Genomic DNA, 55,748 nt, shown 5'->3' with positions numbered 1-55,748 from the left:
GAAGGTGCCGGCGAACCAGCCGATCGCGAGCAGCGCCACCCCCGCCCCGCCGACGAGCCAGGACCGGGCACGGCGATGGATGACGACGGCCTTGGGGCGGAGATCCTTGTCCACCACCGGTTCGCAGACCGGGGGCCGTACCGGCATCGGCTCGGGCACGGGTTCGTTCTCCGGGCTGCGCCGCCGTTTCGGCAGGCTCGCCGCGATGATCCCGGTCCGGTCCAGCAACTCCGCCGTCTCGACGGAGAGCGCGGCATCGGTCGGCGTACGGCGCTGGGCGGCGCGCGGCATGGGGACCTCCGGAAGGGGAATCACGAACTTGAGCATTGTGGTGCATTTCCGACGCCGCCGTAAGTAACGCACCCCGATCGAGTTATCCCGAGCCGTCCGGACCACGGAGGGTTACTCCGTTCAGTGGCTTCCGCTTTCTCAGAGATTCCGCATTCCCAAGCGCCCCAACAGCGCGAGCGGCCGCTGGTAAAAGGAGCCGAGCACGCGGGGAATCGCGTCGATGGCGTACGCGTCCGGACCGATCAGGATCCGCGCCGTCCCCCGTTCGATACCGCGGACGATGGTCTGCGCGGCCTTCTCCGGCGTCGTCCTCGCGATCTTTTCGAATCCCTCGGCGGCTTTGTCGATGTCCCGCTCGGCGCCACCCCGCGCGTCACGGGCGATATTCGTCTTGATGCCACCGGGATGCACGCAGCTGACCTTGACCGGATGCCGGGCGATCAGCATTTCCTGCCGCAGCGCCTCGGTGAACCCCCGCACCGCGAATTTCGCGGCGTTGTATGCGCTCTGCGTGGGCACGCCGATGAAGCCGAACACACTCGAAAGGTTGACGATGTGCCCGTCACCCGAAGCGATCACCTGCGGCAGAAACGCTTTCGTACCGTTGACCACGCCGCCGAGATTGATCCCCATCAGCCAGTCGTAGTCGTCCCAGGTCATTTCCTCGACCGTGGCACCGAGCGCGACCCCGGCGTTGTTCACCACGACGTTGGCGCCGCCGAAATCGACGGCGACCTCCTCGGCGTGCGCGAGTACGGCGTCACGGTCGGCGACGTCGAGCTCGTACGCCTTCGCGGTCGCGCCCGCCTTCTCGCACTCCGCGACGGTGCCGGCCGCGCGGACGGCGTCGACGTCGGAGAGCGCCAGCCTGGCGCCCCGACCGGCGAGCTCGATCGCGAGCGCCTTGCCGATCCCCGAGCCCGCGCCCGTGATCACCACGACCTTGTCCGTGAACGACTTCATACCCCGCTCCAACCCGCTCGACTGTTACCGGAGGTAACACATACTACGGCTGTGAGCTTGCTGTGCGTTGATCGATTCGGGCTGTGTTCGTACCCCACTTATGGTGATCTGTACCCGGACAGCCGTGGACGAGCGAAAGGAAGGCGATGCGCCGCGCCCTGTTGCTCGTGCTCTGTGTCGTTCTGTCCGGTTGTTCCGCCGCGTCGGATCCCGCCGCGACCGAAGACGGCGCCGTCCCCGCGACGGTGGCGGCCACTCCCGCGGCACCGGAGACCAATCCCGCGATCGGCGCGCTCTTCCTGGACGGAACGCATTTCTGCACGGCCAGCGTCGTCCACAGCGCCCCCGGCGACCTCCTGCTCACGGCGGCGCATTGCCTGCACGACGGCGAAGGCGGCGAGTACGCGACGGGGATCTCGTTCGCACCCGGCTACCACGACGGTGTCGCGCCGTACGGCTACTGGGAAGTCTCCGATCCGCAGGTGCCCGACGGCTGGGCGGATTCCTCCGATCCGGACCTCGACGTGGGGTTCGCGACCGCCCGCCAGGCGGGCACCACGAAGACCCTCGAAAGCGTCACGGGCGCCAACACCCTGCTGACCGGCGGCGGATTCGACCACCCGATCACCCTGACCGGGTATCCCGACGAACGGGAGGCGCCGGTCGTCTGCCACGGCACCAGCGCCCAGGCCGACACCTACCAGATGCGCGTCGCGTGTCCCGGCTTCACGACCGGCACCAGCGGCGGCCCGTGGGTGGTCGACCCCGACCCGAAGACCGGACTCGGCACCGTCGTCGGTGTGATCGGCGGCTACCTCTACGGCGGGGACGATCCGGACACGTCCTACAGCAGCTACTTCGACACCGACGTCGCCACCTTGTACCGGAAAATGGACACACGGGGATGATCTCCCCATGAGCATCCACGACGTCCCGATCACCGGTGAACCGATCCGCCTCGGCCAGTTCCTCAAACTGGCCAACCTGGCCGAAGACGGATCGCACGCCAAAGACCTCCTCGACGCCGAAGAGGTCACGGTCAACGGCGAGGTGGAGGTCCGGCGCGGCCGTCAGCTGACGAACGGCGACGTCGTGGAGGTCGGCGGCGAAGGCGGCCGCGTCGTCCTGGGCTAACGCCCCTGCAGCGGCGCCAGGCGCAACGCCTTCGCGAGTTCTTCCAGTTCGCGGTGCACCGGCTCGTTCAGCGGGACACCCAGCGCCTGGCACTGTTCGAGGTACTGCGCCTCCCGCCAGCCCGGATAGCGGACCGGGGTGCCGCCCTCCCAGCCGAGCAGGCTGCCGAACAACGCGCTCGCCGCCTTGTAGAACCCGTCTGCGCTGCGCAGCGTCGTCGGCGCGATGGCCATCACCATCAGGCCGGTGTCGTGGTCGTGGTCGCCGACGCCCGACAGCACCCCGGCGAAGATCTCCACCAGCAGGGCGAAGCCGGCGATCGCGGCGCTGCCCGCGCCGTCGACGTCTCCCAGCGTGTTCAAGTCGAGGACGAATTCGGGGTACGCACCGGCGGGGGCGGCCATACCGAGCGGGTTCGCGGCCGTCCCGCGCTCCCCGCCCGCCGCCATGACGAGTCCGATCATGGTGTGCGGCAACGCCCTCGCGGCATGATGCCCGGCGCTGCCGAACGGCCCGACGCCGCGCACCGACATGAGCCCGACGCCGTACCGGCCAGCCCGGGACACCGCCCGGTCCATCGCGTCGCCGACGGCCCACAGGCCCGGCGCGCGGCGGTAGTCGATCAGGGCGGCGGCGCCGCGGTCGGCGATCATCAGCGGTTCGGCCCTCGGCCGCACCATCCCGTTGGTCAGCATCGGCAGATACAGCCGGGTCAGTTCGGCGACACCGGATTCCGGCGTTCCGGTGAGATCGCCGTGGCACAACGCCTCGGCGGCCATCCTGGCCCGCGACCAGGGCAGGTCGTGCGCGGTGAAGATCTCGGTGACCAGGTCGATCAGGGCGTCGATCGGGACGCGCTGCCAGATCTGTTCCGGTATCGGGGAAGGTTCGGCCGGTTCGGGGGTCGGCTCGACGGGCGCACGGCGAAGAGAGCGAGGTCTGAGGGGCACTCCGCCGAGGGTGCCCAAACGCGTTTTTCGGCGTCAACGAACCACGGCACCTTCTAACCGACTGTGTGATCGGAGCACTCGGAAACGTCGGTGGGCGGACGTACGATCGGGGCATGTGCCGGAACATCACCACGCTACGAGGCCTGGAACCGGCGGCGACGCCGGACGAGATCGAGGCCGCCGCCCGCCAATACGTCCGCAAGGTGTCCGGGGTGCAGAGCCTTTCCGACGCCACCCGTGAGCCGTTCGAGGCCGCCGTCGCCGAGGTCACCGCCATCACCCGGCGGCTGCTGGCCGAACTGCCCGAGCGCCGTCAGCCGCCGGCGAAGGTGCCGCCGTTGCGCCGTCCCGAGGTCCAGGCGCGAATCGCGGCGAAGGCCGCGAAGAGCCAGGCATCCTGAGCTCAGGCGGTTACGGTTAGCGGGTGACATACCCGCAAGACCCCTACGGTCAGCAGCAGCCCTACGGCCAGCAACCTCCGTACGGGCAGCCGTACCAGCAACCGGGTTACGGATACGGCCCGGCGATGCCGCCGCCGCAGGAACAAGGGCTCGCGATCGCGGCGCTGGTCGTGTCGATCGCCAGTCTCGTCGCGTGCAGCGGGCTGCCGTCGATCGCCGGCGTCATCATGGGGCATATCGCGCATTCCAAGGCCAAACGCGGGGAAGCGGGCGGCCAGGGGATGGCGCTCGCGGCGATCATCATCGGCTACATCGGCGTCGCCGTCATCGTGCTGATCCTGATCGGCGTCATCTTCGTGGGCATCCTGACCGACTGGGACTTCGACTAGTCCATCCATGCCCCCGCCACCACCCTCAACGGAAAGCTGCGCTTCGACTAGATCCGAAGCATTAAGGCAAAGCCCCGTCGGATACCCTCGACAGCGGTAGCGTGTCCGAGCGGCCGAAGGAACATGTCTTGAAAACATGCGAGGGCTCTGTCCTCCGTGGGTTCGAATCCCACCGCTACCGCCAGTCTTGAAACGAAAGCGCCCCAGGCCGACCGACCTGGGGCGCTTCGCGTCACGCGGGTACCAGTGCCCAGACCGTCTCGTCGCTACGGCCGCCCAGGAACGGCCGCTGCTCCAGCAGCGAAGCCGTGCCGTTGTTGATCTGCCGCACCGCCAGCTTGCTCGCCCGGTTCACCAGTCCGTAGCGCATGTCGGCGCTCCGCAACAGCTTCCACTGCTGGTCGGTGGCGGAGCCGCAATGCGTCTGCTCGAACTGCGCGCCCTCCGCGGTGCTGCCGGAGACCGGCCGCAGGCACTGACCGCTCCGCTCGTTGGAAATCTTCCAGTACCCGCCGCCCGCGTCGGTGAGCCGCCACTTCTGGCCGTTGTCGTTCTGCCTGGCCACATGGGTGATCTTCGCGCCCGCCGACGACGAGCCGTCGACGACCGCCGCGCTGTTTCCGTTGGTGGCGACGGTCAAGTAGTACTTCTTGCCCGCCTGGGGGCCTGGATCGGCGACGGGGTTCAGCGTCCACTGCTGGTTGGCCGCCCCGGTGTAGGGCTGCTGGACCAGAGGCGCCGGGTACGTGCCGCCGTCGGTGATCGCGTAACCGGTCAGGTAGTTGAAGATCGCCACCTTGCCGTTGCCGAGCGGCTGGAACGCCCACCGCATACCGTTCTGGCCGTTGCAGTTGTACTGCAGGATCGGCGTTCCCGGCGCCGTCCCGCTCTGGGCGCTGTCGGCGCACAGCTGACTGTTGGCGTTCACCAGCTGAAGCCCGGTGTTGTATCCCAGGACCCACTTCTGGCTCATGGTGTCGGTCCGCGGCCGATGGCTGAGGTTGACGAGGCCGCCGGTCGACGAGCCCACGACGTCGATGGCGTTACCACTCGCACCGGTGATGACGTAGGTCTTCCCGCCCCTGGCGTGGCCGTCGTCGTTGTCGGGCGTGTCCTTCTTGATCAGGAAGGCGCTGTTCGCGACGTTCCAATGCGTCGCGAGCCAGCTGCCCGGCGTGGGGTTCGTGCTGAAGTAGTCGTCGTTGCCGCAGTCCAGCAGCCGGTCGAAGTCGCGTTCCGTGCAGTCGAAGGACTGCGTGTCGCCGTAACACATCAGATCCCATTCCTGGGAGCAGTGCCCGCCGCCCTGATAGTGCGGGGCGCCCGGCAGAACCGCGCCGAGCATGTGGCCCAGTTCGTGGGCGGCGGCGTTGACGCCCCAGCAGGGGACGGCGATCTCCGTGTAGTGCCTGCCGTTGTTGAAGGCGTTGGCCGGGCCGGGCTGGTCGTCGCTGTCGCCCCACGTGCCCGCGCAGGTGTGCGGGTTGTCGGAGAACAGCATGTAGTCGCGGTCCGCGTTGAAGAAACCGGCCTGGATGGCGCGGTCGCGGATGGCGCCGGACAGATACGTGCCGTCGGGCACCACGAGATTCGCGACGGCGACCTGGCAGCCCGCGCCCGCGGTCGTCACGTAGCGGAGATGCCTGCTGCCGCCGGTCGCGGCGGCGCTGTCGTTGAACGAATCGTCGATCCCGGACGCGTAGGCGCGCAGGGACGGCGCGACGGTCGCGTACCGGTCGGGCTGGCCGGCCTCACGGACGTACACCAGCTCGACACGTTTGCCGGAAACCCCGTCGCCCTCGCAGACCACCGGGTTCGCGGCGATCAGCGCTTGGGCGACGGCTGGAGCGAGCGGGGCCGGGGCCACCTCGGAGGCGACCGCTTCTCCGGTGAGCAGGCCACAGCCGAGACCGATGGTCACGAGCAGGCAGGCGGTTCGCCGTTTCGCCTTGGACAAGGGCTCTTCCTTTCGCGATGGAGGAACGCGAAAAAGACGCTAGAGGTCGGATGTCTCAGCCGACCAGGCAGAAGGACCGGCAGTCTGCCGCTACCCTTCCGGCATGCCCAAGTACCTGCTGCTCAAGCACTACCGCGGCGCTCCGGCGGCGGTGAACGACATCCCGATGGAGCAATGGGCGCCGGAGGAGATCACGGCGCACATCGACTACATGAGGGATTTCGCGACCCGGCTCGTGGAGACCGGCGAGTACGTCGGAGAGCAGGCTCTCGCGCCCGAAGGCACCTTCGTCCGTTACGACGGAGAGGGCAAACCGCCGGTCACCGACGGCCCGTTCGCCGAGACCAAGGACCTCATCGCCGGTTTCATGATCATCGACGTCGACAGCTACGAGCGGGCGCTCGAACTCGCGGGTGAGCTGTCGGCCGCCCCGGGAGCGGGTGGGAAGCCGATCCACGAATGGCTCGAACTGCGTCCGTTGCAGGGCGAGCCGCTCGTCGTCACGGAGTGACCACCGAACTGGACGAGGCCCTGCTCCGGAGCCTCACGCCGAACGTCCTCGGGATCCTCGTCCGCCGCGGAGCCGACTTCGCGTCGGCCGAGGACGCCGTCCAGGAGGCGCTGATCGAGGCCGTCCGCGTCTGGCCCGGCGACCGGCCGGACGATCCCAAGGGCTGGCTCGTCACCGTCGCCTGGCGCAAGTTCCTCGGTATGGCACGGTCCGACGCCGCCCGCCGCCGTCGCGAAGACCTCGTCGACGACGAGCCCGCCCCGGGGCCCGCTCCCGCGGTGGACGACACGCTGCAGCTCTACTTCCTGTGCGCCCACCCGTCGCTGACGCCGTCTTCGGCGGTCGCGCTCACCCTGCGCGCCGTCGGCGGGCTCACCACGCGCCAGATCGCCCAGGCGTACCTGGTGCCCGAAGCGACCATGGCGCAGCGCATCAGCCGGGCCAAGCGCACCGTCTCAGGAGTGCGTTTCGACCAGGCAGGCGACGTCTCCACCGTGCTCCGCGTGCTGTATCTCGTGTTCAACGAGGGCTACTCGGGCGACGTCGACCTCGCCGCCGAAGCCATCCGGCTCACCCGGCGGCTCTTCGCCTCGATCGACCATCCCGAGGTCGCCGGACTGCTCGCCCTCATGCTGCTCCACCACGCCCGGCGCGCCGCGCGGACGGCGGCCGACGGCGAACTGGTGCCGCTCGCCGATCAGGACCGTGGCGTATGGGACACGCGTCTGATCGCCGACGGCGTCGAGATCCTGCAAGCCGCGCTGGCCCGCGACAGGCTGGGCGAGTTCCAGGCGCAGGCCGCCATCGCGGCGCTCCACGCCGACGCGCGCACCGCGGCGGAGACCGACTGGGTGCAGATCGTCGAGTGGTACGACGAACTCGCGCGGCTGACCGGCAGCCCGGTCGTCCGGCTCAACCGCGCGGTCGCCGTCGGCGAGGCGGACGGACCGCGCGCGGGCCTGGCCGCGCTCGCGGAACTGGACGATTCATTGCCGAGGTACGCGGCTGTGGCGGCATACCTCCACGAGCGCGACGGCGACCTGGAGACCGCGGCGCGGCTGTACGGCGAGGCCGCGGGCAAGGCGGCCGACCTGGCCGAGCGTGCCCACCTGACGCGTCAGGCGGCCAGGCTCAGGAAGTGATCGGCGGCAGCCGCGGCAGGCCGTCGATCTCCGACAGGTGCTCCAGCACGCGTCCGAAAGCCTGTCCCAGCACCCGTTGCTCCTCGGGGCTCAGCAGGTCGATCAGATGCTCACGGACGCCCTCGACATGCGTCGGCGCCGCGCCTTCCAGCAGTTCCGCGCCGCTCCCGGTCATCTCGGCGACGACGCCGCGTTTGTCCGCCGGATCGCGGGTGCGGCGGATGAGACCGTCCGCCTCCAGCCGGACCATCTGGTGCGAAAGCCTGCTCTTGGTCGAGCCGAGCATGCTCGCCAGCTCCGTCATCCGCATCCGCCGGTCGGGCTGGAGCGAAAGGCAGACCAAGACCTCGTAGTCGGCGAGGGTGACGTCGTGGCGCTCGGAGAGCTCGCGATGGAGGCGCTGTCGCAGCCGCATGGTGGCGACGATGTACGAGCGCCAGGCGACCATCTCGGACTCGGAAAGCCAGCGCACTTCCTTCTGCTCCACCGCCATCCACGCAGAGTAGAGCGTTGATCGCACAAGGCGCATACCCACCGGTCACTTTTCGGCCCCTGAAAAATCCGGCGGAACATTCGCCCGAAGGAGGGTTACGAAAAGGTTGAGACTCGGCGCGAAAAGGCGCATTCTGCTTGTCAGCGGATGGTCGGGCAAGTACCGGGCGAACCCGTGGAAGGGTCGCCGGACCTGCTCCCAGCCGGGAAGGGTCAGGTGGTGGTATGGCGGGTGATTCTCGCGGTTGACCGCCTGCTGTGTCCCCGCGACCGGAACGGAAAGGACCGGGTCGGTCGCGACTGTGAACAGCGACGAGCGCGGGCATCTCGGATGCGCTCGACAATTCTGGCGCATTCGGCGTCACTCCGGCCTGTTTCGGGTTAGCGGCCTCTTCGACCGCCTCGGCAGTGCCAGGACGCCGGCCCGGTGATCGCGGCCGACCGGCGATCAGAACAAGACAACCTCGGTAGCCCTGGGTGCGGCCGCTCCACGCGGCCGCACCCAGGCATATCCGGGGTCTTCCGGCTACGCTTCCCCCGTGCGATTCGACGAAGGCGCGGGCCTGGACACCTCCGAGGTCGAGGACCTGCGCGGCGGTGGCGGTGGCGGCGGGATCGGCGGCCGGGTGGCACTCGGCGGCGGCGGGCTCAGTGTGGTCGGCCTGGTCATCTACTTCCTCATCTCCCAGTTCGGCGGTGTGAGGCTGAACCCGTCCTCGAGCGGGCTCGGTGGACTGGGCTCCGGGCAGCAGGTGGACAACACCACGCTGTCCCAGGAGTGCAAGACCGGCGCGGACGCGAACCGGAACCACGACTGCGCGATCGTCGCCATCATCAACTCGATCCAGGACTACTGGGGGCAGGAGTTCCAGCGGTCCGGGTCGACCTACCGCAAGGCCGTCACGAACTTCTTCAACGGCGGCGTGAACACGGCCTGCGGCAACGCGACTTCCGACGTCGGGCCGTTCTACTGCCCCGGCGACTCCGAGGTCTACATCGATCTGGGCTTCTTCAACGAACTCCGCACCAGGTTCGGCGCACAGGGCGGGCCGTTCGCGGAGGCGTACGTGCTGGCCCACGAATACGGCCACCACGTGCAGAACCTCACCGGAGTGTCCAAAAAGGGCACCGGGAGCGGGCCGACGTCCGGTTCGGTGCGGCTCGAACTGCAGGCCGACTGCTACGCCGGTGTCTGGGCGAACCACGCGACGACCACGCCGACCGAAACCGGGCGGCCGCTGATCAGCGAGATCAGCCAGGAGGACGTCGACTCGGCGCTGGACACCGCTTCGCGGATCGGTGACGACTACATCCAGTCGAAGCTCGGCGGGGGCCGGGTCGACGAGTCGAAGTTCAGCCACGGCACCTCGGCGCAGCGGAAGAAGTGGTTCACCACCGGCTTCCAGACCGGCGAGCCGGCACGGTGCGACACCTTCGCGGCCAAGAGCCTGGGCTGAGCACTCGACCTCCACACCTTCCCCAAGTACGTGAAGGCCCCCTTCACTGCGTCTAGCGCAAGGAAGGGGGCCTTCACGTACTGCAGGGGGCGCGTCTCGTGAGAGATCAGGCGGCGACGTGGTGGTCGTCGGCCTGGACGGAAGCCGTCATGCTCCGCTGCTGAGACCGCTCGGTCGCGCGAAGGGCCTTCGCCTTCGCGGCCGAACTGCCCGACACGCCGTTGATGTCCGCGGTGCTGGTCGCGTACACGCCCAGCGCCCACGCGACGGCGTCGGAGTTGCGTTCGAGCGCGACGCGGTCGACGTTGCCGAGGTTGTCGCACGCCTGGTGGTAGCACTTGTCGTAAGGAACGTCGGCACTGCCGCCCCACTTGGCCGCCTGCGCCGCGGTCTTCACGCCTTCGGCACCGGTGAACAGGCCGCCGGCCGGGATGCCGACCGCGATGAACTGGCCATAGTCGGAGCGACCGGTGAAGTCCGTGCCCTCGACCGGGACGCCCTTGCCGAGCTGGAGGTAGTCCACGAGGGTCTTCTCGAGCTGCGCGGAACCGTACGGGCCCGCACCCGCGCCGACACCGTCGGAGTTGTCACCGTCGTAGGCGAAGTACGCCGCGTTCGGCGAGCCGATCATGTCGTAGTTGTAGTAGAGCGCGATGTCGAGCTGCTGCTCGAAGCTCAGCGAGTTGACGTAGTAGGTCGAGCCGACGAGGCCGAACTCCTCGGCGCTCCACCAGCCGAAGCGGACGGCGTTGTTGGCCTTGGGCTTGCTGCCCAACTGCAGCGCGGTCTCCAGCAGCGCGGCGGAGCCGGTGCCGTTGTCGTTGATGCCGGGGCCCTCGGTGACGCTGTCGAGGTGGGCGCCGAGCATCACGACGTTGTCCTTGCGACCGGTCTTGGTCTCGGCGAGGACGTTGTAGCTGGTCCGCGCCTCCTGGAAGGCACGCAGGTCGAGGGTGACCGAGGCACCGGCCTTGCCGGCGAGCGCCTGGCCGTCGGCCTGGGTGATGCCGCCGGTCGGGATCTTGCCCGCGGCCGGGTCGCCCAGGGTGCCGTTGACCGGGCCCGGGACGTTGTTGTAGACGATCGCGCCGACGGCGCCCGCCGCCGCGGCCGTCGCCTGCTTCTGCGCGAAGGAGCAGCCACCGCGCTGGATCAGCGCGATCTTGCCGGTGACGCCGCCGGCGTAGTCGGTCGCTTCGCAGCCACTGGTGTCGTCGACCGGGACCACCGCGAGCGGGGCGGTGATTCCGCCGGCGGGCGTCGACGGGCTGTAGGACATGATGATGATCGGGACGTCGGCGCCCGCGACCGTCAGCTTCTCCGCGAGGGTTTCCGCGTAGGTGAAGGGGAACTCCTGCCGCGTCACCGTGAAGCCCGCCTGCTCCAGCTTCGTGGCGACGTACTCCGCGGACTTCTTGTGCCCTTCGGTGCTGGCGGCGCGGCGGCCACCGTTCGCGTCCGAGATCCGCTGCAGCGCGATCAGGTGCCGGTTGACGTTGTTCACGTCGACCTTCTTGACGAGCTGCTTGGCCAGCGCGGGACCGTCGATTCCGGTCGTGGCCGTCGCAGCGGGAGCCATTCCGACCGTGAGCGCGGCGGTGGCCATCACCACGATCGAGGGAACAATGCTTCTTCGCGAATATGACATGAGCGTCACCTTTGTGTGGTTTGCGCCACAGGTCAACCGACGTTCGGCGGACTTTACGACACCGGGATAGGGTCGTTTGTATGTACGCGATCACCATCCGTGAGCCCGGCGATCCCGATGTTCTCGAATGGACCGAGGTCCCTGATCCCGTGGCGGGTGAAGGCGAAGTCGTCATCGAAGTCGCCGCGAGCGCCGTCAACCGCGCTGACCTGCTGCAACGGCAGGGAAACTATCCGCCTCCGCCGGGTGCCAGCGAAATCCTCGGGCTCGAATGTTCGGGCACGATCGCCGAAATCGGCGAGGGCGTCGAAGGATGGCGAATCGGCGACGAAGTTTGTGCTTTGCTCGCCGGTGGTGGCTACGGGGAAAAGGTCGCCGTCCCGGCCGGACAACTGCTTCCTCTTCCCGCCGAAGTCGAATTGCTCGCGGCCGCCGGACTGCCCGAAGTCGCGTGCACGGTTTGGGCGAATGTGGTGATGCACGGCGGCTTGTCCGAGGGTGACGTCCTGCTCGTCCACGGCGGCGCGGGCGGGATCGGCACGCACGCGATCCAGGTCGCCAAGGCGCTCGGCGCGACGGTCGCGGTGACCGCGGGTTCGGATGAGCGGCTGGAGAGCTGCCGCCAGCTCGGCGCCGACATCGCGATCAACTACAAGGAGCAGGACTTCGTCGAGGTGCTGCGCGCCGAAACCGGCGGCGCGAACGTCATCCTCGACAACATGGGCGCCAAGTACCTCGGCCGCAACATCGACGCGCTGGCCATGGACGGCAGGCTGGTGATCATCGGCATGCAGGGCGGCGTCAAGGGCGAGCTGAACATCGGCAAGCTGATGGGCAAACGGGCGAGCGTGTTCGGGGCGGGCCTGCGTTCGCGGCCGCTGGCGCAGAAGGCGGCGATCGTCGCCGACGTCCGCGAGCGGCTGTGGCCGTTGGTGGAGCAGGGTTCGGTGAAGCCGATCGTCGGTCAGGTCGTCCCGATGGCCGAAGCCGCGTCCGCGCACCGCGCGCTCGAAGAAGGCACGGTTTTCGGCAAGGTTCTCCTCGCCGCGAAGTCCTAGCGGATCTCTTCCAGCACTCGGACGAGCTGATTGACCTCGAAGACGTTCGAGTAATGCGCGAGTCCGATGCGGACGGCGCCGCCGACTTCGGCGGCGCCGAGGGAGCCGAAGACACCGCTCGTACCGTCGTCGGCGAAGGCGCAGAGCCCCTGGGACGCCAGGTATTCGGCGACCTCGGGCGCTTTCTTGCCCGCGACGGCGAACGCGAGCGCAGGGATCCTGCGCATGGCGTCGCCGATGACCATGACGTGCCGCAGCGAACGCAGCTCTGTGGACAGTTGCGCCAGAAGTCCCGCGTGGTACGACTTCGCGGAGCCCAGCGACGTCACCAGTTTCTCGCGCCGGGAGCCCAGCGCGGCGTCGTCCAGACCGGCCAGGTAGTCGATCGACGCGATCAGTCCGGCCAGCAACGGGTACGCGTGCGGCCCCAGTTCCATCCGGGCCGGACCGCGCGCGGCCGGGTCGAGCGAGACCGACGGCAGGCGTTCGAGCAGTTCGGGGTCGCGGAAGACCAGCGCCCCCACCGACGGCCCGCCCCAGGCCTGCGCCGAAACCACCATCACGTCGGCGCCGAGCGCGTTGAGGTCCAGCGGCACGAACGGCGCCGCGTACGTCGCGTCGACGACGACCAGCGCGCCGACGCGTTTGGCGAACTCGATCACCGTCGGGACGTCGGGCCGGGTGCCGACCGAACCGGACGCCAGCGTGACCGCGACGGCCTTGGTGCGCGCGGAGACGAGGTTCTCGTACTGCCAGGCGGGCAGCTCGCAGGTCTCGATGTCGATCTCGCCCCAGCGCACGACCGCGCCGACGCGTTTCGCCGCGCGGCGCCACGGCGCGAGGTTGGCCTCTTCGTCGAGCCGGGAGACGACGACCTCGTCGCCGATCGTCCAGCGATCGGCCATCGCGTCGACGAGACGGCGGATGAGATCGGGCGCGTTGGGTCCGAGCACGACTCCGGCCGGGTCGGCGCCGACCAGGTCGGCGACCGCCCGGCGAGCGGCCGTGACAATGCTTTCCGCGCGCTGGGAGGCCGGAAACGCTCCACCCGGCCCGGACACCGGAGCGCGCATGGCCGTGGATACGGCCGAAGCGACCTGTTCAGGTACGAGCATTCCGGCGGCGCCGTCGAAGTGAATCCAGCCGTCACCCAGCGCGGGAAACAACCCACGGATACGAGCGACGTCGAACGCCATGTGGACACCGTACGGACGTGCGGTTTGGCGCTTTACCCGGGGTTGGCTGCCCGACCACGGGGCGCGACGATTCCCGCTACGCTCGGAGACGGCGCCGAAAAACCACACTGCGCTTCGTGCCCGACGTAGGCCAGGATGGAGCACATGACCGACCCAGTTTCCCGCGAATCGACCACCCCCGGTGACGGCGGCGGAGACTCCCAACACCATGTGGTGGTCGTCGGTCCCGACGGCACGCCGGTCGGCACCGCACGCATCGCCGCCCCCGGCTCCGACTCCGGCGAGGAGGCGCACGAGGAATCGCTCGGCGACCTCGTCGAAGAGCCCGCCAAGGTGATGCGCATCGGCACGATGATCAAACAGCTGCTCGAGGAGGTCCGCGCCGCGCCGCTGGACGACGCCAGCCGCACCCGCGTGCGCGAGATCCACCAGACCTCGATCCGTGAGCTGGAGCAGGCGCTCGCGCCCGAGCTGCAGGACGAGCTGGAGCGGCTCGTGCGGCCGTTCACCGAGAACTCGACGCCGTCCGATGCCGAACTGCGGATCGCGCAGGCGCAGCTCGTCGGCTGGCTGGAAGGGCTGTTCAGCGGCATCCAGACCGCGCTGTTCGCGCAGCAGATGGCGGCGCGGGTGCAGCTGGAACAGATGCGGCGGGGGCTTCCGGCGGGTCCGTCCGCGGGCGGCGCCGCTTTGGGTGGGCACGGTGCCGCCGGCGAGTCGCACGGGCCCGGCCAGTACCTCTGACACGCGCAAGGAAAGGTCCTTTCCTCGCAAATTTTGCAAGGAAAGGACCTTTCATTGCAGCCGGAGTCAGCGCAGCGGGCGGAAGAACGTCCGCAGGTCGTCGATGAGCAGATCCGGCACCTCCAGTCCGGGGAAGTGACCCCCTCGGTCCGGAGTGGACCAGTGCACGACGTTGTCGGTGCGCTCGGCGAGGTGCCGGATCGGCAGGCCGGTGTCCTTCGGGAACACGGCCACTCCAGTGGGCACTGTGGACTGTGGCGGTGGCGTACCCCAAGCCGGGCCCAGCGTGGCGTAGATCCGCGATGACGAGTTCGCCGTGCCGGTGAGCCAGTAGAGCATCACGCTGGTGAGCAGATCGTCGCGATCGATCGCGTCCTCCGGGACGTCACGCGAGTCCGAATAGGACTTGAACTTCTCCACCAGCCAGCCGAGCTGCCCGGCGGGCGAGTCGGTGAGCCCGTAGGCAAGCGTTTGCGGCTTGGTCGCCTGGATCATCGCGTAGCCCAGCTCGCCGCTCTGGAACTCCCGCCCGCGCGCCAGCGCCGCCTCACTCCGCGCGAGTTCTTCGCCGGTGAGTCCCGCGAGATCGGCCTCGCTCCGGGGCACCGCGTGCGGCAACATCGTCAGATGCGCGCCGATCACCCGTTCCGGGCACCGGACGCCCACCGCGCGCGACACGATCGCGCCCCAGTCTCCGCCGTGCAGCCCGAACCGCTCGTACCCGAGGCGCGACAGCAGCTCGACCCAGGCGTCCGCGGTCCGGTCCGAACCCCAGTTCGCCTCGGTCGTCGGCCCCGAGAAACCGAACCCCGGCAGCGACGGCACGACGACGTGGAACGCGTCCCCCGGATCTCCGCCGTACGCGCGCGGGTCCGAGAGTGGCCCGATGACGTCGAGGAATTCCACAATGGACCCCGGCCAGCCGTGCGTGAGCACCAGCGGGATCGCGTCCGGCTCCGGTGACCGCGCGTGCAGGAAATGGACGTTCGCGCCGTCGATGTTCGTCAGGAACCCGGGGAAACCGTTGAGCCGCTCCTCGTGGGTGCGCCAGTCGTAGCGGAGCCGCCAGTATTCGGCGAGCTCCTGGAGGTAGCCGAGCGGCGTCCCGAGGCCCCAGCCGACGCCGTCGATCTCGTCCGGCCAGCGGGTGTTCGCCAGGCGGGCGGCGAGGTCGTCGAGGTCGCGCTGGGGGATGTCGATCGTGAACGGCGTGATGGTCATGGGGCGACGGTAGGGAGGATCGAGGACAACCGCGGTCCTCGACCGAAGGGTCAAACCCGTCCTCGCGGCGGAACAGGATCGTGTCGCTCAGTGCTGGTCGACGCTGGTCGGCGCTTTCTCCCCCGGCGGCAGGGAACGCTCGATTCGGTCCAGCACGCGGTCGACGCCGTGGCCGTCCACGACGGACGCCGCCGTCTCCGAGAACCGACGGCGAGCCTCCCTATCCAACAGCAAGGTCCGCAGTGTCTCGACGACATCGTCGTCCAATGCCGTGGCACTCCCGAGGCCCGCCGCCAACCCGAGATCCAACGCGCCCCGGTAGCCGGCTTCCTGGTTGCCGACCAGCTTCACGACGCCGGTCGGCACGCCGAGACAACACAGCTCCAGCAGCGTGACCCCGGCCGCGCTCACCGCCACATCCGTCTCCACCAGCAGATCCAGCAACCCCGGTCCGGGCGGTGCGACACGGAATTCCTGGCCGGGCAAGGCCTCCGGCACCACGGGTTCGCCACGTACGAGTACGTCGGCGACGAACGGCAGTCCCGTGTCGCGTAAGGCGTGCAGGAGCGCGCTGACCGTTCCGGCCCATTCCGTCCCTCCGCCGAGCACCACGGTCACGTGCGGCCGCTCGGTCTGCTCGCGGATATGACGCTTCTCCCGCGCATGGCGGACGACGTCCCGCATCGGCGAGTAGGCGACGCCCCTGAGCAACTCGCCGGAGCAGTCGTCGGGCCGCGGCGCGGGAGCGAACCCACAGTCGACCACGAGATCCGCCGCACGCCTGCCGAACACGTCGTCCTCGATGGACACCAGCAGCGCGCCCGCGGCGTTGACCTCCTCACGCAGTTCGCCGAGACCGTAGTGATCGACGACCACCGCGTCGAAGCCCTCGAAGGGCGCGGTCGGCACCACCGGAACGGACAGCTCGGCGAACCGCGCGGCCAGCCATTCGGCGTTGTCCACCCGGCCCGCGAACACGACCCCCCAGCCGCGCGCGACGGCACGCTCGGCATAGGCGACCATGCGCGAGACATGGCCCGCGCCGATCGACGGCGAGGCGTCGGCTCGAAGCAGCAGCCGGGTCACCTGGCCACCTTCTTCTGCTCGACGTGCGCGTTGAGCTTCGCCAGCTCAGGCCGGGACCGCAGCACCGCGACCACCTCGCGCCAGTCGCCGACGCGGTCGCCCAGTTCGGCGACGATGCCTTCGATGACCGACCAGTCCTCGACGGTGTCCAAGGTCACGCGCAGGTCGTCGGCGGGCGGGCTGACGACGATCCCGGCGCACGAGTACCGCTCCGGGTTCGCGTAGACGCCTGAGGTGACGTGCTCGCGGTCGGCGCCCCGGGCCGTCTCGATCTGTTCGGCGAGCACTCCGGTGCGCACGAGCTCGGCGTCGAAACCGCGCGGCAGGGTGCGCACCAGCACGGTGCTCAGGTAGTCCAGCGACGGCTGCGCGCGCCACTGCGCCACGAGCTGGCCGATGAGGTGGGGATCCAGCAGCGGGCAGTCCGCCGTGAGCCGCACCACCGCGTCGGCCGGGTACGACTCGATAGCGACCGCGAAACGCGCGAGGACGTCGTCGAGCGGACCTCTGGCGACCAGGGCGCCGTGCCGGGCGGCCTCCTCGGCCACCGCGTCGTCGTCGGCCTCCGTCGAGGTCGCGACCACGACGTCGTCGATCCCCGGCGAAGCGGCGGCGGCACGGACGACCCAGCCGAGGACGCTCCGGCCCGCCAGGGGGCGGAGCACCTTGCCAGGTAGCCGGGTGGACGACGCGCGTGCCTGGATGACGGCGTTGACCACGTGGGCCCCGGGGTCTGGATCCATGGGTGACATGATGTCGTGCGGCAGTAGCACCGAAACGCGGAGGTCAACGATGTCCGAGCTGGATGGCTCCAGCATCCTGCTCACCGGCGGGACCGGTTCGTTCGGCAAGGCGTTCATCACCTACGCCCTGGCCGAGCTGAACCCGCGACGGCTGGTCGTGCTCTCCCGCGACGAGCTCAAGCAGTACGAAGCGCGCCAGCAGTTCGACAACGACCCGCGGCTGCGCTGGTTCATCGGCGACATCCGGGACCGCCGCCGCCTCGAGCGCGCGATGCACGGCGTCGACTACGTGGTGCACGCCGCCGCGCTCAAGCAGGTCGACACGGGTGAGTACAACCCGTTCGAATTCGTGCAGACCAACGTCGTCGGCTCGCAGCACGTCATCGAGGCCGCGATCGACACCGGGGTGAAGAAGGTCGTCGCGCTGTCGACGGACAAGGCGTCCAGCCCGATCAACCTCTACGGCGCCACGAAGCTGTGCGCCGACCGGATGTTCATCAGCGCGAACCACTACGCCGCGACGCATCCGACCAGGTTCTCCGTGGTCCGCTACGGCAACGTGATGGGCTCGCGCGGCAGTGTGATCCCGTTCTTCCGCGCGCTCGCGGCCAAGGGCGAGTCGCTCCCGATCACGCACAAGGAGATGACCCGGTTCTGGATCACGCTCCCGCAGGCCGTGCAGTTCGTGATCGATTCGTTCGACCAGATGAACGGCGGCGAGCTGTACGTGCCGCGTATCCCGAGCATGCGGCTGGTCGATCTCGCGCAGGCGATCGCGCCCGGTTCGCCGATGCACGAGGTCGGCATCCGCCCCGGCGAGAAGCTGCACGAAGAGATGATCGCCCCCGACGACGCCCGCCGCACCGTGCGGCTGAGCGACCGGTACGTCGTCCAGCCGCATATCGCGGGCTGGGGCTACGAACCGCCGACCGGCGGCGAGGCCGTGCCGGAGAACTTCGCCTACCGCTCGGACACCAACGACCTGTGGCTCGACGCGGACGAGCTGCGCGACCTGGTCGAGCAGTATGGCTGACTTCCTGCCCTACGGCCGTCAGTCCGTTTCGGACGAGGACATCGCCGCCGTCACCGAGGTGCTGCGCGGCGACTGGCTGACCACCGGCCCCGCCGTCACGCGGTTCGAATCCGACCTCGCCGAGCACACCGGTGGCACGCCCGCGGTGGCCGTCACGTCGGGCACGGCCGCGTTGCACGTCGCGTACGCGGCAGCGGGGATCGGCCCTGACGACGAGGTCGTCACCTCGCCGATGACGTTCGTCGCCACCGCCGCGACGGCCGCGTTGCTCGGCGGCAACGTCGTGTTCGCCGACGTCGAGGCGGACACGGGCAACCTCGACCCGGCGGCGGCTGCGGCTGCCGTCACCTCGCGCACCAAGGTCGTCGCGGCCGTGGACTACGCCGGCCACCCGGCCGAGCTGGACGAGCTCGGTCGGATCGCGCACGACAACGGCGCGCTGCTGCTGGAGGACGCGGCGCATTCCGTCGGCGGAAGCTGGCAGGGCAGGCCGGTCGGCTCGCTCGCCGACCTCACGACGTTCTCCTTCTTCCCCACCAAGAACCTCACCACGGCCGAAGGCGGCGCGGTGGTCGCCGGTTCGGACGAACTGCTGGCGCGCGCCCGCGGTTTCCGCAACCACGGGCTGGTGCGGGACAAGGCGGCGCAGCGGTATCCGGACGAAGGCGCTTGGCACCAGGAGGTGCACGAGTTCGGCCTCAACTACCGCTTGCCGGATGTGTTGTGCGCCTTGGGAAGCAGCCAGCTGCGCAGGCTCGCGGAGTTCAAGAAGCGGCGCGCGGAGATCCACGCGCGCTACACCGCCGCACTGTCCTCATTGGACGGAGTGCTGACACCTGCCGTGCGCGAAGGCGCGGATCCGGTGTGGCACCTGTACCCGCTGCGAGTCCTCGAAGGACGTCGCCGTGCGCTGTTCGATCACTTGCGCGCCAAGGGAATCGGCGTGCAGGTCAACTACATCCCCGCCTACTGGCACCCGGTGTTCGAGGACCTCGGGTACCGGCGCGGGATGTGCCCGAACGCGGAGCTGTACTACGGCCAGGAGCTTTCGCTGCCGCTGTTCCCGGCGTTGACCGACGCCGACGTGGACCGCGTCATCGACGAGGTCCACGGCTTCTTCGGCTAGATCAGGCCCCAGGTGAGCGCGGTGCCCTTCGGGACATCGGACGAGAAGGTGCGGCCGAGCACGTTCACGATCTCGGCGGGGGCCAGCCCGCCGGCGGGCCGGATCGAGCGGACGTTCTCCCGCGTCACCGTGTCCCCGGCACGCACGTCTTCGACGACGTAAAGGGAACGCCGCAGCCGCAGTCCTTCCTTCTCGCTCTCGCGCGGCCCGATCACGGCGGCGCCCAGCGCCTCCCACGCACGGTGCGATTCGGTGACCAGCGCGGCCAGTTCGGCGGGCTCCAGGGAGAACTCCGAGTCGACGCCGCCGTCGCTCCTGGCCAGCGTCACGTGCTTCTCGATGGCGACGGCACCGAGCGCGACGGCCGCGAGCGGGGCGCCGATGCCGGGTGTGTGGTCGGACAGCCCGACGAGCGTCCCGGTCACGCCCGCCAGGACGGGCAGGCCGCGCAGGTTGCTCTCGCTGGGCGACGCCGGGTAGCTCGCGGTGCAGCCGAGCACGATCAGCCGGTCATTGCCCGCCTCACGCGCGGTCCGGACCGCCGCGTCGATCTCGGCGACGCTGGCCATCCCGGTCGAGATGATCAGCGGCTTGCCGGTTTTCGCGCACAGTTCGATCAGCGGCAGGTCGACGATCTCCGACGACGCGATCTTGTACGCGGGCGCGTCCAGCGACTCCAGCAGTTCGACGGCGGTGGGGTCGAACGGGCTGGAGAAGATCTCCAGGCCGCGAGCGCGGGCGCGTTCGAACAGCGGCTCGTGCCATTCCCACGGCGTGTGGGCGCGCTCGTAGAGCTTGTAGAGGTTCTCGCCGCCCCACAGCGAATGCGAGTCGCTCACCCGGAAAGCGGGGGCGTCGACGTCGATCGTGATCGTGTCCGGCCGGTAGGTCTGCAGTTTGACCGCCTGCGCGCCGGTTTCGGCGATCGCGTCGACGATCTCCAGCGCCCTGGCGAGCTCGCCGTTGTGGTTACCGGACATTTCGGCGATGACGAACGGCGGATGCCCGGCCCCGATGCGGTGCGCGCCGATCCGGACTTCCTGTGCTGACATGGACGAAACGCCTCCCTGACGACGGTCTGGTCAGGACACAGTCTTACGCAGCTTCCGGAAACCGTCGACGGCAGGCGCGGTCTCGGCGTACCCGGCCCGGTCGAAGAGCGCGGCCGACGCCGCGTTGTCCCGGTGCACGGCCGCGGTCACCACCCGCACGCGGTGACCGGTGGTGAAGGCCCGCTCGCCCTCCGCCAGAACCGAAGCCGACAAGCCGCGGCCCCGGCTTTCCGGCGCGAGGGTGATGCTGACCTCCCAGACCCCTTCGTCCTCGCGGTCGAACCGGACGGTGCCGACCGGGATCCCGTCGAGTTCGACGACGTACAGCACCCTGTCCGGCGACGCCAGCACCCCACGCAGCCACGCGGAATGCTCGTCGAGCGTGATCACCGCGGTCGAACGGGACGCCTGCCGGGTACGAGGATCGTTCCGCCAAGCGAGCAGCAATCCGGCGTCGGCCTCCGTGGCCTCGCGAGCCAGCACGGATTACTGCGTCTGCTCGATGGTTTCGCGCTGGCGGTCTTCGATCCGGCGCAGCCGGTCCTCGTACCGGGCGATCCCGGCGAGCCGGACGCGGATCTGGGCGTGCTGGCGCTGGATCTCCTGGATCAGGCTGCGCGCCTCGGCCAGCTCGGGCTTGTCCGCGTGCACCGGCAGCGACAGCGACTCGCGCAGATCCTCCAGCTGGGCCTCCTGGGCCGCGACACTCGGGATCAGGCGGTCCAGCTCGGCACGGGTCCAGCGCAAGTCGCCGCGAGCGTGCTCGAGGCCGCTCTCGGCGCCGTCGAGCCGTCGGCGGTGGTCCGCGGTGGCGTGTTCGAGGTCGTTGACGCGCCCGTTGAGGTCGCGAAGCCGCTCGTCGATCCGGAAGTCGATGAGCCGGGCGATCCGGCCGATCACGCCGCTGCGGAGTTTCTGCACTGCCATGGGGTGTTCCTTCTCGGGATGGGCTGGCTGGGAGTTCAGCGCAGGAGTTCGGTTTCGCCGGTTTTCGTCCACGAGTCCAGCAGCCTGCCTTCGGCGGCGATGCGGTGCTCGGGTCCGACGATGCAGGAGTCGCCCGCGGCGTGCTCCCAGTGGGTCTGGGCCGGGTCGTCGATGAACGAGAACCCGGACAGGACCAGCGTGGCGTGCGGGAACGACGTGCGCGCGATCCACGCGGCCAGCGTCCCGGTGGTCGACCACAGGCCCTCTTCGCGGCTCGGCAGCCCGAGCGCGTCGGACAGCGGCAGGACGACCTCGCGGTTCGGCACCGGCACGTAACCGAGGTCACCGGGCCACCAGCCGGGGATGTCTTCGGGCTCCCAGTGCATCCGGCCCGGCTCGACCAGCAGGTAGAGCCGTTTGCGGTAGTCACGGAAGACGTGCTTGGTGGCGCGGACGGCGCGGTTGAACACGACGACGTGCACCCGGCTGCCGACCGTTTCGGGGCCACCCGGCTCGTCGACGACGAAGCCGTTGACGCGGATCACGAGGTCACAGGCGTCGATGGCCTTCGCGCGCCGGGGGTCCGGCGGAAGCGGCTGATTCCCGACCACGGCCACCGAACGGGGCTCCGGCCGGTCGGCGTATGCGGCGAGCAGATTGACCATCAGGCTCGCGTCGCCGAGTGCAGCAGTCATGAGGGCAGAAAGTACCAGCACACGCACCGCGTTCGGGTGCGAATCCGACGGTAGCGTTCCGTGGTCGGGACGGGGCGCCCCAGGCATCATCGGCCCCATCGGTACCCTCGTTCCCGTGCATGCCACCAGCACGGTTCACGCCGCCGACGGTGCTGCTCCGACCTCGGTTCCGCCGATTTCGGACAGCAAGACCTTTTCGCGCGCGTTCGCCGACATCAAGACCGGTTTCGCCGCCAAAGAGCTGTGGGGACACCTCGGCTGGCAGGACATCAAGCAGCGCTACCGCCGCTCGGTGATCGGCCCGTTCTGGATCACCATCAGCCAGGGCGTCATCGCACTCGGCCTGGGGCTTCTGTACTCACAGTTGTTCGGCATGCCGACGTCGACGTTCCTGCCCTACATCAGCACGGGCTTCATCATCTGGGGCTTCATCAGCGGCTGCCTGTCCGAGGGCATGGAGACCTTCATCTCCAACGAGGGGCTGATCAAACAGCTCCCGGCGCCGCTTTCGGTCTACGTGCTGCGCACGGTGTGGCGTCAGACCCTGATGCTGATGCACAACCTGATCGTCTACGTCATCGTGGTCTCGATCTTCTTCACTTCGCTCAATCACCAGTACTCGCTGAACACCGGCAACTGCAACGAGGGCTTCTCCGGCATCTGCCACCCCGGCATCGGCTGGTACTCGCTGACCGCGATCCCCGGTTTCTTCCTGCTCGCCTTGAACGCCGGCTGGGTCACCCTGCTGCTGGGCATCATCTCGACCCGCTACCGCGACATCCCGCAGGTGATCAACTCGCTCATCCAGCTGCTCTTCTACATGACGCCGATCGTCTGGCCGATCGACCAGCTGCTGGCGGGAGGCGCGCGGGCCGCGACCTCGTGGGCCCTGCCGTTCGTCCACGGCAACCCGTTGTTCCACTTCATCCAGATCGTGCGCGCACCACTGATCGGGCAAGAAGTCAGCATCAACAGCTGGTACGTGGTGCTCGGCATCACCGTCGTCGGCTGGGTCCTCGCGCTGGTCGCGATGCGCAATTACCGTTCCCGCGTCTCTTATTGGGTGTGACAGATGGTCAGCATTGATGTGCACAACGCCTACGTCGACTTCCCCATTTTCGACGCGAAGACCCGCTCCATGAAGAAAAAGGTGCTGGGCAAGGTCGGCGGCAAGATCGGCACCGAGACCAAGGTGCCGATCATCGAGGCCCTCCACGACGTCTCCCTGTCGCTGAAAGAAGGCGACCGGGTCGGCCTCGTCGGCCACAACGGCGCCGGGAAGTCGACGCTGCTGCGGCTGCTGTCCGGCATCTACGAACCCACCCGTGGTTCGGCGCGGATCACCGGCAAGATCGCCCCGGTCTTCGACCTCGGCATCGGCATGGACCCGGAGATCTCCGGACTGGAGAACATCATCATCCGCGGCCTGTTCCTCGGGATGACCGCGAAGCAGATGGAAGCCCGGGTCGACGACATCGCGGAGTTCACCGAACTCGGCGACTACCTGCAGATGCCGCTGCGGACGTACTCGACCGGTATGCGGGTGCGCCTGGCGCTGGGCGTGGTCACCTCGATCGACCCGGAGATCCTGATCCTCGACGAGGGTATCGGCGCGGTCGACGCGGCGTTCCTCAACAAGGCCAAGGACCGACTGAAGGCGCTGGTCAAGCGCTCGGGGATCCTGGTGTTCGCCAGCCACTCGGACGAGTTCCTCTTCGAGCTCTGCGACTCCGCCATCTGGATGGACGAGGGGCACGTCAAGCAGCGCGGTTCGCTGCGCGACGTGCTCACCGGCTACAAGGGGCGCGACCCGTTCGAGAACATGAGCAAGGAGACGCTGGAGCGGTTCGGTATCGAACCCGAACCGGTGGCGACGACGAACGGTGGCCAAGGATGACCAGCGAGACCCGGCAGTTACCCGAAGGCGCCGTCGTCGGCGTGGTCGTCACGCGCCATCGACGGGAACTGCTCGCGGACTCGCTCAAGGTGATCGCCGCGCAGACCCGGCCGGTCGACCACCTCGTCGTGGTCGACAACGGGCCGGACAAGTCGGCGCGGGACATCGTCGAGGACTACCCGCTTCCCTTCACGTACCTGCCTTCGCACCGCAACCTCGGCGGTGCGGGCGGGTTCGCGCTCGGCATGCTGCACGCGCTTTCCCTTGGCGCGGACTGGATCTGGCTGGCCGACGACGACGGCCGCCCCGCCGACGAGAACGTCCTCGCGATCCTGCTGGAGGAGGCCGAGAAGCGGGACCTGGCCGAGATCTCCCCGGTGGTGTCCAACATCGACGCTCCGGACAAACTCGCGTTCCCGTTGCGGCGCGGGCTGACCTGGAAGCGTTCGTCGTCGGAACTGGGCGTCGACTTCCTGCCGGGGATCGCCTCGCTGATGAACGGCGCGTTGTTCCGCGCGTCCACTTTGGACGTCGTCGGCGTGCCGGATCTGCGGCTGTTCTTCCGCGGTGACGAGGTCGAACTGCACCGGCGCCTGGTGCGTTCCGGGCTGCCGTTCGGCACCTCGCTCAAGACCGCGTACCTGCACCCGGACGGCTCGGACGAGTTCAAGCCGATGCTGGGCGGCCGGTTCCACGCGCAGGATCCGGAGAACGAGGTCAAGCGCTACTACACCTACCGAAACCGTGGATATCTGCTGTCCCAGCCGGGTATGCGCAAGATCGGCGCGCTCGAAGTGGTGCGGTTCGGCCTGTACTTCGTCGGCGTGAAGCGGGACCCGAAGGCCTTCCTGCAGTGGCTCAAGCTGGTCCGCCAGGGTCGCAAGGAGAAGTTCTACCGCTACTGAGCGCATATCCGGCCGTGGCCGGGCAACCTGTGCCCGGCCTCAGGCGTGCTCAGCTCGTGAACGCACCTGTACTCGCGCTGGAAACCACCGAGGCGAGACCTAGATCCAGACATAGACCCAGCCGCCGGTTCGACGGGAATTTCGTCACCATCGGGCTGGTCGTGGCACTCTTCGCGGTCATCGCCTGGAACCGAAGATGGGTGTGCGACGACGGACTGATCGTGCTTCGGACCGTGCAGAACCTCTTGGACGGCAACGGTCCGGTCTTCAACGCCGGTGAACGCGTCGAAGCGAACACCAGCACCCTTTGGACGTACCTCCTCGCACTTCCCGGCCTCCTCGGCGTCCGGCTCGAATGGGCCGCCGTCGTTCTCGGACTGTTCTTCGCGGTCGCCGGATTGGCGCTCGGCCTCGACGGCGCGCGGCGCCTGCATCCCTCGAAACCGATCATTCCCGCCGGAGCACTCCTGCTTCTCGGCCTCTCCCCGTTCTGGGACTTCGCGACATCGGGCCTCGAAACCGGCCTCGTCACCTGCTGGCTCGCCGGCGTGTGGTGGCTGTTGGTCCGCCACGCCACCCGGCCCGACACGCGACCATGGGCGACGGTGTTCATCCTCGGCCTCGGCCCGCTGGTCCGCCCCGAATTCGCGGTGGTGACGGCGCTGGGGGGCGTCGCCTTGCTCCTCATCGCCAAGCCGGGCTGGAAACGCGCCCTGCTCTGGATTCTCGTCGCGGGCGCACTGCCGGCCGGCTATCAAGTGTTCCGGATGGGCTACTACGGCCTGATCACGCCGAACACCGCGCTGGCGAAAGAAGCCTCGAAGGCCCGCTGGGACCGGGGATTCTTCTACATCGCCGATCTGCTCGACCCGTATCTGCTGGTGATCCCGCTGCTCACGCTGGTGGTTCTCGCGGCCTTGGTGCTTCGGAGGCTGACGCGTGCGACGACCATCGCGGTCGTGATGCCGGTCGTCGCCGCGCTTTGCCTGCTCTTCTACGTCACGCGCGTCGGCGGTGACTACATGCACGGCCGGATGCTGCTTCCGTCGCTCCTGCTGCTTCTCCTCCCGGTGCTCGCCGTACCGCTGAGCAAGTGGACCGCGCTGCCCCTGCTGGTGCTCGGTGTGTGGGCCGTGGTGAGCGGAGGCTGGCTGCGGGCGCCCTCGGCGGTCGAGCACAAGATCGGCGCCCACGCCATCACCGATTCCCGCGTCTTCTGGCTCGACACCACGGGCAAGTCCCATCCGATCCTGGCCGAGGACGCCGCCAAGGCCATCGGGTATCTGCCGGAACTGGCCACGGCCATGGAAGGCGAGCAGGGGCCTGTCGTCGCGGTGTCGCGTTACCATCGATGGCTCGTCGTGCCGGCGCGGGAGCGGACCGTGGTCTCCTCTCCCGGCGCACTCGGCTTCCCCGGAATGCTGCTGTCCTACGACTACAAGGTGGTCGACGACCTCGGCTTGGCGAGCCCGCTGGCGTCGCACTCGCTCTCGATCGAAGGCGGGGCGATGGGGCACGACAAGCTGCTCTCGGTCGCCTGGACCCTCGCGGACGCGGGCCGGGGCACGCCGGAAGAGCTGTCCGCGGCGACCGAAGGCGTGGTTCCCGCGGAGGAGATCGCGTCCGCGAGGCGTTCCCTCGCGCGGCCCGAGATCCAGGAAATGCTGGCTTCCGTGCGAGCACCGCTGACCGGGAACCGGTTCTGGCAGAACCTGGTGCATTCGGTCGGCCGGTCCAGCCTGCGCTACGACCGCGACCCGTACGTCGCGCAGTTCGGACGCTGACCTCCGGATACGAAAAAGGCCCTTCCGCACGCCTGGCGTGCGGAAGGGCCTTTTCGGAGACGTCTACTCGCCGATGACCGGTGGCGCGGTGCGCATGTCGGTCCCGAAGACCTCGTCGGGGTCGCCCTCGACGAGGTACGTCGGACGCTGGTGCTCGGTGTCCTCGTCCCCGTCCGACTGCTGGCCGCGGCCACCCATGCCGCCGCCCATCCCCGGCCCGCCGCGACCGGCCGCGCCGCCGCCGAGACCGCCCATACCGCGGCCGGCGGCCGCTTCGGCGGCACCGATACCACCCGGGCGGGCCGCGCCGGACGCGGAACCCGAACCGGGCGTGGAACCGCCGCCGCTGCCGGGGCCGAACCCGCTTCCGCCGCCACCGCGGCCGGTTCGGCTGTTGTAGTCCGAGTCGCCCATGCCGCCACCCATCATGGGCGGCGCCATCGGCATGGGGCTGATCGGCATCGCGGTGTTGTTGTTGGGGCCGGACGTGGTGATCGGCGCCGGCCCGTTCTGGAAGCCGGACGGCGTCGTACCCGACGGAAGGCTGCCGGATCCCGTGGTGCTGCCCGGGCCGGGCAGGTTGGAGCCGTAGCCGCCGCCACCGCCTCCACCACCGCCGCTACCCCCGCCACCGCTGCCGGGCGGGATGTAGGTGTTGCCGGGGTTGTTGGAGCCGGGCGTGTTCGAACCGGGCGGCACCTGGTACGGCTGCGGCTTGCCCGGATCGTCGATACCGCCTCCGCCGCCCTCGCCGAACTTCGGCGGCTCGGCGAACACCGGCTGCTTCGACGCGGCCTCGTACAAGGACTTGTCGTAGCTGTTCATGGCGGAGGCCGCCTGGGTGTGGGCCTCCTGGCTGTCCTTCTGCTTCTGGATGGACTTGTCGATGTTCTCGCCCATGTTGAACGGGTTCGACGTCATCCACCCCCCGACCTCTTCCTTCCAGCTGAAGGGGATCGGCTTGGGCATCGTGTTCTTCACGGTGGAGGCCGCGGTGCCCTGGTCGTAGATCGTCTCGGAGGCGAGCTTGGCGTTCTGGGAGTTCGCCTCGGACCATTTGCTGAGGCTCTTGAAGTAGCCCTGCGCGTTGCCCGCCGCGTCACCTTCCCAGGTGCCCTGCGAAGCGGTGACGGCCTGGTCCATCGCCCTCGAGAAGGTGTCGAAGGCCTTGTGGATCTCGTGGTACGCGGTCGAGACCTCGGAGACCTGCTCGACGTTCAGGTTGCTGTTGACGAACTGTTCCAGCTTCTCGTGGTCGTAGCCGAGGTAGTCGCCGTTCGGCGGCTCGAGCCCCTCGACGTACTTGACGTCCTTGTTCTTGGTCAGCTCGTCGACGGTCTTGTCGCCGACGTCTTCGGACTGCTGCTGAGCCCTGCCCTGGGCGATCAACCGCTGGAAGATGCCGAACGGCCCGTCGTCGCCCTCGCCGCTCGCCTTGTCCCGGTAGTACTGGTCCCGGGCTTGGGGCGAGAGACCGGCGACGTACTCCTGCTCGGTCATCTGAGCCTTGTTGGTGGTCATCCTGGTCCCCCTAGCCCTTCGGAAGTTTCGGTTCGACGATGTCGGCGATCTTTTCCGCCATCCCGCACGACTTCTCCGGATCCGAGGCGACGACCACGATGTCGGCCCGGGCCGAGGCGCCGATTTCGAGCGCCATCAGGCAGCCGGAGGGCGGTTTCGGGACGAGTACCGCTTTGCGGCCGTTGACGTTGCCGGTGGTCTTGCCGTTCCCGCCGTCGGAGACGCTGTCGATGCCCTGCTTGTCACGGATGTCGACGCCGAGCGAGACGGCGTCCGCCGCCGTCTCGGCCTCCTTGGTGAACTCGCAGCCACGGGCACCGGCGTCGTTCTGGGGAACCGGCGCCTTGAAGGTGCCATACGACGCGAGATCGGTCACGCCGAGGAGCGAGCACGGATCGATCGACGCGGGGTCGGCGCCACCGGTGGCCGTCGTCGGGGCGGTGGACTCGCCGCCTTGCGACGGCGACGACGGCGCCGCGGAGGGCGTGCCCGGCTTTTCGGTGGAACAGGCCGCGAGCACGAACGCGGCCGCGGTCAGCGGTACGAGGAGCAGCTTCTTCATTCCGCCTCAGTTCTTGAGCCGATCGAGCGCCTCGACCGTTTCGTCTTCCTTCTTCTTGTACTGCCCCGACGCGCGCAACAGCGCTTCCTCGGTGTCCTGCACGACCTGCTTGAACTTGCCGAGCACGGCACTCGCCGAATTGGCCGACTGGGCGGCGCCCTTCTGGTCGTGGGCCGCGACGGCCCTGCCGTACGGGTGGTCGCCGAGCTGCGGCGCTTCGGAGAGCCGGATCGTCTGCCGCTCCAGCCTGGTGAGCTCGGTCCCCATGTCGCGCACCGCTTTGAGCAGCGGCTTGACGCCTTCGGAGGTGATCTTGAAGCCGCCGCTCTTGGCGGCCGAGACCAGCTTCTGGGTCTCCGCGCTCACCTGGGCTACCGCGGCCGCGTTCAGGCCACCCGCCGCCACATAACCGGCTGCCGCGCCCATGGCCGCGCCGATCGAGAAGTCCGGTGCCGCCTGTCCGCCGTCCGCTTCGAAAGCCATCGCCCGCCCCACTGCCTCGTCTGCTCGCCCGTGCGTATCGCCCGGCAGTCTACTAGCCGGGCACTCAGCGCGACGGTGATTCACCGATCGCCGAAGATCTCCGTGACTGTGACGAAACGGGCGTCACCCCGGTTCCCCGTGGTTCAGAACTGCCCTTCGAGCTGGGCATACAGCTGCTGAGCGATCCTCGCGTTGTCGGCGGGAGCGTAGGTCAGCCAGCTTTGCCCGTCGGCCGCCTGGCGCGAAGTCATCATGAAGCGGCCCGCTTCGGTGTCGAACCACGCCAGCGGCGGGAAGACCTGGCCACCGCGGATGAACACGCTGAACTGGCCCACTCGCGTCTTCGGCTTCTCGAAGATCCGCTCCACGTGCCGCAGCTGCGGGTTCGACCCGTGCGACCGCGGCCCGCTGACCTTGGCGAAGGGGTCGTACGTGTCGTCGTTTCGAGGGCGCTTCGGCGCGCTCGCCGGCTTCGCGATGGTGACCGACTGACCGGGGCCTGCCGGGGTGAGCGGCAGCAGGTCGACGATCGACGCGACGATCGCGGTCGGCCTGGTCTCCTCGAACACGAGCAGGTTCTCGTCCTGGCGCACGACGACCGCGAACTGCCCGTTCGTCGCCGCCCTCGCGAGCAGCTGCTTGTCCTTGTCCATCTGCGCGACCGCCCAGACGGCGAGCTGCGGGTCGGCGAAGGTCGCGATCGCGAGTTCGACGTCGGCGTCGAGCCTGCCGCCGCGCATCAGGCCACGGCCTTCGAGGTCACGGAAGACGGCCTCGCGCACCATCGCGCGCTGATCGGTCGTCGTGCCGATGTGCGGGATCTCGAACGGGACGGGCGCCGGCCCGAACCGGCCGTGTTCGAGCAGGATGTCCACCGCCGCCAGCGACAACGAGAACGAATGCGGCATCGCCATTTCCCCCCGCGGGTGTCTTGTCCGTCGGGATGAACGTAGTCCACGCGCCCGATACGCCCGCAGCGAACCCGCTTGCCCGGCCGTGATCACGGCTGGTGCCATGGATCCATGGCAGACCAGAAACCCGCGCTCGTCCTCCATCTCGCCACCGGCGGGGAGCCGCTGCTCTTCGCGCTCACGACGGAAGAAACCGAACGGCTGACCAAGGATCTCTCGCATTTCGTCCGCACCGGTTCGGTGCAGACGATCCAGACGAGGGACGACTCCGAGGTGGCGATCAACTTCTCCCACGTCGCCGCCGCCTACATCGACGATCTGAACCGCAAGACGAGAGTGTTCGGGCTGCACTAGTTCCGGGAGAAGAGCTCCAGCAGTCCCGTTTTGATCTCCGGACGGCTGGCGGCGACCAGCAGGAAGGTGGCTTCCCGGACGAGCCGCTGGGGGTGTCGTCCGGCGAGTACCGACGTGCTGCCGTTGGCCGCGACCAGCGCGCCCGCGGCCCGGAAGGCGAGCTCCGCGCCCGCCGCCCTGGCCGCGGGCAGCGACGGCGGATCGGCGAGTGCCGCGTCGAGCCGCAGCCGGGCGGCGTCGATCTCGGCCCGGATCCCGGCGGCGACGTCGGCCTTCCCGAGTTCCTCGATGAGCCGCGCGGCACGGGCGGCGAGGCCGAGGGGCGCGCAGCCGTTGAGCCGGGAGGCGAAAGTGTTGCCCGCGACGAAATCGGCGTGCGGGATCTTCCCGTAGACGCGGTCGTCGGGCAGGAAGTAGCGGGTGAAGACGAGGTGCACGGTGGCCGTGCCCTGCGCCGCGACGAGGTCGAGCGGCCGGGCCTCCAGCCGCTCCCCCGCCACCGGGTCGATGATCGCGCTCACGACGGTGTCGCCGTCGCGGGCGCAGAGCTGGAGCAGGTCGATGACGCCCCAGCCGCTGACGAACGGGGCCTCGCCGTCGAGCAGGTAGCCGCCCTCGACGCGTTCCGCGCGCAACCTGGGCGGGGTCGGGATCACCGCGGCGAACGCGGCGCCCGCCTTGAGCTCCCCGCTGACCAGCCGCGGGAGATAGCGGTCGCGCAGTTCCGCGTTGCCCGCCGTCGTGAGCGCCGCGACCAGGCCGTGGTGCTGGATCCAGGTGAACATCGTGCTGAGGCAGCCGCCCGCCAGGGTCTCCAGGACCTGGACGATCGTCGGGAGGTCGACGCCCGGACCGCCGGCTTCCTTGGGCGCCGCGAGACCGTAGAAGCCTTCGGCGGCGAGAGCGTCGAAGTGGCTTGAGGGCACTTCGCCCTTGAGGTCGACTTCGGTGGCCGCGGGGAAGAGGAGATCATCGGCGAGGGCTTGGGCTCGGGTGACCAGATCCGTCATACAAGTAAGGCTACCCTTACTTGACCTCTTGTCGCCCGTCCCCGAACGCAAGGAAAGGCTCTTTCCTTGCAAAATTTGCAAGGAAAGAGCCTTTCCTAGCACGCGAGTGAAGCGAAGCGTGCTTACAGCTCGTAAAGCCGCTTCCAGTTGTCCCGCGAGGTCAGCTCGGGCATGGAGCGCTTGTACTGCTCCTGCACCGCCGCGCCTTCCTTGCGGAGCCGCTGGATCACCTTCGCGCCCCGGCGCGCCAGGTCGAACATCTTCGCGCGGTCGTACGAGCGGACCCGCACGCCTTCCTGCGAAGCGTCGGTGACGACGGCGGTGTCGAAGGTCGCGACGTGCCACCAGTGGGCCTCGTCGATCGGGATCGCGCCGAGCGAGTGACGGCTGCGGCCGAGCACCCGGTCGAGGATCCGCTTGATCAGCACCAGACGCTGCATGCTGGGCCGCGGCGCGCTGTTGATGATGCCGATGTCGTTCGACGCGATACCCGGGACGTCGGTGGCCTTGTGCCGTTTGGTCTCGGGGTACTCGTCGCGGATCCGGCGGATCTCCTTCATCGCGGCGACGCCGCCGTCACGCAGGACCTCCGGCCCCTCGAGGAAGTCCTCGACGGCCTTGATCAGCGTGGCGGACAGGCCGTACTGCATGCCGAGCAGGTACCGGACCAGCTGCGCGATGAGCACGCGCGAGAGCAGGTTCAGGTTGAACGGCGAGTGCAGCGCGGCGGTGATGATCGAGTTCCGCAGGTTGAAGTAGCGGTGCCACTCGTCCCAGTCCTTCCAGTGGAAGTCGGCGTGCCAGACGCCGGCGCCCGGAAGGGTGACCGTGGGGAAGCCGTGCGCGCGGGCGCGGTAGCTGTACTCCGCGTCGTCCCACTGGAAGAAGAACGGCAGCGGGTAGCCCGTGGCCTTGACGACCTCGTACGGGATCAGGCACGACCACCAGCCGTTGTACCCGGCGTCGAGGCGGCGTTCCTGGCGGTTCGGTTTGAGGGTCTCCTCGTCGACGCCGAGCAGGTCGGCGGTCGAGAGCGAGTGCGTCACCGGCTGGCCGGGCTCCAGCGTGTTCAGCCGGGCGTATTCGGCGCCGACGTGCAGCTGGTTCGGGTGCAGCAGGTTCAGCATCTGCCCGCCGACGATGACCGGGTTGACCGTGCGGTTGGAGAACGCGGTCATCCGGATCACCAGATCCGGCTCCAGCAGCACGTCGTCGTCCATGAACAGGACGTTCGCGTGCTCGGTCTCGGTGTGCCCGGCGACCTCGTAGAGGCCGCGGGTGAACCCGCCGGCACCGCCGAGGTTCGGCTGCTTGATGTAGTGCAGCTTGTCGCCGAGGTCCTTGGCGACCTGCTCGAAGCCGTCGCGCGACTCGACGAGGTCGGTGCCCTGGTCGGCGACGTAGATCGCGTCGAGCGTCTCCAGCGAGGAGACGTCGGCGGCGAGCGCCTGCAGGTTCGACAGGCAGTCGTCGGCGCGGTTCATCGTGCAGATGGTCACCGCGGTCGGGCGGATCTTCTCCGGCGCTTCGACCGTCCAGCGGACCTTCTCGACACGCAGCGACTGGCCGCCCTCGGTCTCGATGTCGAGCCAGAGCGCGCCGCCGTCGTAGAACTTGTCGAGCTTCGCGGTGAGCGTCACCTTCTGCTGCTTCGCACCCGCGACGACCTCGGCGGCGACGACCCGCGAGTCGCCCTCGATGTCGGAGGCACCGACGGACAGCTGGCCGTCACCGGTGACGACGGCCTCGACCTGGACCTCGGTCACGTCGGTCCAGCGCTGCCAGTAGCTGGCGGGGAACCGGCCGAAGTACGTGTTGCCGGACACCTTCGACGCGGGCTCGATGGAGATGCCCCCGCGCTCGCGCACGGCGGTACCCCATTCGAGTTCGGCGTAGAGGTCCTTGCTGACGATGGGGGCCGGGCCGGCGTAGAGCCCGCGCTGCGCGGTGAGACGGCCCTGCGGGGTGCGTTCCGCGAAGCGGGTGTCGTCGACAGTGCTCACCATGGCGCTCGGGGCCTCTCCGGTGACGGCGGCTTTACCGGGCATGAATCCTCAGTTCTCCTCTGTGCTGGTGGCGGTGGCGCGGGGCTCACGGAAGACGACCCACTTGAGCATGACGAAGTTGATCACGGTCGCGGTTGCCTGCGAGACGACCCAACCGAAGGTGGCCTTCCAGGCCGACTCCGGCAGGACGTGCAGCATCGTGCGGTTGACGCCGACGGCCACGAGGAACGTCACGGCGTACAAGAGCACGAAGCCACCGATCTGACGCGCGCCCTCCTGACGTCCACCGGCGAAGGTGAACTTGCGGTTCAGGAAGAAGGCGGTCGTGGTGCCCACGATGAAGCTGAGCGCGCGGGCGATGTCCACCCACGGCGTCACGTCCATTCCGAGGGCACGAAGCCCCTGGTAGACGCCGAAATCGACCAGGGCGCAGAAACCGCCGATGAGGCCGAAGCGGATGAGCTGCCCGAGCAGCCCAGGGGAGGACGGCGCTGCTGCCGTCACGCCGGCTTTCGGGTCGGTCGCCACCACTGCTCTACCTCATAAACTGCTGGGGCTGATGCGCAAAGTGTAGAAGCGAGCACTTCAGGGTCACGTTCCGGGCAGTGTTCGGCGTGGTTACCCTGGTCGGCGTGACCCAAGCACCCAAGACACAGCGGCAGTCGCTCATGGGCTGGGCAAGGACGTCGCCGAGTATCGCGAACGTCCTGAGCACCCCCGACGTGGAAGCCATCGCCCGCGCGGTGACGCGGGCCGGGGAACGCGGGGTCATCGCGCGTGGTCTCGGCCGCTCGTACGGCGACCCGGCGCAGAACGCGGGCGGCCTGGTCGTGGACATGACCGCGCTGGACCGCATCCACTCGATCGACCCGGATTCGGGCATCGTCGACCTCGACGCCGGGGTCAGCCTCGACAAGCTGATGCGCGAGGGCCTCCCCTACGGCCTGTGGGTCCCGGTGCTGCCGGGTACGCGCCAGGTGACCATCGGCGGCGCGATCGCCAACGACATCCACGGCAAGAACCACCACTCGGCGGGCAGCTTCGGCAACCACGTGGTGTCGATGGACCTGGTCACCGCCGATGGGCAGGTGCGCACGATCACGCCGGACGGCCCCGACGCGGAGCTGTTCTGGGCGACCGTGGCGGGCATCGGCCTGACCGGGATCATCGTCCGCGCCAAGATCCGGATGACGAAGACGGAGACGGCCTACTTCAAGGCCGACATCCAGCGCACCGCGAACCTCGACGAGACGCTGGCGCTGGTCACCGACGGCTCCGAGGACAACTACACGTACTCCTCCGGCTGGTTCGACTCGATCTCCAGGGGCACGAAGCTCGGCCGCGCCGCCTTCCAGCGCGGCTCGCTCGCCAAACTGGACGAACTGCCGCCCAAGCTGCAGGCCGACCCGCTCAAGTTCAACCCGGGCACCCTGGCGACCCTGCCGGACATCTTCCCGAACGGGCTGATGAACAAGCTGTCGTTCTCCATGGTCGGCGAGCTGTACTACCGCAAGACCGCCAAGAACGCGCGCGACGTGATCCAGAGCCTGACCGCCTTCTACCACCCGCTCGACCTGTTCGGCGAGTGGAACCGGGCGTACGGCACCAACGGCTTCCTGCAGTACCAGTTCAGCACGCCGCTGAACGCGCACGAGCCGCTGCGCCGGATCATCCAGAAGGTCGCGGACTCCGGGCACGTGTCGTTCCTCAACGTGTTCAAGCAGATGGGCGAGGGCAACCCGGCGCCGCTGTCGTTCCCGCACCCCGGCTGGATGGTCTGCCTCGACTTCCCGATCAAGGACGGGCTGAGCCGGTTCTGCCAGGAACTCGACGAGGACGTGCTCGGCCTCGGCGGCCGTCTGTACACCGCGAAGGACTCGCGCACCTCCGCGGAGAACTTCGCGAAGATGTACCCGCGGCTCGAGGAATGGCGCAAGGTCCGCGCTTCCGTAGACCCCGAAGGCGTTTTCGCCTCTGACATGTCCCGAAGGTTGGAACTGTGATCGACGCTGTGGGCAACCCCCAGTCCCTGCTGCTGCTCGGCGGCACCTCCGACATCGCGCTCGCGATCGCGGAGAAGTACCTGTCGGAGCGGCCCCTCCGGGTCGTGCTGGCCGGCCGCCAGTCGCCGCGGCTCGACGCGGCCGCTCAGCGCCTGAAGGACAAGGGCGCCGAAGTGTCCACCGTCGATTTCGACGCCAAGGCACTGGACACCCACCCCGCCGTGATCGACAAGGCCTTCGAGGGTGGCGACATCGACGTCACCGTCGTGGCGTTCGGCCTGCTCGGCGACCAGGAAGAGCTGTGGCAGGACCACGCGAAGGCCGTCGAGGCGGCGACCGTGAACTACACGGCCGCGGTGTCGGTCGGGGTCGCGCTGTCGAACAAGCTCAAGACGCAGGGGCACGGCAAGGTCATCGCGCTGTCCTCGGTCGCCGGTGAGCGGGTCCGCCGGTCGAACTTCGTCTACGGCTCCTCCAAGGCCGGTTTCGACGGCTTCTACCTGGGCCTCGGCGAGGCGCTGGCGGAGTTCGGCGTGCAGATCACCGTCGTCCGGTCCGGCCAGGTCCGGACCAAGATGACCGAAGGCCTCAAGGACGCCCCGCTGACGGTGGACGTCGAGCAGGTCGCCGAGACCGCCGTCGCCGCCTCGCGCGCCGGCAAGGAACTGGTGTGGTCGCCCGCGCCGTTCCGGCTGGTCATGTCGGCCCTGCGGCACATCCCCCGGCCGATCTTCCGGAAGCTGCCGATCTAAGGCCGACCCCGGACCCGCTCCCGTCAGCGGGCCGGGAGGAGGTACAGGCTTTGCGTGCCCATCCACGGCGAGTGGATGGTCCAGGTCGCCAGGGCGTTCGCGGGCGGGGCCTTGCTGGTGGTGGCCAGCACCAGATCCGGTGTCGCGGGCGGGACGCTGTGGTCGAAGAACCGGAAGTTCGCCGCCAGCAGCGCCTTCCCCAGCTCACTGCTGCGGTTCTTCGTCTCGATGATCGCCGGATCGACGGAGCCGCGGTCGGAGAACTGGTCGACGATGTCGCAATCGCACGAGTACGCGAGCGCGCCGACCTCCCCCGCGCTCTCCACCTTGCGCCCCTTCGTCAGTTCGCCCAGTTGCGAGCCGATCGCGCGGTATTCGTCCGACGCGGCGTGATTGCTGGTGATCGGCGCGAACCGGCGCGGCAGTTCGGGAGCGGCGTAGGCGACGGCGCTCGTCAGCAGGAACGCGCCCGCGAGGATCCCCGTCCCGAGCCGGGCCCGGCCGGGTACCGCGCAAGCCGCGGCGGCGAGGAAGACCGTCGCGCCGACGATGCTGGGCGCGTAGTACCAGTGGTACGGCGGGACGTTCAGCCAGCAATAGGCCAGATAATGCGCCGCGCCGGCGATGGCGAGGGTCGCGAACGGCAGCAAACGCTTCGCCCGCTCCGAGCCGCGCCGGAAGTGGAACGTCCACAGTAGACCGGCGAGCGCGCCGATCACGAGCGGCAGGAAGGAAAGTGTCGCCGCCACCGGGAAATTGCGCCAATACAGCAGCGGGCCGTTGGTGAAGCTGAACGGTCCCCACGACCGCTGCATGATCTTGATGACCAGGGTGTCCGGCACCGCCGAACCCAGCACCAGCCAGCTGAACCCGAACCACGGCAGCATCACCGCGAGCGCGGCGAACGTCATCCGCCAGATGCCCACCCAGAATTCGCGGCGCCCGAGGAACAGCACGAACGCGATCAGCAGCAGATCGATCCGGATCAGCGCGATCAGGCCGATCATCGCGCCCGCGGCGGCTGGCCGCCGTTCGTGCAGGAACACCATCGTCCAGACGACGGCCGTCGCGCCCATGGCGACTTCGAGGCCGACCGACGACAGCAGCAGCGGGTTCACCAGCAGCAGGCCCAGCGCGAGCGGGGCGAACCAACGCGAGAGCCCGGTCGCGGCGCCGATACGGCGGAGGCCGAGGACGAGCGCCACCTGGCTCGCGACGTAGACGATCCCGGCGGCGAACACGGCGTCTCGCACGATGAAGGTGACGAGCGCCAGCACGAGGACGTTCAGCGGCGACGTCGCGGTGTTGGCGGTGCCTTCTTCGATCAGGCCCCAGTGGCCGTGGAAGGCGAGGTTCTTCGCATACGAGAGCGTGATGTACGTGTCGTCGATCAAATGCCCGCTGACCAGCACGAACACCAGGGCCGACGCCACCGCCGCCCCGGCCGGGAGCACCCAGGGTCGGGTAAGGACGGCGGCTCCCGGCAGCGCACCGGAAGCCTGGGGCAGATCAGCGGAGGCGCTTCGCATCACGAACACCGTACACGGTGCCGTGATGATTCCGTTATCTACCCGCCGTGGCGCTGGTCACGCCAGCCGGGGCCGTCACGGAAGTCGCGATCCATGCCATGGCCGCCGGGGCCACGGTGTTCACGGGAGAAACCGGGCCGGTCGCCGTCGCGGGAGGCCAGTCCGATGGCGGTGCCGATGATGCCGCCACCGAGGACGAAGCCGAGTACGCCGACCGCGACCAGCTGCGTCGCGCGGTGCCCGGCGAAGCGGCGGAAACCGCCCTTCGCGGGCGGAGCCTGCTGCGCCGGAACCCAGCCCGGCGGCGGGCCCGCGGGCGCGGCGGCCGGGGTCTCGGCGGGTTTCTCGGCGGCGGGCTGCTCGACCGTCTTGTCCTCGTCTTCGGACGGCCGCTGCTGGTCAGTCATCTTTCGCTCCTCAGGCTGATGGGGGCGGGCTGTGTGCCCGCCCCCATCACCGAGGATGCGTGCGCTTCCTATGGATGCGCTGTGTGTGAGCTGTCGAATCAGAGATAGAACGACAGGAACAGCGTGACCACCCAGCTCGCGCCGAGCACCTGGAGCACGCGGTCCTTGAGCGCGATCTCCTCCGGCTCGCCCGCGTTGCCGCCGTCGACGTCGACGGCGTAGCGCAGGACGGCCACCACGAACGGGACCATCGAGACGACCGCCCAGACCGAGTCGTGCTCGACCTGGCGGATCTCGAACGCCCACAGGCAGTAGGACATGATCAGGATCGCCGCGGACGTCGCCCAGACGAACCGCAGGTAGCTCGCCGAGTACTTCTTGAGCGAGGACCGGATCTTCGCCCCGGTGCGCTCGAAGAGCATGATCTCGGCGTAGCGCTTGCCCGCCACCATGAACAGCGAGCCGAACGCGGTGACCAGCAGGAACCACTGCGAAAGCGCGATACCCGCGGCCACACCGCCGGCGATCGACCGCATCAGGAAGCCCGAGCCGACGATGGCCAGATCGACCACCGGCTGGTGCTTGAGCCCGAAGCAGTAGCCCAGCTGGACGGCCTCGTAGACCGCCAGCACGACCGCGAGCTGCCAGCTGGCGAAGAACGAGATGCCGAGACCGGCGGCGAAGAACACGGCCGCCGCGACGAACGCCACCGGCACCGGCACGATCCCGGCCGCGATCGGCCGGTTCCGCTTGGTCGGGTGCGCACGGTCCGCCTCGACGTCGATCGCGTCGTTGATGAGATAGACCGAGGAGGCCACCAGCGAGAACGCCGCGAAGGCGATCAGCGCGGCGATCAGCAGGCCGGTCCGGTCCGTCGACTTCGAAAAGGCGAAGAACGGTGCGGCGAACACCAGCACGTTCTTCACCCACTGGCGCGGGCGTGCCGTTTTGATGATGCCGCCGACGAGACCGCCGGCGACCTTCTTCGACTCGGCGGCCTCGGCCACGGGTTCTACGTCGTCAGGCTTGGAATCGGCCTTCTCGGTCGTTTCACTCATCGTCGCTTCAGCTTCCTACGTATCAAGCCGCCGACTACGCCCCCAAGGGCCGCTCCGGCCAGAACGTCGGTCGGGTAGTGGACGCCGAGCACGAGCCGGGAGGCCAGCATCGGCGGTACCAGGGCCGGGACCAGGTTACGCCCGGTCAATCCGGAGTAGAGCACCGCCGCCGCCGTAGTCGAGGTCGCGTGCGAGGACGGGAAGCTCAGCTTGCTCGGCGTGGAGACCAGGACCTCGACGCTCGGGTGGTCCGGTCGCGGCCGCCTGACCACGCGTTTCACCGCGATGGACGCGGCGTGCGCGCCGACGACGCCCGCCGCCGCGACCAGCCAGTCCTTGCGGCGCTTCTTGTCGACCGCGGCCCCGACGAGCCCCAGCGCGAACCAGCCCGCGCTGTGCTCGCCGAAGTGCGAAAGACCGCGTGCCGCCTTCACCGTGACGTCGCTCTTGAGGACGCCCTGAGCCTTCGCCAGGACGGCTACCTCACCCGTGGGTGCGCCCTTCTCAAGCATCGAGGGACCCGTCGAGAGGCGCGCCATCGGTCAGATGCGGCGCGATCTTGTTGTCGAACGCGGACAGCGCCGAACCGATGGCCATGTGCATGTCGAGGTACTTGTAGGTACCGAGACGGCCGCCGAACAGCACGTTCTTGTCCTTGGCCTCGGCCTTCGCCAGCTCGCGGTAGGCCTCGAGCTTCTCGCGGTTCTCCGGCGTGTTGATCGGGTAGTACGGCTCGTCGGCCTCGCCGGCGAAGCGGGAGTACTCGCGGAACACCACCGTCTTGTCGTTCGGGTAGTGCTTGCGCTCCGGGTGGAAGTGCCGGAACTCGATGATCCGGGTGTAGGGCACCTCTTCGTCGTTGTAGTTGACGACCGAAGCTCCCTGGAAGTCACCCGTCTCGACGACCTCGGATTCGAAGTCCACCGTGCGCCAGGTGAAGCGGCCCGCGGAGTAGTCGAAGTAGCGGTCCAGCGGCCCGGTGTAGACGGTCGGGGTACCGGCGGGGATGTGCTTTCGGACGTCGAAGTAGTCGACGTTCAGCCGCACCTCGATGTTCTCGTGCTCCGCCATCTTCTCGAGCCACGCGGTGTAGCCGTTGACCGGCAGACCCTCGTAGGTGTCGTTGAAGTAGCGGTTGTCGAAGGTGTAGCGGACCGGGAGCCGGGTGATGATGTCGGCGCCGAGGTTCTTCGGGTCGTTCTCCCACTGCTTGGCCGTGTAGCCGCGGATGAACGCCTCGTAGAGCGGGCGGCCGATCAGCGAGATGGCCTTTTCCTCGAGGTTCTGCGCGTTCGCGGTCTCGAACTCCGACGCCTGCTTGGCGATCAGCTCGCGGGCCTCGTCCGGCGTGTGCGACTTGCCGAAGAACTGGTTGATCAGCGCCAGGTTCATCGGCAGCGGGTACACCTGACCCTGGTACTTGCCGAACACCCGGTGCTGGTAGTTCGTGAAGTCGGTGAAGCGGTTGACGTACTCCCACACACGCTTGTTGGAGGTGTGGAACAGGTGCGCACCGTAGCGGTGCACCTCGATCCCGGTCTCGGGCTCGGCCTCGGAGTAGGCGTTGCCACCGATGTGGTGACGCCGCTCCAGCACGAGGACCTTCTTGCCGAGCTCGGCCGCGGCCCGTTCGGCGACGGTCAGCCCGAAGAATCCGGAGCCGACCACGATGAGGTCGTAGCCGGTGAAATCGGCTTCAGTAATCTTGTCGGGGTTCGTGTGCGCGCTCACGGGCGTCGAGGGTACGCACGTCGACTCCGTGCCCTGCAGCGAGCACCGGTTTTCACCTTCGACAGACACATTTTAGGAAGCAGTGCCTACTCCGGACACCTTCTGGTCGTACTTCGGTGCGACCCTCACCTACCTGGCCGTCCTCGCGGTCCCCGGCGGGCTCGTCGGCCGCGCCGCCGGCCTGCGCGGCTGGGCCCTGGCGGGGCTGGCCCCGCTGCTGTCCTACACGGTAACCGGACTGGCCGGTCCGTGGCTGGCACTCGCGGGCGTGTCGTACAACCCCCTGACCGTGGCGGCCGTCACGGCCGTGCTCGCCGGACTGGGCTTCGGCCTTCGGAAGCTGGGCCAGGCACGCGGCTGGATCAAGCCGGGCGCCGACGAGCCGCCGACGAAGTGGCACCCGCGCGCGCACTACGCCGTCGCGGCCTGCGTCGCGCTGGCCGTCGGCATCTCGATCCTCGTGGTGCTCTCGGCCCGCGGCGGCACGACGGCGGTGTTCCAGCGCTGGGACACCGTGTTCCACGCGAACGGCATCCGCTACATCGCCGAGACCGGCGACGGCTCGCTGACCGGGATGGGCACCATCAACTGGTACCCGGACGGCTCGTTCTACCCGAACGCGTATCACCTGGTCGGCTCGCTCGTGTACTCGATCTCGGGCACGACGATCCCGGTCACGCTGAACGCCATCACCATGCCGGTCGCCGGGATCTTCGCGCTGTCGATGGTCGCCCTGATCCGCCAGCTCGGCGGGCGCGCGGTGTTCGCGGGCTGCACGGCGCTGGTGGCCGCCGCGGCCACCACCGGCGCGTACGAGTCGGTGTCGAGCGGGCTGCTGCCGTTCGCGCTGGGGATCGTGCTGACGCCGCTGGCCGTGGTCGCGCTGGCCCGCTTCCTCGCGCGGCCCGGCCTCGACACCGGCTACGTGCTCGCGCTGACCGCGGTCGGCCTGCTGGCGGCGCATTCGTCGGCCCTGTTCGGCGCGCTGCTGTTCGCCTTCCCGCTGGTGGTGCAGCGCTGGTACCGCGCGCTGCGGCACAAGCCGCTCGACGGCGTGCCCGAGGGCCGCGGCGGCTGGCGGGTCATCGGCGGCGACGTCGTCAAGATGGTGCCGGTGATGGTGGGGAGCGCGCTGCTCGCGGCGCCGCACATCCTCGGCGCCCTGAAATTCACTTCGGGTTCATACCCTTATTACGCGTGGGGCTCCGACCTGCCGGTGCTGAAGTCGCTGGGGCTGCTGGTGACCTTCCGGCAGGTGCTGAGCGCGCCGCAGGTGTGGCTGACGGTGCTGCTGGCGATCGGCGCGCTGAGCCTGTTCCGGCTCGGGCGGATGCGCTGGGTGGGGCTTTCGGCGATCGGCTTCTCGGCGCTGTTCGTGCTGGTCGCCTCGTACGGCGCCGAACCGTGGGTGATCTCGCTGTCGCGGCCCTGGTGGAACGACCGGTACCGGCTGATGGCGCTCGCCGCGATCCCGCTGTGTCTGCTCGCCGGGCACGGGATGGCGGAGCTGCAGCGCTGGTTCGCCAAGTGGGCGAGCGGCCGGTCCTGGGTGAAGAGCCGTCCCGCGCTGCCCGCCAGGCTGGGGCTGGCCACCGCCGTGTTCGTCGTGGCCGCGTCGGCCGTGCTGACCAAGGGTTTCTACACCGAGTCGAACGCGCACGCGGTGTCGTTCCTGTACTACAACGGGCCCGAGGGCGAGGTCACGCCGCCGGTCAGCGCCGACGAACTGGCCGCGATGAACGAGCTGACCAAGATGAACATCGGTCCGGACGAGAAGGTGCTCAACGAGCGCTTCGACGGGACGGCGTGGCTGTACGCGATCACCGGTATCCACCCGGTCGCCGGGCACTACGACCCGGGTGTGCCGCCGCCGGACGCGAAGTACCTCGCGCTGCACTTCCGCGACTACGACACCGACCCCGAGGTGCAGGCCGCGGTGAAGCGACTGAACATCAAGCACGTGCTGATCGGGAGCACCCCGATCAAGATCGGCGAGCCGCCGGCGCCGGGGCTGCGGGATCTGGACGGGCTGAACTTCCTGCGGAAGGACTTCTCCAACGCGGGCGCTTCGATCTACACGTTGACGCGCTGACGGCTGCTTCGCGCGGCCGGCGCGTGCAATGAAAGGTCCTTTCCTTGCAAAATTTGCGAGGAAAGGACCTTTCCTCGCATCGGGCGGGTCCACAGATAAAAGGCTCGCGTGGTCACGGACTGCCCCTGCCGCGACCACGCGAGCCTTTCGTCCCCCATTCACCCCCGGGGTGACCCATGAGGGGTAGCCGTCGTCGGCCACACCCACTCGCTGTACTTGTTCTTCAGACGACTACTGGGCGGAACCGGTTTACCCGGCTCGCCAACGTCACCCGATCGGCCTAAGAGCTTCTCCCCTGGAGTACCGGGAGTACGTCGCTCACGACCTCTTCGAGCGTCGACTCGCGGCCGACGTAGTAGTCGCCGGACCTCGGCCAATGCGTGACGATGTCGGTGAACCCGAGTTCACCGGCCCGCCCGGCGGCGTCGGTGAACGCGCCCACGCTCTCGAGCGAGAAGACCGGCGCCGCGTCGAGGCTCAGGAACCGCTGCACGCTCGCCTTGTCCCGGCCAACGGCGTCGAGCCGCTCGTCGAAGGTCTTCACGAGCTCCGCGACGCCCTTCCACCACTCGTCCTGGGTGTCCGCCTTGACGCCGGTGGTGGCCCAGCCCGCGCCGAACCGCGCGGCGAGCGTCATCGTGCGGGGGCCGTTCGCGGCCACGAGGAACGGCAGCCGCGGCCGCTGCACGCAGCCCGGCAGGTTCCGTGCGCCCTTGGCCCGGTAGTACTCGCCCTCGAAGTCGAAGCCGTCGGTCATCAAGAGCCCGTCGAGCGCTTCGACGAACTCGGCGAAACGGTCCGTGCGCTGCTTGACCGACAGTTCGGGACCGTCGAGCACGGTGGCGTCGTAGTTGGTGTTCGGGACGCCCGCGCCGACGCCGAGGATGAAGCGGCCGTCGGAGATGTCGTCGAGGGTGGTCAGCTCGCGGGTGAACGGCACGGGATGCCGGGCGACCGGCGATGCCACGAAGGTGCCCAGTCTGATCCGCGACGTCACCATCGCGGCCGCCGTCAACGTTGGCATCGCACTGAACCACGGGCCGTCGACGAGAGTCCGCCAGCCGAGGTGGTCGTACGTCCAAGCGTGGTCGAAGCCGTATTCCTCGGCGGCCCGCCATTTCGGCTCGGCCGCCCACCAACGATCTTCCGGAAGGATCACGATGCCTACGCGCACACCGGGAAGGTACTGGTCCAGACCGACACTTCGCCCGATGGGCGGATCTTCGGGGACAATGTGCCGGTGGAAAAGCCCCTCTTGATCGCCTCCGACGTCGACGGCACCCTGCTCGCCCCTTTGGAGGTCCTGTCCGAACGCACGATCGACATCGTCCGGCGGGTCACCGAGGACGGGGTCCCCTTCGTGCTGGCCAGCGGCCGTCCGCCGCGCTGGATCGCCCCGATCGCGAACCCGCTGGGCCTCACCGGCTACGCGGTCTGCGCGAACGGCGCGGTGCTCTACGAGATCGGGACGGACCGGATCGTGGCGGTCCACGGCCTGCTCGAACCGGCACTGCTGCACGACACCGTGAGTGCGCTTGATCACGCCCTGCCCGGCTGCCGGTTCGCCGCGGAACGGGTCGGCGAGTCCGCGCAGGACCCGCGCGTCCGCAGCTTCGTGATCGAGCCCGACTACCACAATCCGTGGGGCAACCACGAGGGCGCGGAGGCGCCGCGGGCCGAGGTGCTCGGGCATCCGGCGATCAAGCTGCTGATCAGCAGGCGCGGGATGAGCTCCGACGAGATGGCGCGGGCGGCGCGTGAGGTGCTCGACGGCTCCGTCGACATCACCTACTCGACCGACACCGGCCTGATCGAAGTCGCCGCGCACGGCATCACGAAGGCGACCGGGCTGGCCGAGGTCTGCGAGCGGCTGGACGTGCCAGCCGAGCGGGTGATCGCGTTCGGGGACATGCCCAACGACGTCGAGATGCTCGGCTGGGCCGGCCACGGCGTCGCGATGGCCAACGGGCACCGCTACGTGTTCGACGTCGCCGACGAGGTGACGGGGCCGAACTCCGAGGACGGCGTCGCGCAGGTGCTGGAGCGCTGGTTCTGAGGCGACCGGCAAGTCCGTGAAGGCCTCCTTGAGGGACTCTGGGTCCCTCAAGGAGGCCTTCACGGACCGGGGGCTAGCGGCCTTCGCGGTCGAGTTTCGCGGCCTCTTCCGGCGTCGGCGCGGTGCCGCCGAGGTGCGCGGGCAGCCACCAGCGCTCGTCGTCGGAGGCGGGCTTCTCCGGGTAGCCGGCCTGGACGCGGTCCACGAGCGCCGACATCCGCACGCGAAGGTCCTTCGAAAGGACTTCGGCGTCTTCGTCGGCCTTCGGGTGCATCGGCTCGCCGACGAGGATCGAGATCGGGACGTGGCGTTTGGTGAGGTCCTTCGGGCGGCCCTTGGTCCACAACCGCTGCGTGCCCCACAGCGCCATCGGCACGACCGGGACGCCCGCCTCGGCGGCCATCCGGACGGCGCCGGATTTGATGTCCTTCACGGTGAACGACCGGCTGATCGTGGCTTCGGGGAACACGCCGACGACCTCCCCGGCCTTCAGGCGCTCGACGGCTTCCCGGTACGAGGCGAGACCGGCGCCGCGGTCGACGGAGATGTGGTGCATGCCGCGCATGAGCGGTCCGGCGACGCGGTTGCCGAAGATCTCCTTCTTCGCCATGAACCGGACCAGGCGTTTCGCCGGCTGCGCGCCGAGCCCGCAGAAGATGAAGTCGAGATAGCTCACGTGGTTGCAGGCGATGACCGCCCCGCCCGTCGACGGGATGTGCTCGGTCCCCTCCACCCGGATGCGGTTGTCCAGCACCCGGAACATCAACTTCGCCGCCATGATGACGGGCGGGTAAACGAGCTCAGCCATTCGTTCAGGTTACGCTACCGTAGGGTAACCAACCTACGGTCGCGTAGGTCACATCACTCCGAGCGCTCCTGACGCGCGAAGGTCACCACCGCCAGGACGACGCCGAGCAGCGTGCAGTACAGCGCGATCACCTGGTGTTTGACGTTCTCCAGCCCGTCGCCCAGCGCCGCCAGCACGAACTGCCCGGCGGCCACGGCGAGCAGGAAGCCCAGCACGACACCCAGCGCGGTGCGCCGGGTCTTCCAGCCACGCCACGCGATCAGGGCCCATATCGGCAGCAGGGCGAAGAAACCCAGTGGCGCCAGCAGTTTCGTCGCGGTCGAGACGATGGGGAAGCGATATTCCTGCGCTTCGGGGGCGAAGCCGGCCGACTGGTCGAAGCTGCCGAGGTAGGGCGGCCGCGCGGTGAGCAGATCGCCCGCCGCGCGATCCAGGATCTCGACCGTGCGGAAGGGATGCGTCGCGAAGTACTCGACGACGTTGCGCCTGCTGATCTGCTCGCGGTACTTCGGGTACTCGGGATCCAGTGTCGCGGGCTTCGGATGCCACCAGCCGTTGCCCGCGTACTGGCCGAACGAGGCGGGCAGTCCCAAGGCGGCGAGGTCGGCTTCGGTGTCGTGCCGACCGTCCACAATGGTCAAGAAGATCGTGTTGAACATGTTGATCTCCCGCGAATCGTCGCCCGGCCGCGCGGCGAGCGAGCCGTCGGGCAGTTTCGCGGGCTCGACGGTTTGCTGCGCGTAGGCCGTTCCCCCGGCGAGCGCGCCGATGACGAACACCACGGGGAGCCAGCGCTTCAGGCCGTGGACGCCCGCCGGGCGGACGAGCAGCGCGGCGAGCGCGAGCAACGGCAGGATCATCAGCGTCTGGACCTTGGCGTTGACCGCGATCACGCCACCGAAGAGCAGCACGGCCAAGCCCGCGTAGCGCCACCAGCCCGGCCTCGCGGACACCAGGAGACCGCCGACGGCGAGCAGGAGACCGAGGAACGCGGCGCCTTCGCCGAGCACGGACGCGAAGTAGCCGAAGAACGCGGAGTCCGCGACGACGAGCAGCAGCCCGACGGCCGCGAAGCCGCGGACGCGGCGCGAGTACGGCAGCCCGACGACGATCAGCGCTACCGCCGCGGCGGCGAGGACGCTGGTGAGCACGCCGAGAACCACCAGGCTGAGCGTCGATTCGAGGCCGAGCACTCCGCCGATCGACCGCGCGATCCGCGCGAACCAGCTCTGGGTCAGGAGATAGGTGGCGTCGCATTCGCCTGCCGGAACGGTGTAGGCGAGGTGGACGAAGCCCTCCGGCTTGCCCTTCCACGGGATGCCCGCGCCGCACAGCACACGGAAACCGTCGCCGTTGTCGGCCATCGCGACCGGCCTCGGCACGAGGAAACGCACCAGCAGCACGGTGAGCGCGGCGGCGAACACGCCGACGCCGAACAGGCGCGACGATGCTTCGAGCGCTGCCGGTCTGCTGGGGGAAACGACACTCACGCAGGGCACGGTACGTGGCGGAAATCGGGTGAGCGGTCGAGGGCCGCCCTGACCACCCGCTCGACGTCCGCCCGCAGGAACACGGTGATCCACGACGAGCTTCCTTCACGCGCGAAGGTCGCGACGCGGTACCTCGCCGCGTACGCCGGGTCGATCACGCAGGACTGCTTCGCCGCATAGCCGCTGTCGGTGATGACGGCGATCGTCGGATGGCGCCGGGAGACGACGGCCTCACCCACCTCCTCCGTCTGACCGCGGACGCCGACGATCTGCAGCTGCGTCCCGGCGTGATACGACAGCACGCCGGGCGCCGACGTGCTCACGACCGAACCGGGCGGCAGGTAGGCGTCGAGCCAGCGGCCGATCTCCTCCATCTGCGCGCCGTGGTCGTGCCAGGCACGCACCCGGCCCAGCATCTCCGGACTGAACACCGACACCAGCACCGCGAGCCCGGACAACGTCACCGCGGCGGCGGGCATCAGCAGTCGGATCGGCGGCCGAGGCCGCGGGCTCGGCTTCGCGGCCACCATCAGCACGCCGTAGACCGACACCGCCGCCACCGACAGCAGCGGCGGGATCGGCGCCAGCAAACGCCAGGCCGGCGCGGCGTCGCCGCCGAAGAAGACCACGAACCCGGTGAGTGCGACGGCGGTGCCGAGCATCAGCCAGGTCAGCGACCGGGCTTCGGCCTCGTGCGGGGTCCGGCCGGTGCGGCGCAGCGACAGCGCCACCACCGAGATCAGGCCGAGCAGCAGAAATCCTTGGTGGACCACGGAGAACCCCGACAGGTACTGCCAACCGCGGTCGATCCGGGACTGGATGCCAAGGTCGAAGGGGATCACGACCGAGGTCGGCAGGACATGGTCGTAGTAGGTCACCCGCCAGGCCGTCCAGGGCGCGGCGAACACGAGCCCGCCGAGCAGCCAGCCCACCGGCGACCACCAGGTGTACCGGCGGCGCAGGGCGGCGACGACGAGCCAGCAGCCCACCAGCACCGCGAGCAGGATCCCCGCCGGACGCGTCATCATCGCGAAGGCCACGAGCACCCCCGCGACCACCGGCCGCCGGGCCGCGAGCGCGGCGAAGACGCCGAACAGGAGCAGCACGAACAAGGGCGTCTCGGTACCGGAGCCGCCGTATGCGGCGAGGCCCCCGGCTCCGGCGACGAGCACCGCGGCGGCCACCCCGTAGGCGGGCCGCGGCTCACCCGCGGCCCGCGCGACCACCCGGTTCACGGTCACGTACGCGAGCAGGACGGCGCCGAGCGTGGCGAGAATGCCGAGTACGACCGCGGAGGTCTCGATATCGGCCCCGAAAGCGGCTTTCGGCAACGCGATCACGATCATCCAGAGGAAATTCGTGTACCCCTCGATCCGCTCACCGGTGTTGAACACCGGCCCATTGCCGTCGGCGATGTTCTGGGCGTATCGGAAGGTGATGTAGGCGTCTTCCGCGATGGTCGAAAACACCAGCTGGTGCACCAGCGAGAAACCGAGGGTCAGCATCAGCGCGGCGGCGCGCCAGCCCTTGTCCGCGCCGATCTTGGGCCAGGCCACCAGCACGAAGATCGCGACCGCGGACCAGGCGACGACAAGCGCGACCACCACCTGATCCCACCCTCCCGGGCCGTGCCACTCCCCTGACGAAAGACTACGGTCAAGTATCGATCACCGCGCCAAGGTGTTTCTTTCGGCGCAGTCAATTGACACGAATGGGCGAGCGACGTGTGCACCGAGTAAACGGAGTCGCGAGGTTTTCCCCGTCGGGATGTGACTCCTTCGGGTATCGGTCCCCGGTGGTTAATCTGGCTTCCCATTCCGTTCCGCACCTCGGGGGTTCTGTGCGGATTCCCCATCCGAGGTAGCCCGTGCCCACCCACACCTCCCTGTCGGCCGACGTCCTCACGGTGGTCGTCGCGCTGCTCGTCATCGGCCTTCCGGGTCTGCTCACCGGTCTCGCCGCCGGCCTGCGCGGCTGGGTGCTCGCGGGGATGACGCCGTTGCTGAGTTACGCCATCGGCGGGCTCGCGGGACCGTGGGCAGCCGCGCTCGGGCTGCCGTTCAACCCCGTGACGTACGCGGTCGCGACGGCGTTGTTCGCCGGTGTCGCGTTCGGACTGCGGCGGCTCACGCTGCGCCGGTGGCCGCCCGCGCCGGAAGAACCACTGTGGGGACGCTCCGGGCACCTCGCCGTCGGGGCGTGCCTGCTGCTCGCGGCCGCCGTCGGGATGTACGCGGTGGTACGCGGGATGGGCAGGCTGGACGCCATCCCGCAGGGGTTCGACGCGGTGTATCACGCGAACGGCGTCCGGCAGATCGCCGAAACCGGGGACGGCAGCCTGTTCGGCACCGGCGAGGTGAACTGGTACGGCGACGCGGCGCCGGTGTTCTACCCCAACGCGTACCACCTGCTCGCGTCCGTGGTGTATCTGCTGAGCCCGGCGACCATCCCGCTGGCCCTGGACGTGAACACCGCACTGCTGCCCGCGTTGCTGGCGTTGTCGCTGGTCACGATGGTGCGCGTGTTCCGGGGACGCGCGGTGTTCGCGGGCGCCGTCGCCCTCGTCTCGATCGCGCCGGTGATGGGCCTGTACGAATCGATGAGCAGGGGACCTTTGCTCCCGTTCCTGCTCGGCCTCGCGCTGACGCCGCTGGCCGCCGTCGCGGTGAAGCGGTACCTCGACCGTCCCGCACCCGACACCGGATTCGTGCTGCTGGCGGGCGCCGTCGGACTGCTGTGCGTGCACTCGTCGGCGTTGTTCGGTGCGATCCTGTTCGCCGGTCCGCTCCTGCTGCAGCGCTGGCTCGCGCCCGGGGAACGGTGGCGGCGGATCGGGCGGGATCTGCGCGCGCTGGCGATCGTCGGGGTCGTCGCGATCCTCGTGGCGTGGCTGCAGCTGTTCGGCGCGATCGGGCTCGCGAGCGGCGAGGTGCCCTACCGCAGCTGGCCGGTCGAATGGCGGGCGACGACCGCGCTCGGCGCGCTGCTCGGCTTCCAGCACCACGAGCCGTATCCGCAGATCTGGCTTTCCGTGGCGTTGTTGCTGGGCTTCATCTTCTTCTCGCGCGCGGGCGCGCTGCGCTGGATCGGGGTCACGGCGCTGATCACCGGGCTCGCCTACATCGCGGTGACGTCGTCCGAGCAGCCGCTCGTGCTGGCGCTGTCCCGGCCGTGGTGGAACGACCCGTACCGGTTCATGTCGATGGCGGCGATCCCGCTGTCGATCATCGCGGCGCACGGCCTCGCCGAGACGCAGGCGTGGCTGCGGGACAACGTCGCGCACCGAAAGGTGCCCGCGTTCGCCGTCGCGGTGGTGGTGTTCGGCGCGTTCGCCTTTCTCAGCAACGGTTTCTACGCGCCGTCCAACGCGGCGAAGGTCGCGCCCGGTTACGCGAACACCCCTGGCATCGACCAGCACAAACTGCCAGTGAGCCCGGACGAGGTCGTCGCGATGGAGAAGCTCGCCGAGTTCGCGAAGCCCGGCGAGCGCGCGCTGAACGACCGGCTGGACGGGACGGTGTGGACCTACGCGCTCTCCGGCGTCCGCACGACTTCCGGGCATTTCGACGAGACGCTGTCGCCGTCGGACGCGCGGCTGCTGGAGTGGCACTTCCGCGAGTACCCGTCCAACGCCCAGGTGCGGGCGGCGGTGGCGCGGCTGAACGTGCGGTGGGTGATCCTCGGGCAGTACGGCTACCCGCCTGGCGCGCCGCGCCAGGCGGGCCTGCGCGATCTGGACGGGCTGAACTTCGTGACCGAGGTGTACCGGAACCCCGACGCGGTGATCTACCGCCTGAACCCCCGCAATTAGTCGACTAATTGCGGGGGCGGGTGACGAGGCGGGCCGAGAGGGCGGCGCCGCCGGCGGTGATCAGGTCGGCGACGGTGAACATCACCCGCGACGCGATGGCGAAGGCCGTCGCCTGGACGACGGTGAGACCCGAGGCGGTCAGCACGGCGACCTGCGCGACCTCGCGGACACCGACCCCGCTGGGCAGGATGAACGCGAACGTCCCGACGGTCATCGCGACCGCCATCGCGCCGACGCACAGCACGAAACCGCTGAAGCCCGGCGTGCCGACGGAGTTCGCCAGCAGCCACAGGTGCACACCCTGCAGCGCCCAGGCGGCCGTCGACGAGCCGAAGACCTTCCCGACGACCGACCAGCTCAGCCGGTGGTCCAGCGGCGGGCGGCGCAGGATCCGCAGCACCAGCGAGGTGCCCCAGGTGAGCACGCGCGGGTGCAGCATCGCGAGCCCGACGGGGATGAGCACGAACAGCCACATCGCCCGCGGGCTGTTGCTGAACACCGCGGGGGCCGCGAGCAGCGAGACGACCAGCGCGGACACCACGCCGACGCCGAGCTGGATCAGCGAGCCGGTGAAGATCCGGGCCCTGGCGAGCCCGGCCTTGCGGCCCAGCTCCATCTGCAGCAGGTACGCCCACACCGAACCCGGCACGTACTTGCCGAGCGAGCCGACGAGGCAGATCTGCGCGCCGCGGGCGTAGCCGATCGGCTTGCCGAGGTCGTCGACCATGACCTGCCAGCCGTAGGTCGACACCATGATCGCGGCGATGAGCGCGAGCAGGCTCAACGTGGAGGATTCCCACGCGACCTCGGACAAGGTCCGCCAGAATTCACCCCAATTGGTGACAAGTGTCTTCGCCGCGAAACCGACGACCAGCAGGATGGCGACCCAGCGGACGACGTCGAGGATCTTCGCCTTCGTGGATTTCGGTTGTTTTACCGCAACCGAAGTGTCCTCTTCGGGCGTTTCGACCGTCGTCACTGAACCTCCTCTGCTGCTACCTCGTCACCGCAGGTCAGGCCTGTACGGTCACCAAGCGGCTGAACTCGGTCAGCAGATCGTAGCCGTCCCAAATCGCGGAGAACGTCAGGGCCGAACCGAAGGGAACGACCCGGTCCACGCCGCGGCCCGCCAATTCCGTCACGAATTCCGTCAATTCTTCTTTGGTGAAGCCGAATTGACCGACGGTTTGATCTTTGCGGAGCACGATCGGGACGAGGTCGGAAAGCGTGTCGACCCGCGCGTTGGCGAAAGTGCCCGCGCCGAGCCATTCGCGCGGCAGGACGGCGGGGTCGGCCAGCTCCAGTGTCGCGATGCCGTTGCCCTGGAACTCGATGCCGCTGACGAGCCCGTCGACGGCCGCGCCGTACGCCGAAACCCGCTTCTGCACGGCCATGGCGGGCTCGGTGACGTGCTGTTTCGTCGCCAGCACCTCGGCGAGCAGCTTCCGGAACTCCTGCCCGGCTTCGCGGGCGCCGTCTTCCTCACCGACCCAGAACACCGCGCGCGGTGACGAGCAGGCGGCCTGGTCGAACCAGTACGAGTCGTTGTAGAAGCCCTCGGCGGCACCGCGGCGCTCGGCCTCGGAGGCGTTCTGCCAGCCGCGGACCGACGCGACCGCGAACGACGACCGGTCCGGAAAGGTCAGGTCGCGGGCGTGCGGCGCGAGCGGGTACTTGCGCAGCGCGGCGACCGAGGCGTCGCCGCCCCAGATCACCCGCAGATCCGCGGCGACCGACAGTGCGCCGCTGATCGCGTCGCTGCGGTCGTAGGTGACCATGCGCTGCGTCGCGGTGATCGCGGCGGCAGTGTCGGCGTCCACTTCGGACAGTGCGGCGTTCAGCGCCTCCAACACGGTCTCGGCGGCACCGGCCGAACGCGAGGAGACGCGGACGACGTTGTGGTTGCCCGCCAGCGCCGAAAGCGCCCACGAGTACACGAAGATCGTGTCGACGTTGGCGGGCGGCACGTGGAAGACCAGCCCGCGCGGGAAGCGCAGCGCGTCGCCGGAAGTCTCCAAAGTGGACAGTGCCTTGGCGATTTCTCCCTTGCGCAGGAAGAAACCGAGAGACGCCAGCTCCGGGAAGCGGCGGGCCGTCGCGGGTGCGAGCAGCTTGCGCGCGAACTTCGTCAGGAACTCGACGACACGCGGGTCGCCGACGCGGAGCCGTCCGCCGACGGGTTCGGCCCGCAGCTCCTCGACCAGCTTGTCGACCTCGATCGCGTCGCCGAGCGGAAAACGCTGGTTGAGACTCATGCCGCCGCTCCCTGGAAGGTGTCCGAGCAACCGCGGGCCTCGGCCTTGGGCAGCCTGCCCATGACCGAGAAGTGCTTGCCCGGCCAGTCGCCGTCGTCGATCCCGTTGTAGACACCGAGGTCTTCGGTGAGCAGGACGTGGCCGGGGTACGAACGCGGCAGCGTGCTGACGACCTCGATCACCCCGGGCTCGCCGACCGGCTGCTCTTCCCAGGTCTCCGGGTTCCGGATCACCACATCGGCGAAATCGGGGCAGTACAACGAGTTCCCGGACGGTCCTTCGAGGAACACGGTGCCGATCTGCTCGATCATCCCGTAGTAGTTGTGGATCCGGGTGAGCCCGGTGTCCTCTTTGAAGCGACGGCGGAACTCGGTGTTGTCCACCGCGCGGTCGATCAGCTTCTTCCAGCCGCCGGAGTGGATCAGGATCCCGTTGGAGAGATCCAGCTCGTGCTCGCAGGCGACCTCGTAGAGGTACTGCCACACCATGAAGGTGAAGCCGAAGATCAGGAACGGCTTGTCGCCGTAGGTCGCCAGGAACGTCTTGACCGCCTCGACGTCCGGCTGATCGTTCTCGTCGAGCACGTAGGTGTGCTTGCGGCCGAAGTTCGCCATGCCCAGCACGCCCGCGCCGCGCGCGGAGAACGAGCGGCGGTTCTTGATGATGCCGATGGTGTCGACCATCAGCATCGGCAGGCGCTCGCCGCCGAGGACCTCCTGAAGGGTGGCGCCGAGCTGCTTGGTCTGCGCGCCGGCGGCGTCCTTGTCCAGGTAGATCCGGGACGCGCCCGCGCCGGTGGTGCCCGAGGAGGTCAGCGTCTTGAAGATCTCGGACTCGGGGATGCTGCGCAGGTCGTGCGTCTTGAACATCCGCACCGGCAGCCACGGCAGATCCGCGATGGACGCGAACGACGCGTCCCGCGCGATACCGAGCGACGACAGGATGCGCTCGTAGCCTTCGGAGTTTTCACGGTGGTGCGCGGTCAGTTCGGCGAGCTGCGGAAGCAACGACTTCTCGCGCTCCGCCTGGGACAACGTAAAGACGCTCATACCTGGGCCTCCAGCGACCGGTAGTCGATCTTGCCGCTGGCGAGCAACGGCACGGTGTCGATGGGGCGGACGTCGAAACCGCTCGTGTGCAGGTGCAGCCGCTCGGACAGCGCCTTGGCGGCGTCCTTGCAGATGGCCTTGGCTCCGTCGCCCTCAGGCAACTCGGCGAACAGGACGACCTTGTCCCCGGCCGGGACGGCGGCCACGACGTCGATCCCCACCGAAGCCGAACGCACGGCGTGCTCGAGATCATCCAGGCTGACGCGGTTGCCGAAGACCTTGCCGATCCGCTTGAGGCGTCCGGTGATGTAGAGGAACCCGTCCTCGTCGAGGTAGCCGAGGTCGCCGGTGGCCAGCACGCCGCCGTATTCGTCGCCCGCGGCCAGCCCGGCCTCGTCCTCGGCGTAGCCCATCATCACGTTGGGCCCGCGGTAGACGACCTCGCCGACGATCTTCGGATGCGTGGTCTCGGAACCGTCCTCACGCCGGATGGCGAACGAACCGCCGGGCAGCGCGGGCCCGGCCGAACCGAGCTTCTCCGCGAGCCGTTCCGCGGGGACGGTGGTCATCCGCGGCGCGGCCTCGGTCTGCCCGTACATCACGAACATCCGGCCGCCGACCTCGCGGATCTTGTCGTTGAACTGGGCGACGAGATCGTCGCGGAGCTTGCCGCCCGCCTGGGTCAGCGTGCGCAGCGTCGGGTACTTCGCCGGGTCGAACTTGAGGCGCCGCAACATCTCGTAGTGGTACGGAACCCCGGCGAGCGAGGTGACCTTGTGTTCGTTGACCGCGTCCCAGAACCCGCGCCCCAGCACGCCGGAGGGCTCGATGACCACGGTCGCGCCGCGGACGAGATGCGAGTTCAGCACGGACAGGCCGTAGCTGTAGTGCAGCGGGAGGCTGGTCGGCGCGATCTCGTGGCGGTCGATACCGAGCACCTCGGCGATCGCGTCGGCGTTGGCGTACACCGCGCCGCGGGAGAGCCGGACCAGCTTCGGATTCCCGGTGGAACCACTGGTCGGCAACAGGACCGCGAGATGCGGATGCGGCTCGACACC

At 68.9% G+C, this 55,748-nt stretch carries 55 protein-coding genes and 1 tRNA gene (2 of these 56 only partly in view); 22 read left to right on the top strand and 34 right to left on the bottom strand.

Going from position 1 to position 55,748, the window contains the following annotated elements; genetic code table 11:
* Window positions 1-291 carry the 5' portion of a hypothetical protein gene (locus AJAP_RS01400; protein ID WP_063777834.1) on the bottom strand. Its footprint begins 351 nt before the window's first position, so only the first 291 of its 642 coding nucleotides appear in the window; it begins with the start codon at window positions 289-291; its stop codon lies off the left edge, out of view.
* 138 nt (window positions 292-429) lie between these two features.
* A complete protein-coding gene (locus tag AJAP_RS01395) occupies window positions 430-1,254 on the bottom strand; it encodes an SDR family NAD(P)-dependent oxidoreductase (protein WP_037333367.1) in 825 nt (274 codons plus the stop codon).
* Window positions 1,255-1,400: 146 nt separating this feature from the next.
* Between AJAP_RS01395 and AJAP_RS01390 the strand changes: the two genes are divergently transcribed.
* Window positions 1,401-2,162 carry a trypsin-like serine peptidase gene (locus AJAP_RS01390; RefSeq protein ID WP_038507611.1) on the top strand — a complete coding sequence of 254 codons (762 nt, stop codon included), beginning with the start codon at window positions 1,401-1,403 and terminating at the stop codon, window positions 2,160-2,162.
* Between the two features lie 7 nt (window positions 2,163-2,169).
* Window positions 2,170-2,388: an RNA-binding S4 domain-containing protein gene (locus tag AJAP_RS01385; protein WP_016330720.1), complete on the top strand. Its 219-nt coding sequence runs from the start codon at window positions 2,170-2,172 to the stop codon at window positions 2,386-2,388.
* Here the strand turns inward: AJAP_RS01385 and AJAP_RS01380 are convergent.
* Window positions 2,385-3,338, bottom strand: a complete 954-nt coding sequence (locus AJAP_RS01380; RefSeq protein ID WP_228694837.1) for an Ldh family oxidoreductase — start codon at window positions 3,336-3,338, stop codon at window positions 2,385-2,387. The genes AJAP_RS01385 and AJAP_RS01380 overlap by 4 nt on opposite strands.
* A 113-nt stretch (window positions 3,339-3,451) precedes the next feature.
* On the opposite strand from AJAP_RS01380, the gene AJAP_RS01375 reads away from it, so the two are divergent.
* The 3 genes from AJAP_RS01375 (at window position 3,452) to AJAP_RS01365 (ending at window position 4,312) form a co-directional block, all read left to right on the top strand.
* Window positions 3,452-3,739 (top strand): DUF2277 domain-containing protein, encoded by a 288-nt coding sequence (locus AJAP_RS01375; RefSeq protein WP_038522179.1) that lies wholly within the window; start codon window positions 3,452-3,454, stop codon window positions 3,737-3,739.
* Window positions 3,740-3,762: 23 nt separating this feature from the next.
* Complete coding sequence (locus AJAP_RS01370) at window positions 3,763-4,128, top strand: DUF4190 domain-containing protein (RefSeq protein WP_038507605.1); 366 nt, start codon at window positions 3,763-3,765, stop codon at window positions 4,126-4,128.
* 95 nt (window positions 4,129-4,223) lie between these two features.
* Window positions 4,224-4,312 (top strand) — tRNA-Ser (locus AJAP_RS01365).
* Window positions 4,313-4,360: 48 nt separating this feature from the next.
* On the opposite strand, the gene AJAP_RS01360 is transcribed toward AJAP_RS01365, so the two are convergent.
* Window positions 4,361-6,085, bottom strand: coding sequence for an RICIN domain-containing protein (locus tag AJAP_RS01360; RefSeq protein WP_038507602.1), 1,725 nt, complete (start codon window positions 6,083-6,085; stop codon window positions 4,361-4,363).
* Between the two features lie 103 nt (window positions 6,086-6,188).
* Here AJAP_RS01360 and AJAP_RS01355 point away from each other — a divergent pair, with 103 nt between their 5' ends.
* Together AJAP_RS01355 and AJAP_RS01350 are read left to right on the top strand one after the other, a co-directional pair.
* Complete coding sequence (locus tag AJAP_RS01355) at window positions 6,189-6,596, top strand: YciI family protein (RefSeq protein WP_038507599.1); 408 nt, start codon at window positions 6,189-6,191, stop codon at window positions 6,594-6,596.
* 8 nt (window positions 6,597-6,604) lie between these two features.
* Window positions 6,605-7,738: an RNA polymerase sigma factor gene (locus AJAP_RS01350; RefSeq protein ID WP_038522176.1), complete on the top strand. Its 1,134-nt coding sequence runs from the start codon at window positions 6,605-6,607 to the stop codon at window positions 7,736-7,738.
* Here the strand turns inward: AJAP_RS01350 and AJAP_RS01345 are convergent.
* On the bottom strand, window positions 7,728-8,231 hold the full coding sequence (locus tag AJAP_RS01345) for a MarR family winged helix-turn-helix transcriptional regulator (protein WP_038507596.1): 504 nt from the start codon (window positions 8,229-8,231) through the stop codon (window positions 7,728-7,730). The two genes, AJAP_RS01350 and AJAP_RS01345, sit on opposite strands and share 11 nt — an antisense overlap.
* Before the next feature lie 538 nt (window positions 8,232-8,769).
* On the opposite strand from AJAP_RS01345, the gene ypfJ reads away from it, so the two are divergent.
* Entirely contained in the window at window positions 8,770-9,687 is a 918-nt protein-coding gene (ypfJ, locus tag AJAP_RS01340; RefSeq protein WP_038507593.1) for a KPN_02809 family neutral zinc metallopeptidase, read from the top strand.
* A gap of 106 nt (window positions 9,688-9,793) precedes the next feature.
* Here the strand turns inward: ypfJ and AJAP_RS01335 are convergent, their stop codons facing one another.
* Window positions 9,794-11,335, bottom strand: a complete 1,542-nt coding sequence (locus AJAP_RS01335) for a M28 family metallopeptidase (protein ID WP_193786322.1) — start codon at window positions 11,333-11,335, stop codon at window positions 9,794-9,796.
* 80 nt (window positions 11,336-11,415) lie between these two features.
* On the opposite strand from AJAP_RS01335, the gene AJAP_RS01330 reads away from it, so the two are divergent.
* Entirely contained in the window at window positions 11,416-12,393 is a 978-nt protein-coding gene (locus AJAP_RS01330; RefSeq protein ID WP_038507587.1) for an NAD(P)H-quinone oxidoreductase, read from the top strand.
* On the opposite strand, the gene AJAP_RS01325 is transcribed toward AJAP_RS01330, so the two are convergent.
* Window positions 12,390-13,589 (bottom strand): cysteine desulfurase-like protein, encoded by a 1,200-nt coding sequence (locus AJAP_RS01325; protein WP_016330709.1) that lies wholly within the window; start codon window positions 13,587-13,589, stop codon window positions 12,390-12,392. The two genes, AJAP_RS01330 and AJAP_RS01325, sit on opposite strands and share 4 nt — an antisense overlap.
* Window positions 13,590-13,724: 135 nt before the next feature.
* Here AJAP_RS01325 and AJAP_RS01320 point away from each other — a divergent pair, with 135 nt between their 5' ends.
* Complete coding sequence (locus AJAP_RS01320; RefSeq protein WP_038507584.1) at window positions 13,725-14,333, top strand: bacterial proteasome activator family protein; 609 nt, start codon at window positions 13,725-13,727, stop codon at window positions 14,331-14,333.
* A 66-nt stretch (window positions 14,334-14,399) separates the two neighbouring features.
* Here the strand turns inward: AJAP_RS01320 and AJAP_RS01315 are convergent, their stop codons facing one another.
* The 3 genes from AJAP_RS01315 to AJAP_RS01305 form a co-directional block, all read right to left on the bottom strand.
* Window positions 14,400-15,554 (bottom strand): epoxide hydrolase family protein, encoded by a 1,155-nt coding sequence (locus AJAP_RS01315; RefSeq protein ID WP_038507581.1) that lies wholly within the window; start codon window positions 15,552-15,554, stop codon window positions 14,400-14,402.
* An 87-nt stretch (window positions 15,555-15,641) separates the two neighbouring features.
* Window positions 15,642-16,640 (bottom strand): spore coat protein, encoded by a 999-nt coding sequence (locus AJAP_RS01310; RefSeq protein ID WP_038507578.1) that lies wholly within the window; start codon window positions 16,638-16,640, stop codon window positions 15,642-15,644.
* Window positions 16,637-17,383, bottom strand: coding sequence for a cytidylyltransferase domain-containing protein (locus AJAP_RS01305; protein ID WP_038507575.1), 747 nt, complete (start codon window positions 17,381-17,383; stop codon window positions 16,637-16,639). Before AJAP_RS01305 ends, AJAP_RS01310 begins: the two co-directional genes overlap by 4 nt.
* A gap of 49 nt (window positions 17,384-17,432) precedes the next feature.
* Here AJAP_RS01305 and pseB point away from each other — a divergent pair, with 49 nt between their 5' ends.
* Both pseB and AJAP_RS01295 read left to right on the top strand, forming a co-directional pair.
* Window positions 17,433-18,416: a UDP-N-acetylglucosamine 4,6-dehydratase (inverting) gene (gene pseB / locus AJAP_RS01300; RefSeq protein WP_038507572.1), complete on the top strand. Its 984-nt coding sequence runs from the start codon at window positions 17,433-17,435 to the stop codon at window positions 18,414-18,416.
* Entirely contained in the window at window positions 18,409-19,542 is a 1,134-nt protein-coding gene (locus tag AJAP_RS01295) for a DegT/DnrJ/EryC1/StrS family aminotransferase (protein WP_038507569.1), read from the top strand. Before pseB ends, AJAP_RS01295 begins: the two co-directional genes overlap by 8 nt.
* On the opposite strand, the gene pseI is transcribed toward AJAP_RS01295, so the two are convergent.
* Genes pseI through AJAP_RS01275 form a run of 4 tightly spaced genes read right to left on the bottom strand, consistent with a single transcriptional unit; the run spans window position 19,539 to window position 22,186 of the window.
* Complete coding sequence (pseI, locus tag AJAP_RS01290) at window positions 19,539-20,594, bottom strand: pseudaminic acid synthase (protein ID WP_038507566.1); 1,056 nt, start codon at window positions 20,592-20,594, stop codon at window positions 19,539-19,541. The genes AJAP_RS01295 and pseI overlap by 4 nt on opposite strands.
* 30 nt (window positions 20,595-20,624) lie before the next feature.
* Window positions 20,625-21,077, bottom strand: coding sequence for a GNAT family N-acetyltransferase (locus tag AJAP_RS01285; RefSeq protein WP_038507563.1), 453 nt, complete (start codon window positions 21,075-21,077; stop codon window positions 20,625-20,627).
* 3 nt (window positions 21,078-21,080) lie between these two features.
* Window positions 21,081-21,521, bottom strand: a complete 441-nt coding sequence (locus AJAP_RS01280; protein ID WP_038507561.1) for a hypothetical protein — start codon at window positions 21,519-21,521, stop codon at window positions 21,081-21,083.
* 35 nt (window positions 21,522-21,556) lie between these two features.
* Entirely contained in the window at window positions 21,557-22,186 is a 630-nt protein-coding gene (locus tag AJAP_RS01275) for a hypothetical protein (protein WP_038507558.1), read from the bottom strand.
* Window positions 22,187-22,331: 145 nt separating this feature from the next.
* On the opposite strand from AJAP_RS01275, the gene wzm reads away from it, so the two are divergent.
* Genes wzm through AJAP_RS01255 form a run of 4 tightly spaced genes read left to right on the top strand, consistent with a single transcriptional unit; the run spans window position 22,332 to window position 26,802 of the window.
* Complete coding sequence (gene wzm, locus AJAP_RS01270) at window positions 22,332-23,285, top strand: galactan export ABC transporter permease subunit Wzm/RfbD (RefSeq protein WP_038507556.1); 954 nt, start codon at window positions 22,332-22,334, stop codon at window positions 23,283-23,285.
* Between the two features lie 3 nt (window positions 23,286-23,288).
* Window positions 23,289-24,113, top strand: a complete 825-nt coding sequence (gene wzt, locus AJAP_RS01265) for a galactan export ABC transporter ATP-binding subunit Wzt/RfbE (RefSeq protein ID WP_038507553.1) — start codon at window positions 23,289-23,291, stop codon at window positions 24,111-24,113.
* Window positions 24,110-25,018, top strand: coding sequence for a galactofuranosyltransferase GlfT1 (gene glfT1 / locus AJAP_RS01260; protein ID WP_038507551.1), 909 nt, complete (start codon window positions 24,110-24,112; stop codon window positions 25,016-25,018). Before wzt ends, glfT1 begins: the two co-directional genes overlap by 4 nt.
* A gap of 56 nt (window positions 25,019-25,074) precedes the next feature.
* Complete coding sequence (locus tag AJAP_RS01255) at window positions 25,075-26,802, top strand: hypothetical protein (RefSeq protein ID WP_228694836.1); 1,728 nt, start codon at window positions 25,075-25,077, stop codon at window positions 26,800-26,802.
* A gap of 63 nt (window positions 26,803-26,865) precedes the next feature.
* Here the strand turns inward: AJAP_RS01255 and AJAP_RS01250 are convergent, their stop codons facing one another.
* From AJAP_RS01250 to AJAP_RS01235, 4 genes are all read right to left on the bottom strand, one after another.
* Entirely contained in the window at window positions 26,866-28,323 is a 1,458-nt protein-coding gene (locus tag AJAP_RS01250; protein ID WP_038507547.1) for a hypothetical protein, read from the bottom strand.
* A 10-nt stretch (window positions 28,324-28,333) separates the two neighbouring features.
* On the bottom strand, window positions 28,334-28,885 hold the full coding sequence (locus AJAP_RS01245; RefSeq protein ID WP_038507544.1) for a DUF3558 domain-containing protein: 552 nt from the start codon (window positions 28,883-28,885) through the stop codon (window positions 28,334-28,336).
* Between the two features lie 6 nt (window positions 28,886-28,891).
* Window positions 28,892-29,368 carry a hypothetical protein gene (locus AJAP_RS01240; RefSeq protein ID WP_228694835.1) on the bottom strand — a complete coding sequence of 159 codons (477 nt, stop codon included), beginning with the start codon at window positions 29,366-29,368 and terminating at the stop codon, window positions 28,892-28,894.
* A 143-nt stretch (window positions 29,369-29,511) separates the two neighbouring features.
* Complete coding sequence (locus AJAP_RS01235; protein ID WP_038522168.1) at window positions 29,512-30,276, bottom strand: ESX secretion-associated protein EspG; 765 nt, start codon at window positions 30,274-30,276, stop codon at window positions 29,512-29,514.
* A 114-nt stretch (window positions 30,277-30,390) separates the two neighbouring features.
* On the opposite strand from AJAP_RS01235, the gene AJAP_RS01230 reads away from it, so the two are divergent.
* The gene (locus AJAP_RS01230; RefSeq protein ID WP_016330689.1) at window positions 30,391-30,633 is read left to right on the top strand and encodes a hypothetical protein; all 243 of its coding nucleotides are present in this window, start codon (window positions 30,391-30,393) and stop codon (window positions 30,631-30,633) included.
* On the opposite strand, the gene AJAP_RS01225 is transcribed toward AJAP_RS01230, so the two are convergent.
* The 3 genes from AJAP_RS01225 to AJAP_RS01215 form a co-directional block, all read right to left on the bottom strand.
* On the bottom strand, window positions 30,630-31,643 hold the full coding sequence (locus AJAP_RS01225) for an acyl-CoA dehydrogenase family protein (protein WP_038507541.1): 1,014 nt from the start codon (window positions 31,641-31,643) through the stop codon (window positions 30,630-30,632). The two genes, AJAP_RS01230 and AJAP_RS01225, sit on opposite strands and share 4 nt — an antisense overlap.
* Window positions 31,644-31,765: 122 nt before the next feature.
* Window positions 31,766-33,691, bottom strand: coding sequence for a glycosyltransferase (locus AJAP_RS01220; RefSeq protein ID WP_038507539.1), 1,926 nt, complete (start codon window positions 33,689-33,691; stop codon window positions 31,766-31,768).
* A gap of 6 nt (window positions 33,692-33,697) precedes the next feature.
* Window positions 33,698-34,180 (bottom strand): GtrA family protein, encoded by a 483-nt coding sequence (locus AJAP_RS01215; protein ID WP_038507536.1) that lies wholly within the window; start codon window positions 34,178-34,180, stop codon window positions 33,698-33,700.
* A 101-nt stretch (window positions 34,181-34,281) separates the two neighbouring features.
* Between AJAP_RS01215 and AJAP_RS01210 the strand changes: the two genes are divergently transcribed.
* Window positions 34,282-35,652: an FAD-binding protein gene (locus AJAP_RS01210; protein ID WP_038522166.1), complete on the top strand. Its 1,371-nt coding sequence runs from the start codon at window positions 34,282-34,284 to the stop codon at window positions 35,650-35,652.
* Window positions 35,649-36,404, top strand: coding sequence for a decaprenylphospho-beta-D-erythro-pentofuranosid-2-ulose 2-reductase (locus tag AJAP_RS01205; protein WP_038507534.1), 756 nt, complete (start codon window positions 35,649-35,651; stop codon window positions 36,402-36,404). Before AJAP_RS01210 ends, AJAP_RS01205 begins: the two co-directional genes overlap by 4 nt.
* Window positions 36,405-36,427: 23 nt before the next feature.
* Here the strand turns inward: AJAP_RS01205 and AJAP_RS01200 are convergent, their stop codons facing one another.
* The 5 genes from AJAP_RS01200 to glf form a co-directional block, all read right to left on the bottom strand.
* Window positions 36,428-37,933 carry a hypothetical protein gene (locus AJAP_RS01200; protein ID WP_038522163.1) on the bottom strand — a complete coding sequence of 502 codons (1,506 nt, stop codon included), beginning with the start codon at window positions 37,931-37,933 and terminating at the stop codon, window positions 36,428-36,430.
* Window positions 37,934-37,971: 38 nt separating this feature from the next.
* Window positions 37,972-38,340: a hypothetical protein gene (locus AJAP_RS01195; RefSeq protein WP_038507531.1), complete on the bottom strand. Its 369-nt coding sequence runs from the start codon at window positions 38,338-38,340 to the stop codon at window positions 37,972-37,974.
* Between the two features lie 98 nt (window positions 38,341-38,438).
* Window positions 38,439-39,398 (bottom strand): decaprenyl-phosphate phosphoribosyltransferase, encoded by a 960-nt coding sequence (locus tag AJAP_RS01190; protein ID WP_038507528.1) that lies wholly within the window; start codon window positions 39,396-39,398, stop codon window positions 38,439-38,441.
* Window positions 39,395-39,910 carry a phosphatase PAP2 family protein gene (locus AJAP_RS01185; protein WP_037333445.1) on the bottom strand — a complete coding sequence of 172 codons (516 nt, stop codon included), beginning with the start codon at window positions 39,908-39,910 and terminating at the stop codon, window positions 39,395-39,397. The genes AJAP_RS01190 and AJAP_RS01185 overlap by 4 nt, the downstream gene beginning before the upstream one ends.
* Entirely contained in the window at window positions 39,903-41,129 is a 1,227-nt protein-coding gene (glf, locus tag AJAP_RS01180; protein WP_038507525.1) for a UDP-galactopyranose mutase, read from the bottom strand. The genes AJAP_RS01185 and glf overlap by 8 nt, the downstream gene beginning before the upstream one ends.
* Before the next feature lie 82 nt (window positions 41,130-41,211).
* Here glf and AJAP_RS01175 point away from each other — a divergent pair, with 82 nt between their 5' ends.
* On the top strand, window positions 41,212-43,221 hold the full coding sequence (locus AJAP_RS01175; protein WP_038507520.1) for a DUF6541 family protein: 2,010 nt from the start codon (window positions 41,212-41,214) through the stop codon (window positions 43,219-43,221).
* A gap of 280 nt (window positions 43,222-43,501) precedes the next feature.
* Here AJAP_RS01175 and AJAP_RS01170 read toward each other — a convergent pair whose 3' ends face one another.
* A complete protein-coding gene (locus tag AJAP_RS01170) occupies window positions 43,502-44,395 on the bottom strand; it encodes an LLM class flavin-dependent oxidoreductase (protein WP_038507518.1) in 894 nt (297 codons plus the stop codon).
* 66 nt (window positions 44,396-44,461) lie between these two features.
* On the opposite strand from AJAP_RS01170, the gene AJAP_RS01165 reads away from it, so the two are divergent.
* Window positions 44,462-45,277 (top strand): HAD family hydrolase, encoded by an 816-nt coding sequence (locus AJAP_RS01165; RefSeq protein ID WP_228694834.1) that lies wholly within the window; start codon window positions 44,462-44,464, stop codon window positions 45,275-45,277.
* Window positions 45,278-45,350: 73 nt separating this feature from the next.
* On the opposite strand, the gene AJAP_RS01160 is transcribed toward AJAP_RS01165, so the two are convergent.
* Genes AJAP_RS01160 through AJAP_RS01150 form a run of 3 tightly spaced genes read right to left on the bottom strand, consistent with a single transcriptional unit; the run spans window position 45,351 to window position 49,182 of the window.
* On the bottom strand, window positions 45,351-46,085 hold the full coding sequence (locus tag AJAP_RS01160) for a lysophospholipid acyltransferase family protein (protein ID WP_038507515.1): 735 nt from the start codon (window positions 46,083-46,085) through the stop codon (window positions 45,351-45,353).
* A 53-nt stretch (window positions 46,086-46,138) separates the two neighbouring features.
* A complete protein-coding gene (gene wsfD, locus AJAP_RS01155) occupies window positions 46,139-47,575 on the bottom strand; it encodes a glycan biosynthesis hexose transferase WsfD (RefSeq protein ID WP_038507512.1) in 1,437 nt (478 codons plus the stop codon).
* Entirely contained in the window at window positions 47,572-49,182 is a 1,611-nt protein-coding gene (locus AJAP_RS01150; protein WP_038507509.1) for a hypothetical protein, read from the bottom strand. The genes wsfD and AJAP_RS01150 overlap by 4 nt, the downstream gene beginning before the upstream one ends.
* Window positions 49,183-49,442: 260 nt before the next feature.
* Here AJAP_RS01150 and AJAP_RS01145 point away from each other — a divergent pair, with 260 nt between their 5' ends.
* Window positions 49,443-51,386, top strand: a complete 1,944-nt coding sequence (locus AJAP_RS01145) for a DUF6541 family protein (RefSeq protein ID WP_051972298.1) — start codon at window positions 49,443-49,445, stop codon at window positions 51,384-51,386.
* Between the two features lie 4 nt (window positions 51,387-51,390).
* Here the strand turns inward: AJAP_RS01145 and AJAP_RS01140 are convergent, their stop codons facing one another.
* The 4 genes in view from AJAP_RS01140 to AJAP_RS01125 are tightly spaced (at most 34 nt apart) and all read right to left on the bottom strand, a layout consistent with a single transcriptional unit that may run on beyond the window.
* Complete coding sequence (locus AJAP_RS01140) at window positions 51,391-52,365, bottom strand: lysylphosphatidylglycerol synthase transmembrane domain-containing protein (RefSeq protein ID WP_038507506.1); 975 nt, start codon at window positions 52,363-52,365, stop codon at window positions 51,391-51,393.
* A gap of 34 nt (window positions 52,366-52,399) precedes the next feature.
* Entirely contained in the window at window positions 52,400-53,641 is a 1,242-nt protein-coding gene (locus tag AJAP_RS01135) for an acyl-CoA reductase (RefSeq protein ID WP_038507503.1), read from the bottom strand.
* Window positions 53,638-54,690 carry a LuxE/PaaK family acyltransferase gene (locus tag AJAP_RS01130; RefSeq protein WP_038507500.1) on the bottom strand — a complete coding sequence of 351 codons (1,053 nt, stop codon included), beginning with the start codon at window positions 54,688-54,690 and terminating at the stop codon, window positions 53,638-53,640. Before AJAP_RS01130 ends, AJAP_RS01135 begins: the two co-directional genes overlap by 4 nt.
* Window positions 54,687-55,748: the 3' portion of an AMP-binding protein gene (locus AJAP_RS01125; protein WP_038507497.1), read on the bottom strand. 348 nt of this gene lie beyond the right edge of the window; 1,062 of the gene's 1,410 nt are visible here — the last part of the coding sequence; its start codon lies off the right edge, out of view — the gene reads right to left on this strand; it ends in the stop codon at window positions 54,687-54,689. Before AJAP_RS01125 ends, AJAP_RS01130 begins: the two co-directional genes overlap by 4 nt.

This window comes from Amycolatopsis japonica, from assembly GCF_000732925.1.
Taxonomy (GTDB): Bacteria; Actinomycetota; Actinomycetes; order Mycobacteriales; family Pseudonocardiaceae; genus Amycolatopsis; species Amycolatopsis japonica.
The sequence above is the reverse complement of the archived record's forward strand: the minus strand, read 5'-3'. Positions and strand labels throughout refer to the sequence as shown.

What these genes read in the sequence shown, in the direction of transcription:
- AJAP_RS01395 (WP_037333367.1), bottom strand. Translation starts at nt 1,254, where the DNA reads ATGAAGTCGTTCACGGACAAGGTCGTGGTGATCACGGGCGCGGGCTCG.
- AJAP_RS01390 (WP_038507611.1), top strand. Translation starts at nt 1,401, where the DNA reads ATGCGCCGCGCCCTGTTGCTCGTGCTCTGTGTCGTTCTGTCCGGTTGT.
- AJAP_RS01385 (WP_016330720.1), top strand. Translation starts at nt 2,170, where the DNA reads ATGAGCATCCACGACGTCCCGATCACCGGTGAACCGATCCGCCTCGGC.
- AJAP_RS01375 (WP_038522179.1), top strand. Translation starts at nt 3,452, where the DNA reads ATGTGCCGGAACATCACCACGCTACGAGGCCTGGAACCGGCGGCGACG.
- AJAP_RS01355 (WP_038507599.1), top strand. Translation starts at nt 6,189, where the DNA reads ATGCCCAAGTACCTGCTGCTCAAGCACTACCGCGGCGCTCCGGCGGCG.
- AJAP_RS01345 (WP_038507596.1), bottom strand. Translation starts at nt 8,231, where the DNA reads ATGGCGGTGGAGCAGAAGGAAGTGCGCTGGCTTTCCGAGTCCGAGATG.
- AJAP_RS01335 (WP_193786322.1), bottom strand. Translation starts at nt 11,335, where the DNA reads ATGTCATATTCGCGAAGAAGCATTGTTCCCTCGATCGTGGTGATGGCC.
- AJAP_RS01330 (WP_038507587.1), top strand. Translation starts at nt 11,416, where the DNA reads ATGTACGCGATCACCATCCGTGAGCCCGGCGATCCCGATGTTCTCGAA.
- AJAP_RS01325 (WP_016330709.1), bottom strand. Translation starts at nt 13,589, where the DNA reads ATGGCGTTCGACGTCGCTCGTATCCGTGGGTTGTTTCCCGCGCTGGGT.
- AJAP_RS01320 (WP_038507584.1), top strand. Translation starts at nt 13,725, where the DNA reads ATGGAGCACATGACCGACCCAGTTTCCCGCGAATCGACCACCCCCGGT.
- AJAP_RS01315 (WP_038507581.1), bottom strand. Translation starts at nt 15,554, where the DNA reads ATGACCATCACGCCGTTCACGATCGACATCCCCCAGCGCGACCTCGAC.
- AJAP_RS01305 (WP_038507575.1), bottom strand. Translation starts at nt 17,383, where the DNA reads ATGGATCCAGACCCCGGGGCCCACGTGGTCAACGCCGTCATCCAGGCA.
- pseB (WP_038507572.1), top strand. Translation starts at nt 17,433, where the DNA reads ATGTCCGAGCTGGATGGCTCCAGCATCCTGCTCACCGGCGGGACCGGT.
- AJAP_RS01295 (WP_038507569.1), top strand. Translation starts at nt 18,409, where the DNA reads ATGGCTGACTTCCTGCCCTACGGCCGTCAGTCCGTTTCGGACGAGGAC.
- pseI (WP_038507566.1), bottom strand. Translation starts at nt 20,594, where the DNA reads ATGTCAGCACAGGAAGTCCGGATCGGCGCGCACCGCATCGGGGCCGGG.
- AJAP_RS01280 (WP_038507561.1), bottom strand. Translation starts at nt 21,521, where the DNA reads ATGGCAGTGCAGAAACTCCGCAGCGGCGTGATCGGCCGGATCGCCCGG.
- AJAP_RS01275 (WP_038507558.1), bottom strand. Translation starts at nt 22,186, where the DNA reads ATGGTCAATCTGCTCGCCGCATACGCCGACCGGCCGGAGCCCCGTTCG.
- wzt (WP_038507553.1), top strand. Translation starts at nt 23,289, where the DNA reads ATGGTCAGCATTGATGTGCACAACGCCTACGTCGACTTCCCCATTTTC.
- glfT1 (WP_038507551.1), top strand. Translation starts at nt 24,110, where the DNA reads ATGACCAGCGAGACCCGGCAGTTACCCGAAGGCGCCGTCGTCGGCGTG.
- AJAP_RS01250 (WP_038507547.1), bottom strand. Translation starts at nt 28,323, where the DNA reads ATGACCACCAACAAGGCTCAGATGACCGAGCAGGAGTACGTCGCCGGT.
- AJAP_RS01245 (WP_038507544.1), bottom strand. Translation starts at nt 28,885, where the DNA reads ATGAAGAAGCTGCTCCTCGTACCGCTGACCGCGGCCGCGTTCGTGCTC.
- AJAP_RS01240 (WP_228694835.1), bottom strand. Translation starts at nt 29,368, where the DNA reads ATGGCTTTCGAAGCGGACGGCGGACAGGCGGCACCGGACTTCTCGATC.
- AJAP_RS01235 (WP_038522168.1), bottom strand. Translation starts at nt 30,276, where the DNA reads ATGCCGCATTCGTTCTCGTTGTCGCTGGCGGCGGTGGACATCCTGCTC.
- AJAP_RS01230 (WP_016330689.1), top strand. Translation starts at nt 30,391, where the DNA reads ATGGCAGACCAGAAACCCGCGCTCGTCCTCCATCTCGCCACCGGCGGG.
- AJAP_RS01225 (WP_038507541.1), bottom strand. Translation starts at nt 31,643, where the DNA reads ATGACGGATCTGGTCACCCGAGCCCAAGCCCTCGCCGATGATCTCCTC.
- AJAP_RS01220 (WP_038507539.1), bottom strand. Translation starts at nt 33,691, where the DNA reads ATGCCCGGTAAAGCCGCCGTCACCGGAGAGGCCCCGAGCGCCATGGTG.
- AJAP_RS01200 (WP_038522163.1), bottom strand. Translation starts at nt 37,933, where the DNA reads ATGCGAAGCGCCTCCGCTGATCTGCCCCAGGCTTCCGGTGCGCTGCCG.
- AJAP_RS01195 (WP_038507531.1), bottom strand. Translation starts at nt 38,340, where the DNA reads ATGACTGACCAGCAGCGGCCGTCCGAAGACGAGGACAAGACGGTCGAG.
- AJAP_RS01190 (WP_038507528.1), bottom strand. Translation starts at nt 39,398, where the DNA reads ATGAGTGAAACGACCGAGAAGGCCGATTCCAAGCCTGACGACGTAGAA.
- AJAP_RS01185 (WP_037333445.1), bottom strand. Translation starts at nt 39,910, where the DNA reads ATGCTTGAGAAGGGCGCACCCACGGGTGAGGTAGCCGTCCTGGCGAAG.
- AJAP_RS01160 (WP_038507515.1), bottom strand. Translation starts at nt 46,085, where the DNA reads ATGGCTGAGCTCGTTTACCCGCCCGTCATCATGGCGGCGAAGTTGATG.
- AJAP_RS01135 (WP_038507503.1), bottom strand. Translation starts at nt 53,641, where the DNA reads ATGAGTCTCAACCAGCGTTTTCCGCTCGGCGACGCGATCGAGGTCGAC.
- AJAP_RS01130 (WP_038507500.1), bottom strand. Translation starts at nt 54,690, where the DNA reads ATGAGCGTCTTTACGTTGTCCCAGGCGGAGCGCGAGAAGTCGTTGCTT.